Source organism: Enterococcus sp. DIV0970a (genome assembly GCF_051711265.1).
Taxonomy (GTDB): domain Bacteria; phylum Bacillota; class Bacilli; order Lactobacillales; family Enterococcaceae; genus Enterococcus_D; species Enterococcus_D casseliflavus.
This window is the reverse complement of record NZ_JBIOMF010000001.1, coordinates 2350171-2395000: the sequence shown is the minus strand read 5'-3', so window position 1 is coordinate 2395000 and position 44830 is coordinate 2350171. Positions and strand designations below refer to the sequence as shown.

Genomic DNA, 44830 nt, shown 5'->3' with positions numbered 1-44830 from the left:
TTTTAAACTTAGGTCCGTTGGTCAAGTGGTTAAGACACCGCCCTTTCACGGCGGTAACACGGGTTCGAATCCCGTACGGATCATTACAATTTAATGAACAACCTTCGGGGGTTTAGCTCAGCTGGGAGAGCATCTGCCTTACAAGCAGAGGGTCAGCGGTTCGATCCCGTTAACCCCCATTACGGTTTGGTAGTTCAGTTGGTTAGAATGCCTGCCTGTCACGCAGGAGGTCGCGGGTTCGAGTCCCGTCCAGACCGTTTCATTATTTTTGTAAAACTTATATTTTCTTATATGGCTCGGTAGCTCAGTTGGTAGAGCAATGGATTGAAGCTCCATGTGTCGGCAGTTCGATTCTGTCCCGCGCCACCATGGAGGAGTAGCGAAGTGGCTAAACGCGACGGACTGTAAATCCGTTCCTTAGGGTTCAGTGGTTCGAATCCACTCTCCTCCATTCATAGGGGCATAGTTTAAAGGTAGAACAGCGGTCTCCAAAACCGTTAGTGTGGGTTCAATTCCTGCTGCCCCTGCCATTATATATTTCAACAGTTTCTTATCACGGCGGGTGTGGCGAAGTGGTTAACGCACCGGATTGTGGCTCCGGCATTCGTGGGTTCGATTCCCATCACTCGCCCTTTCATTTTTGGGGTATAGCCAAGCGGTAAGGCAACGGACTTTGACTCCGTCATGCGTTGGTTCGAATCCAGCTACCCCAGTACAATCTTCACTTGATTGTAGATTTCAACAATAGTATAATGGCGGTATAGCCAAGTGGTAAGGCAGAGGTCTGCAAAACCTTCATCACCGGTTCAAATCCGGTTACCGCCTTAGTACTAATACTAACCTTTCAACATGCCGGCGTGGCGGAATTGGCAGACGCGCTGGACTCAAAATCCAGTGCCCGTTGAGGGCGTGCCGGTTCGACCCCGGCCGCCGGTATCATTGATGTATCAGTCTTTTATAAGATTGATACATTTTTTTTGTTTATAAAAGTCTACAAATACGATTTTGGAGGACCACTGTAAGCGTGTCATAGGATAGTATCTCGTACGCCGGTTATCTTTCTTCGTAAGCGTGTCATAGGATAGTATCTCGTACGCCGGTTATCTTTCTTCTATAATTAAACTATTAAATATAGAAGGAGAAAAACGAATGAATAAAAAAGATATTGTACCAGTTCAATTTTCAAGTGCGGCTCAAAAATCGCAAATTGACACCAAGCCAAAACTAGCTTGCAGAATCAAATCGGAAGATAAGGAAATATTTATTTATAATGGAATGGATAAATATCTTTTGTATACCTTGTTAAAAGAGTTGAATGCCAATGCTCATTGATGCAACTGCATTGAAACATATTTTTATCGTTTGTGGAAAAACAGATCTTCGAAAAGGAATTGATGGACTAGCAGCTTTCGTTATAGAAGAATATGACCTTGATGTTTACGATCAAGCGCTTTTCTTATTTTGCGGTACGAAGAAAGATCGCTTCAAGGCTCTTTACTGGGATCAAAATGGATTTGTATTAATGTACAAAAGATTTGAAAATGGGTACCTTCAATGGCCGCGTTCCAGAAAAGAAGTCTTACAATTAAATCCGCTCCTTTTGGAGCGATTGTTGACTGGCCTTTCAATCGAAGAAAAATGTACGCTAAAAGAAACGAAAAAAGGTGCGATATATTAGACGAAAACCTTGTTAAATCAAGGATTTTGTCTGTTTTTCGTTGTCATAAAATGGTATAATAGATGTAAGAAAATCGCTAGAATGGTGGTGTAAAAATGACAAAATTGGAATCTGAACTTCTTGTACAAATCAAGCAATTAACACAGTTGCTTGAAATCCAGCAACAGGAAAATACTCTTCTTAGAGAACAAATTGCTGAAATGAATCGACGCTTGTTTGGACGAAAAAAAGAAACACCACCCGTAGATGGGCAAATCGATTTATTAGACGACTCAACTTTTAATGAACCAGAGCACACTGGACAAGAAAGCCAGGAAACCATTACGGTATCTTCTTTTAAACGCAGAAAACGCAAGGGACTCAAAGCACTTTCATTAGAAGGTCTGCCTGAAGTTCCTATTCATTATGAATTAAAAGGTGCCGATTGTTTGTGTGAAGACTGTGGTCATACTTTACATGATATCGGTGCGACAAGGCTTAGAGAAGAGCCATTGTATGTTCCTGCCCATATAGAAAAACAAGTCATCTACCAACATGCCTATCATTGCAGAGAATGTGAAGCATTAGGAGAAACAAAAATCAAAAAAGCGCCTGTTCCTAAACCGTTGATCAATAATAGTCTAGGTTCCTCTTCAATTGTGACACAGAGTATTTGGGAAAAATTTGTTAAAAAGGTGCCGGCATATCGACAAGAAAAAGAATGGCATGCACTTGGTTTCCCTCTTGATCGTAAAAAAATCACTAATTGGCATATCAAGGTAAGTGAAATGGTTTTAGAGCCAATCTACAATTGCCTTCATCAAGAATTAAGCAATCAGGAGGTCTTACACGCGGATGAGACAAGCTATCGGGTATTGAATACTCATAAAGAAAAGACCTTTTACTGGTTATATGCTTCAGGTAAAAGCGAAGAAAAACAAGTTGTGCTCTACGAGCACGCAAATTCGCGTTCCGTTGATGAGCCCAAAAGTTTTTTAGAATCATTTAGCGGTTTCTTGCATACTGATGGTTACGCGGCCTATGGAAAGCTGCCGGTAAACAATGTTTATTGTTGGGCGCATGTTCGCAGAAAGTTTTTTGAAGCATTGGGTAAACAACCGTCCCCAAAAAGTCATGCCAAAATAGGGTTAGACTTCTGTGACAAGATGTTTCGAATCGAACGGACCTTTAATAAGCTTAGCGCAGAAGAAAGGTTTGTAGCGAGGAAGGAAACGTTGCAGCCTGTGATGACTGAATTTTTTCATTGGTGTGAGAGCTTTGCTTATTTGCCAAAATCGCAGCTTGGAAAGGCGGTTCAATACGCAGTCAATCATAAAGACGGACTTCAGATTGTGTTGCTTGATGGACGGTTGGAACTTTCAAATAACCGAGCAGAGCGTGCCATCAAAGAGTTAGTGATCGGTCGAAAAAACTGGCTATTTTCTAAAAGCTTAAAAGGCGCTAGATCAAATGGAATTATATTGAGTATTATCCAGACAGCTGTTGCGAATGGGTTAAACATCCGCAAATATTTAAATCATCTTTTTACAGAGATTCCCAATCTGTCTTCGATGACACCTGAAGCGCTACGCGCTTATTTGCCATGGAATCAGCAGATACAAGAAATCTGTAAATAATATAAGTCACAAATAACCTGATTTGAGTGTATCAAATCGGGCTATTTGTGTTTAGGTACCATTTTATGACACGCTTACGGACCACTCATATAGCAAAGTTATTTTGTTTTGTTACTATTGAAAGCCTTTCCTAAACCTTGTATAGTTTTTACATGAATAGCCGCAAGTAACAGTAAAGAAAAGAGGGGAGACAAGAAATGAAATGGTATGAGAATAGAATCAAATCGGCGATAGATGGGACAAATCCAATGGTAATCAAAGAATTGCCTGGCAGTTTTGCTGTTTATGGCGATGTCCAATTTCTTCCTGGATATTGTGTATTATTACCTAAAAGAGAGGTGGCTTCTTTAAATGATCTAGATTTAAGCGAGCGACAGATTTTCTTAACTGATATGACTCTTTTAGGAGATGCTATAATACAGGCTTGTTCTCCATTGAGAATCAATTATGAACTATTGGGAAATACCGATAACTTTCTTCATGCACATTTGTTTCCGCGTTATGAATGGGAAACAGACGAAGAGAAAAAAATGCCTGTTTGGTTGTATGACAAATCCCATTGGACTAATCCAGAGTATCATTATTCAGAAAAAAGAGATGGAGAGCGAAGACAAAAGATAAGCTCTTATTTGGAAAACGCCTATCGCTAATCTAATGACTCTCCCTGAATCTAGTAACTTCTATTAAAGAACCTCCATGAAGCGATCGCTTCATGGAGGTTCTTTCCTTAGATCAATCAATATACTTAAGAACTGCGACTTCTTTTGGTTTCATAACTACCAACTGTCTGGTTTCTTTGGTTAGAAGGTCTGCTCCAGGGGCTTTCAGCTTCACTTTGGTTGTCTGCTCGGTGTGGTTTAAGAGAAAGACGAGTGTATAGCCAGCACCTTTGCGGCATGTAACGGAGACCTCAGTAGGAGCAGCCAAGAAGTGCTGGGCATGAGTCGCTAATTTATGATTTTCCAGAATGGTCGCTAAAAATGTAGTTAGCCCTTCAAGAGACAATTCTGTTCCCACGTAATACGCATACCCATCGTCGATCTGATTCATAGTAATGGCTGGCTTATCGGACAAATAACCGGATTGGAAGGTTGCCAAAGATTCAGCACCATTTAGATGAATGACTTCCTCCCATAGAGAATTGTCGTACCGACGACCTTGGAAGTCAATTTGGTGATGGGAAGCTGCTTTCATTGGGTAAAACTCTTCTACAATGATCCCTAAGGTGTCTCTAAACAGTCCTGGATAGCCACCAAGATAGACTTGGTCATATTCATTGACGATCCCACTAAAGAAATTTGTCAAGAAGATGCCGCCTTGTCGCACGTAATCATTGATTTTCTTACCGAAGGCTTCTGGTGCTGAATAGAGATTCGGAGCGATCACTAAAGGATAGCGGTCTAGGGATTCGGAAGGATGGACAAAGTCTACGCTCAAATTTAACGCCCTTAGCGCGGCATACAGGCTGCGTAACTGATGAATGTACTTTAAGGTGCTTGGTTTGGCATCCAATTCCAGCGCCCACCAATTTTCCCAGTCAAAGACAACCGCGACATCAGCCAAGAAGCGCGTCCCAACAATTTCCGACAGTTGCGAAAATTCGTTGCCTAATTGCGCACATTCACGAAAGATACGGCTTGAATGAGGATCTCCGTGAGGCACCATCGCACTATGAAATTTTTCCGCACCGCCACGAGACTGCCGCCATTGGAAGAACATGATGCCATCAGCGCCATGAGCGAGCGCTTCATAACTCCAAAGACGCTGCTGGTTGGGTGTCTTGGCACCATTGATTTGCCGCCAATTAACGGCGCTGGTGGCTTGTTCCATGATCAAAAAAGGTTTTTTCTTTAAACTACGAGTTAGATCGTTAGCAAGAAATTGCGGGTAAGGGATCTTTTCAAAGGGATTCGGGTACGAATTCCAGCTGACTACATCCATTTCGGGTGCCCATTTAAACCCATCCACGTATTTGTGCAAGCCCATAAGATTGGTCATGTAAGGGATGCCTTGTGAATATTTTGCGATCGCCGCCTTTTCGAGTTGATAGAGCTCCAGATTCATGTCGGAAAGAAAACGGCGATAGTCTAACTGCTGCGCAGGATTTTTGAAGGTCGGCATCGCTTCAGGTAGAAAAATTTCCTCCCAGCTGCCATAGGATTGACTCCAAAACTTGGTTGACCACGCATCATTCAATCCAGCGATGGTCTGATATTTCTCTGCTAACCATGTCTGAAATCTTTTCCGACAATGATCGCAATAACACTCGTGGATGTGACAGGTATATTCATTATTGATATGCCACATGACTAGCCCTGGATGATTGGCATAACGGTTTGCGACTGCTTCCGTCAAATCGGTGGCATATTGACGATAGATAGGGGAAGTCGGACAGTAGTGCTGGCGCGCCCCATGAACCAGTCGATTGCCATGAATGGTCACAGGCAGCATCTCAGGATGTTTTTGAACAAGCCAAGCGGGAGGCGAAGCCGTTCCGTTGGCTAGGTCGATCATGATATTGTTTTCATATAAAAGATCCATCAACCAGTCCAGCAAATCAAAATCATAGGTGGATTCATCTGGCTGCAGATTGACCCAGCCAAAAATATTGATACTTACATAGTTCACACCTGCTTCTTTCATTAAGCGCATATCTTCAAGAATGACTTCTTTAGACCATTGTTCAGGATTGTAGTCGGCACCATAGTAAAGTTGACGTTGCGTTTTCATCAAATCACTCCTTTATAGACGTTTCTTTAGCATCAAGATACTTGAATCATAGCAAATATTTATCTGTTTGATAGCGGTATCATTTGAAAATCATGAAATGATCCAAAAAAACAAAAATAATTCAATCTGGTTTCGCAGCTAGGACTATCATCCATCAGTTCTTTTGCCTTGCTGTTTTTTTAACAAAAATATACAATTGAAAAAGGCGGTAAATTAAAGTATCTAGAATTTACATTCTTAGAAAGTTGTTTTTTTATCGGAGGTTTCTTTTTGCTGAAATGCATGTTTATAACTATAGGATCTAAAAAAACTTTGAATCACGAGTAGAAAAAACACGATGAGTCAGAGAAATGAATAATTATGTGATGAGGAATCATAAAAAATGAATGACATAAGTTATTCAACAAAATTGCCAAGAAGGAGAGACAAGTTCATGAACCAGCCAATACAGATTTTTTCTGAGATTGCCCCTTTAAAACGGGTGCTGCTGCATCGTCCAGGCGCAGAATTAGAAAACTTGATGCCGGATTATCTTGATCGATTGTTGTTTGATGATATTCCTTTTTTAACCCAAGCGCAAAAAGAACATGATTTTTTTGCGGATACGTTAAGAAGCAAAGGGGTGGAAGTCCTTTATTTGGAGGATCTAGCTGCTGAAACATTGACAACAACTGGTGCCAAAGAGGCCTTTTTAGAAGACTATTTAAATGAAACAACAATCCTTGATGAAGAGATTCGCAACGAAGTGCGCAACTTTTTCCTGTCGATTAAAGACAATCGCGCCTTTATCGATCATACGATGGCGGGCTTGAAAAAAAGTGAGGTAGAAATTTCAAAAGCCAGTAACTTAACGGCAATCGTTGAAACAGAATATCCTTTCTTGATCGATCCAATGCCAAACCTATATTTCACGCGAGATCCGTTTGCGACGATTGGTCACAGTGTTTCCTTGAATCGAATGTATTCTGCAACGAGAAGACGGGAAACCCTCTACGGAAAACAAATTTTTACGCACCATCCGATGTTTGCCCGCAATGAGACGAACTTTTTGTATCATCGGGACGAAACGACGCGGATGGAAGGCGGGGATCAGCTGATTTTATCAGATAAAATCGTGGCGATCGGGATCTCTCAACGAACAGAAGTTGCCTCAATTGAAAAAATTGCCGAAACGATTTTTGCCACAGAACCGAGTTTCGAACATATCTTGGCATTTAATATCGGCGAGGAACGAAAATTTATGCATTTAGATACGGTCTTCACGATGGTGGATCATGATAAGTTCACGATCCATCCAGAAATAGAGGGAGAACTTTCGCTGTATTCAATCACTAAACACAAGGACGGTGTGCGAGTATATGAGGAAAAAGATACGTTGGAAAACATTCTTTGCCGTTATTTAGATTTGCCTGAAGTCCACTTGATCCGCTGTGGTGGCGACGATTTAGCAGCGGCAGCTAGAGAGCAATGGAATGATGGGTCTAATACCTTGGCGATTGCACCTGGAGAAGTCGTGGTCTATGACCGCAACACCATTACCAATGGGCTGTTAAAAGAGGCAGGAGTCATTTTGAATGAAATCTCGGGCAGCGAATTGGTTCGCGGACGCGGGGGCCCCCGCTGTATGAGTATGCCGTTTATACGTGAGTAGGTCGATGCTTTGTTATTTTAAATGCTTGTCTTTTCTTTAGAAGCATTTAAGTTAAGAAAAAGACGAGAAAAAACTAAAAGAAAGATTTGAAACATCATTTTGTTTCTAATCTTTCTTTTTTGTCATCATTTAACCTCCAATAAAATGAAAAGGATTTCTTTTTGTGAAAATGTGTAATTTTTGTGACTTTTATATGTAAAGACTATAAAAAAACGCTAGGAACCTTGTTCTATCGCAAAATTTATGTTACGGTTATATTAGAAAACGGAAATAGGTGAAGGTATTTGCCACTTATTGATTTTTGACACCCTACGATCAGCGAATGCCATATGCTTGATTTGTAGTGGTTTTTTTTGCGGAAAAAAAGTGAAAGCAGGTGAGAAAATGACAGTAGATGCCATTCGATTATTACAAGAAGCAGAGCAATTTGCGGAAAATAAAAATAAAGAAGCAGAAGCAGAAAAAAAACAATTGGCACAAGCAAGAGAAGAACGGTTGAAGGCGTTTAAAAAAGAGTTGGCAGAAAAAGAAGCCCAACAAAAAGAAGCAATCAACCAAAAAATCGCAGCTGAGTTGGTACAGTCTAAGGAACCACTCTTGGCTAAGACCAAAGCAGAAGTGGAAACACTGCGAACGATCCCTAATGAATTGAAAGAAGAAGCATTAGCAATAATAATAAATAAGGTTGTGACATAAATGGCAATTGCAAAAATGCAAAAGTTCAGTCTGTTGACCTTTTACGATCAGAAAGAAGCTGTTTTAGAGCAGCTGCAAGACTTTCAAGGCGTAGAACTGCTTTCTTCGGAAAAATATTATGATTCTGAAGAAACGACGGGTGTTTTGACACCGGTTCGCGAGGAACAGTCTGAAGAAGAAATGGAGAACCAGTTTGGTCAAGTCAACTGGAGCTTAAATTTTTTAGAAGAATATGTACCCAAAAAAGGAATGCTGGCACAACTGCGGCAACCAATCAAAAAATATACCCTTCAAGAATTGGCTGAAACAGCCCACACCTATCCTTGGCAAGAATTATGCCAAACCCTTCGTAAACAAGACAAACGTCTTCGCTTGATTGATCAAGAAAAACGCGATGTATTAGCACAAGAAGCAGAACTGTCGATCTGGAAGTATTTCAAAGAACGACCAGGTGTTTTAAAAGAATTAAAAAAATCAGGTGGCTTGTTAGGATCGATTCCTACTTCTGAAATGGCTGACTTTACGACCAACAGTGAAAAGCTGCCGCTTGTCTATGTCGAAACCATTTATCAATCACAAACGACAACTTACTTATTGGTACTTTTCCATAAAGATGTAAAAGAAAAAGTAACTACTCTTCTAAAGAAAGCAGCCTTCGAGCAATACATCTACCCTTATGAGGGCATTCCAGAAGAAGATCTGCAAACGATGAAAGAAAAATCCCAACGTCTAATTGATGAAGAAAAAGAAATCAAAGCTTCTCTTGGTGCGATGACAAAAGAGCAAGAAACCTTGCGGATCGTTGCCGAGTATTTAGATGGAGCGATCACCCGCTTAAAAAGCAGTAAAATGCTTTTGCGTTCGACTCATGCGGTCTCGATTTCTGGCTGGGTTCCTGTTGATGGGGCGGCCGAATTAGAAAAACGTATCAAAAAAGGGACCACGGATAACTATTACCTCGAATACCAAGAAGTGACGGAAAAAGAGCTGGCTGATGTGCCGATTTTATTAGAAAACGCACGTTGGATCAAACCTTTTGAAGGACTTGTTCGGATGTACAGCTTGCCGCAATATGACGAGTTAGATCCGACACCATTTATGGCGCCTTTTTACATGGTGGCATTCGGGATGATGGTTGCCGATTTTGGCTATGGATTGCTCTTGTTTCTGGCGACATTTCTGGGGAAAAAGCTGTTCCACCTCAGCAAAGGGCTGGAACAAAATTTGACCCTCTTTCAGTTGTGCTCGATCCCTACGATTATTTGGGGCTTGATCTATGGCAACTTCTTCGGATTTGAATTCTCCTTCCAGCTGTTGTCTGCCCAGGATGATGTCAATCAGATCTTAGTCTTATCCGTGATCTTTGGGTACATTCAGATCATGTTTGGCTTAGCGCTGAAATTCTATATTTTATGGAAGAAAAAAGATCAGAAACTGGCTGCGATGTTCCAAGCCGGTTCGTGGATCGTCTTTTTGATCAGTGTGGTTTTTGTCGCCGCAGGAATGCTGCTTTTCCCTGACACCCCATTACAAACGATTGGGATCGTAATGATCGCTGCCAGTCTTTTAGCAGTGGCAATCGGAGGCAGTTTAGAAGGAAAAACGTTGGCGGGAAAAATCGGTTCTGGATTGTACGGATTGATGGATGTGACCAATTATGTTGGTGACTTGATCAGTTACACCCGTCTGATGGCATTAGGGGTTGCCGGCGGAAGTATCGCCTCAGCCTTCAACTTGATCATTAGCTACTTGCCGCCAGCAGCCCGATTTACCGTCGGTATCTTATTATTTGTGGCGCTACATGGCCTGAATATTTTCTTAAGTTACCTTAGTGCGTATGTTCATGGTATCCGCTTGCAGTATTTAGAGTATTTCGGAAAATTCTTTACGGGGGGCGGACGTGCCTTTGACCCGTTCAAATCAAATGAAAATTATGTAGAGATCATCTCAGAAGAAAAGTTACAGGAGGATAATAATGGAAAATTGGATTAGTTTCTTTTACGAAAATGGTGGAATTGTTTTTGCAGCTTTAGGTGTAGCGACCGCAACGATTTGTGGTGGTATTGGATCAACGATCGGTGTTGGGATGACCAGTGAAGCAGCATCAGGCTTGATCTCAGAGCAACCAGAGAAATTCGGGCAAGCGTTGATTTTGGAATTGCTTTCTAGTACCCAGGGGCTATACGGCTTTGTAATCTCCTTTATGATTTTTGGTCAGATCAGTGGTTCGATCTCATTCGATCGCGGGTTGTATTTGTTTATCGCTTCATTGCCGATCGCGTTAACAGCAATTATCGCCGGTAAATGGCAAGGACGTGCCGCAAGTGCTGCGATGCAGATTTTAGCCAAAAAACCAGAACATGTGACCAAAGGAATTATCTTGGTAGCGATGATGGAAACGTATTGTATTTTAGGGTTCGTTATTTCCTTCTTGCTTGTCTTGAATTAAGAGGAGGGAAAAGTGAATGTCTGATATTACACGTTTAACTGACAAAATAACCGCTGATGCGGAAAAGAAATACCAGCTTCAAATCAAAGAAGCACAAAAAGAAAGTGAAAACCAAGAAAATTTAAAACGAGCACAGTTAGAAAAAGAGCTTAATGAACGGTTAGCTTTTTATGAAAAAGAAAAACGTGCTGCGATGTATTTGGAAATCTCAGATGTGCATATCCAATCAAGAAACAAGGTCTTGGCAGCAAAGCAGTCCGTCTTAGATGAGCTGTTTTCTGAGGCTCTGACCCGTTTAAACACGATGGATCAAGCAGCATTTTACACGTTTATCGCGAAAGGCTTGGCGAATGCACGGTTAACTGGTGAGGTTGAGTTGCTTTTAGGCGAGAAGTCCCGTCATTTCGTAGATGAGGAAATCCTTACTAAGTTGCAAGCATCGGTCCCAGAGGTTCAGCTGAAATTGGTAAATAAGACGATCCCTCGCAAGGGTGGCTTTTTGTTGCGACAAGAAGCAATTGAGTTGAATTTTACCTTTGATGCGCTACTAGAAGCTAACAAAGAAGAGTTAAGCAATACGTTACTGCAATTGATTTTTGAACAGTAAGCAGGTGCAAACAGATGAATGACATCAAATATAATACGTTGAATACGAGAATTCGGACGTATGAATCGCAATTATTCGATCGTAGTCGCTATGAGCGAATGCTCTCAGCTGCCAGCGCAGAGGAAATCTATGGGATGCTGCAAGAAACGGTTTATGGTGACTTCATCAATGAAGATGATCGTGTACACGATTTTGAACAAGTCCTGATGGCTGAGTTGAAACGGGTATACGAAACGATGTATCAGTTGACACCAGAAAAAGCGATCGTTGATTTCTTTGCTTTGAAATATGACTATCAAAATCTGAAAGTTTTAGTAAAAGCGGCGTATATGCAAGAAGATTTTTCGGCGTATCTCGTCCCAATCGGCACCCAGCCACTTTCCGTCCTTAAAGATCTGGTCAAGACCAGAAAAAGTACTCAGGTCGCGCAAGAAATGGTTGCCTGTGTGGAAGAAGTCTTCTCTTATATTGAGAACTATCATGAAGTCCAGTCCATCGATATCATCTTTGACAACCATTATTGGGAGCAATTATGGACGATCGGTAAAGAATACCAAGACGAGTTGCTGCAAAGCTTGATTCGCCGTCAAATCGATATCTTCAATATTTCAACAACGTTGCGCAGTTACGCGATGAAACGCAAGCGCGGCTTTATCAGCGCAGTTTTAGCCGACCATGGGAATTTACCTGCAAGTGAGTTGTTAGCAGAAATCACGACTTCTCTTGAGGCGTTTGTGGGATACTTGCAAGGAACCCCTTATAAAGAGCTGATCAATCATAGTTATGAAGAATTGGTGGAAAAGAAGACCTTGAATACCTTTGATATACGCAAAGACAATTTTCTAATGGCGAAGCTCAAAGAACAAAAAATCGTGCCTTTTGGGCCATCAGCATTGGCAGGGTATTTGTATGCCAAGGAAATTGAAAGCAAGAATTTGCGTATTCTCTTGATTGGTAAAATCAATAAGGTGCCAGAAGAGATTTTAAGAAGTCGGGTGCGTGATAGTTATGCATAAAAAAATAGCAATGATGGGTGGTAAGAACTCGATCTTGCCTTTCAAAGGGCTGGGGATCGATATCTTTCCAGTCAGCGATTTGGATGAAGCCGCCCAACAATTAGAAGAGATGGCTGAAGCGTATGGTGTGATCTTTTTGACCGAGCGGTTGATCGAGCAATTAGAACCGATCGTTCGTCGTTACGAAGAAGTACCGACACCAGCGATCATTCCGATTCCAAGTAGCACGGGTAGTTTAGGGATCGGCATGGCACGAATTCAGCAAAATGTGGAAAAAGCGGTAGGAATGAATATATTAGATTCATAACAGACAAGTCAGCCAGCTAGGAGGAATAAATGTGGCATTTGGCACAATTGAAAAAGTATCGGGACCACTGGTCACCGCCTCAGGATTAAGTGGCGCAAAAATCCACGAAATCTGCAAAGTCAGTGACAAGGGCCTTATCGGTGAGATCATTGAGATCAAAAAAGGGCTGGTTTCGATCCAAGTATACGAAGAAACAGCGGGGATCGGACCAGGCGAGCCCGTAGAAACGACAGGCGCACCATTGTCTGTCGAACTAGCACCAGGTTTGTTGACTCAGATGTTTGATGGGATCCAACGACCATTAGATACGTTTATGTCGCAAACAGAGAGTGATTTTTTGGAGCGGGGGGTCACCATCGATCCACTGAATCGCCAAAAGAAATGGACCTTCGTCCCACAAGTACAAGTCGGCGATACTGTACAAGCCGGTGATATTTTAGGTTCAGTACAAGAAACTTCGGTGATCGAGCATAAGATCATGGTGCCACCAAACTATGAAGGAACCGTCAAAGAAATTATGGTGGGAAATTTTGCGATTACTGAAGTGATCTGTGTTTTAGAAACCATCGATGGTGAAAAATCCTTGACGATGGTTCAGAAATGGCCGGTTCGTCAACCGCGGCCAGTTACTGCTAAATTAAATCCAGGCGAACCGCTAGTCACTGGACAGCGAGTCATCGACACCTATTTTCCAGTGGCAAAAGGCGGCTCAGCTGCTGTTCCTGGACCTTTTGGTGCTGGAAAAACAGTCGTTCAGCATCAGATCGCTAAATGGTCAGATGTGGATATCGTGGTCTATGTCGGTTGCGGTGAGCGGGGCAACGAAATGCGGGATGTCATGAACGAATTTCCTGAGTTGATCGATCCGAATACCGGCAAGTCGATCATGGAACGAACGGTATTGATCGCCAATACGTCGAATATGCCAGTTGCTGCTCGGGAAGCCTCGATCTATACAGGAATCACGATCGCGGAATATTACCGCGACATGGGCTATAGTGTTGCCATCATGGCAGATTCAACTTCTCGTTGGGCAGAAGCACTGCGGGAAATGAGTGGCCGATTGCAAGAGATCCCAGGAGATGAAGGCTATCCGGCTTACCTTGGAAGTCGAATTGCGGAATACTATGAGCGAGCAGGGCGTTTCCATTCATTAGGCACGCAGCCTCGAGAAGGAAGCATTACCGCAATTGGTGCGGTTTCACCTGCTGGAGGAGACATCTCAGAACCGGTCACTCAAAATACCTTGCGAATCGTGAAAGTCTTTTGGGCATTGGATAGCATGCTGGCGCAAAAACGGCATTTTCCATCCATCAACTGGATGAATTCCTATTCCCTTTATGAGGATCAAATCAATTCTTATTTGGATCAATTATTAGGTGATCGCTGGTCGGAGCTAGTCAATGAATCAATGGCGATTCTCCAAGAGGAAAGCCGATTAGAAGAAATCGTTCAGCTGGTAGGGATGGATTCTCTTTCCCAAAAAGACCGCTTGACGATGATGACTGCTCGTTCTTTAAGACAAGACTACTTGCAGCAAAACGCCTTTGATGACGTTGACACGTATACATCTCGTAATAAGCAGTTCAAAATGCTGGAAAACATTCTCTACTTTAATGAACAAGCACAGCGTGCATTGCAGCTAGGTGCTTACTTAGATGAGATCACCAAAGGAACGGTTGATCTGCGTGAGCGCATCGCCCGCAGCAAATACATTCCTGAAGAAGAATTGACTCGCTTGGATACGATCAAGCATGACATCAAAGAAATGTTACAACGAATCATTGAAACTGGAGGTGTTCATTGATGTTAAAAGAATATCGTACAGTTTCCGAAATTGCTGGCCCCTTAATGGTGGTCGAAAATGTTCGAGGCGTGAAATTTGACGAACTCGTTGAGGTCCGCATGGACACAGGTGAGATCCGTCAAGGACAAGTACTGGAAGTCAGTGATGACAATGCTGTTGTCCAAGTCTTTGAAGGTACCAGTAATTTGAGTGCAGAAGAAAGCAAAGCAAGGTTTCTAGGGACTGGTTTGACCCTAGGGGTTTCTCTAGATATGATGGGTCGGGTGTTTGACGGTTTAGGAAAACCAAAAGATAACGGCCCGAGAATCTTGCCAGAAAAACGCATCGATGTAAACGGTGAAGCCATCAATCCGATGGCGCGAGACTTCCCAGATGAATTTATCCAAACGGGGATCTCAACGATCGATCATTTAAATACATTAGTTCGTGGACAAAAACTACCAATCTTTTCTGCGTCTGGTTTGCCTCATAAAGAGATCGCTGCTCAAATCGCACGACAAGCAACAGTACCTAGCCAAGAAGGCAATTTCGCGATCGTCTTCGCAGCAATTGGGATCCCTTTTGAAGAAGCTGAATTTTTCGTGGATGAATTCCGCAAAACCGGTGCGTTAGATCGTTCTGTTTTGTTTATGAACCTTGCCAATGATCCAGCAATCGAACGGATCGCTACACCTAAGATGGCATTGACCGCAGCAGAGTATTTGGCTTTTGAAAAAGGCATGCACGTCTTAGTGATCATGACCGATATGACGAATTACTGTGAAGCGTTGCGAGAAATCTCCGCTGCCCGCCGAGAAGTTCCAGGACGTCGCGGCTATCCAGGGTATCTGTACACCAATTTAGCGACGCTGTATGAACGGGCAGGACGTTTGATGGGCAAAGAAGGATCGGTCACACAAATACCGATCTTAACGATGCCAGATGGCGATAAAACCCACCCGATTCCTGATTTGACCGGCTATATCACGGAAGGACAAATTATTTTGTCGCGAGACCTTTACAAGCGCAATATCAACCCGCCAGTGGATATTTTGCCAAGTCTTTCACGGTTGAAGGACAAAGGAACGGGAGAAGGTAAGACCCGTGCCGATCATGCGGCAACGATGAATCAAATTTATGCCGCCTATTCCGATGGGAAAGCTGCCAAAGAGTTATCGATCGTTTTAGGAGAGTCTGCCTTATCTGATCTTGATAAAAAGTACGCGCGCTTTGCTGATCTTTTTGAAAAAGAGTACGTCAATCAAGGATTTGAAACCAATCGGACGATTGAAGAAACGTTAGATTTGGGCTGGAAGCTATTAGCTACCTTGCCAAAACAAGAGTTGAGCCGTATCAAAGAAGAATTTATCGACGCCTATTACCCGACGGACGAGGATGTGAGTTCTTAATGGCGATCTTAAATGTCAATCCGACACGGATGGAACTAAGTCGTTTGAAAAAGCGGCTGACGACGGCAACCCGTGGTCACAAATTATTGAAAGACAAGCAAGATGAGCTAGTACGTCAGTTCATTCAGCTAGTAAAGAAAAACCAGGAACTTCGCAAAAAGATGGAGACCGCATTGCAAGCAGGAATGGAAGAGTATGTGCTGGCTTCTAGTAGTATTCCCGATGTCGTTTTGCAAGAAGCCTTTATGATCCCTTTGAATAAAGTGACCTTAGATGTGCAAAGCCGAACCATCATGAATATGGATGTGCCAGTGTTGAACCCTGTTTACGAAGAAGAAAGCTCGGATGATGATTTTTCCTACGGTTTTGTGAGTACCACCAGTGAGCTGGATCTCTCGTTGTCCCATCTGGATCAAATGCTACCAGTGATGCTGCAGTTGGCCGAGATCGAGAAAACCTGTCAACTGATGGCCAATGAGATCGAACGGACGAGACGAAGAGTCAATGCGTTAGAGTATATGACGATTCCCAAGCTGACAGAAACCATTCAATACATCGAAAGCAATCTGGCAGAAGACGAACGAGCAACATTGACTCGCTTGATGAAGGTAACGGACATCATTGCAGAAAATGAAGCGAAGTAAGGCTTTTGCAAGCAGTGTGATTACAGCAAAAGGCACGTAGAAATGAAGCGACCCCCAAAAGTTAGACCAAAAAATCTAACTTTTGGGGGTCGTTATTTGTATGGCAAAATATGCTTTTGAATTAAAACTAAAAATCGTTAAAGAATATCTTAGTGGCGTGGGTGGATATCGGTATCTTGCCAACAAATACGTTATTTCAAGCAAGTCTCAAGTAAGTGATTGGGTGAATGCCTATCGTGAATACGGAGAGGAAGGTCTATTGAGAAAGCATCAAAATCAGAAATATTTTGTTCAATTTAAGTTAAATGCGCTAGAGTTATATCAAACAAGTGAGATGTCCTATCGAGAAGTTGCCAGCACTTTAGAAATGAACAACCCTGCGCTTATTGCCAATTGGATGCGTAATTTCAGAGAAGCAGGTATTGAGGGGCTCTCAAAAGAGAAAGGGCGACCACTTACTTTGGCTAGAAAAAAAGAAAACAAAAAAGAAAATACAACAACTGAAGAACGCGATCGTATCAAGGCATTAGAAAAGCAAGTCCGATCCCTTCAAATTGAGAATGCCTTTTTAAAAGAGTTGAGGAAGCTGCGAAAACAGGAAGCCCAGCAAAGACGCAAGAATCAATCGCACGAATCATCGCCAGCCTCCGAGGATCATTCAAACTAGTTGAGCTTCTTGAAACATTGAAATTTCCTAAAGCAACCTATATGTATTGGCAGAAACGGTTTGACAGACCAAACCCAGACCAAGAAATTGAAGAAAAAATCCTTGAAATTCGCAAGGAGCATAAAGACTATGGCTGTCTGCGACTAAAAAAAGAATTAGAGAATCAAGGGATTCATGTCAATAAAAAGAAGATTCAACGTCTGATAAAAAAACTAGGTATCGAAGTAAAGTCTTACACTCGAAAATCTCGACGGTACAATTCTTATCGTGGGAAGGTTGGTACTGTCGCCAAAAATCGTATTCATCGTCGGTTCTATACAAATATCTGTCACCAAAAAATTACAACTGACACCACAGAGTTTAAGTATTATGAAGTAGACACCACAGGTGTCGTTCGTCAGAAAAAGCTGTATTTAGATCCTTTCATGGATTTCTACAATAGTGAAATTCTATCTTATCGGATTTCTGAAAAACCAAACGCACTAGCCATAATGGAAGGATTAGAAGAAGCAATCCAGATGACAAATGATTGCCCATTTCGTAGAACCTTCCATTCAGATCAAGGATGGGCCTATCAAATGAATGCTTATAAGAATAAATTGAAGCAGCATAAAATCTTCCAGAGTATGTCTCGTAAAGGGAATTGTTTAGATAACTCACCTATGGAAAACTTCTTTGGTTTATTAAAGCAAGAGATTTTTTATGGAGAAGTCTATCGGAGTTTAGATGAATTGAAAACAAAAATTGACCAATATATCTATTATTACAACCATAAACGCATCAAAAAGAAATTAAATTGGCGAAGTCCGGTTCAGTTTCGAGAAGCTGTAAAAACAGCTGTCTAACAGTTAATTTTATCGTACAAAAAAGGAGTGGATTTCTCCACTCCATAAAAGTCTAACTTTTTGGGGTCACTACAAAAGGAGGATTCTTTCTACGTGCCTTTTTTGCTTGTTAAGAGCGTAAGAGCAGTTGGTCATCTTTCAACTCAGCACCACTATTTTGATGGAACATTTCCATCAATTCAGGGACCGTCAAATGCTGCTTTTGCTCACCGGCAATGTCTACGACGATCTTGCCTTGATGAAGCATGATCAGGCGATTGCCATAACGAATGGCATCTTCCATGTCATGAGTGACCATGAAAGCCGTCAACTGTTGGGACCGAATCAACTGATCGGTCAATGCCATGACCGTCAATGAGGTTTTAGGATCAAGGGCCGCGGTATGTTCATCTAATAAAATCAATTTAGGCTGCTGCAACGTTGCCATCAAGAGGGTGATGGCTTGACGCTGTCCGCCTGATAGCAAACCGATCTCAGCAGAAAGGCGATTTTCTAAGCCTAAGTTTAGGCTGGCTAACTTCTCTTGGAAAAACGCGCGGTTTTTCGCTTTGACGCCTGTTGCAAATCCGCGGACTTGGCCGCGTTTGTAAGCCAATGCTAAATTTTCTTCAACGGTCAAACGAACCGCGGTCCCCATACGTGGATCTTGAAAGACCCGACTAATATCTTTTGACCGTTTGGTCACGGATAAACGAGTAATGTCTTTCCCATCTAAGGTGATTTTTCCTTGTTCTGTTGGGATCGTTCCTGCGATACTGTTTAAGAGGGTCGATTTTCCAGCACCATTCCCACCGATGATCGTAATAAAATCACCGGTATTCATCGTCAGGTCAATGCCTCGCAAGACATGGTTTTCATTGATCGTTCCTTTTTCAAAGATTTGGTGTAGATTCTCGATTGTTAAGACTGAAGTCATTAGGATTGGCCTCCTTTGGTTTTTGGCAGCATCTTTTTGAGTCCTAGTTTTGAACGAAGCTGCGGTAAGGAGAGGCAGATGACTAAGACGATTGCAGATGCCAATTTGATATCGTTGGCCTCGACATTGAATTCAAATACGACGGCCAAGATAAAGCGATAAACGATTGCCCCGATCACGATGGTGATCAATCGCAAAAGCAAAGATTTATTGGCAAATAAAACTTCTGCAATAATGATCGATGCTAAACCGATCACGATTGTACCGATCCCTGAGTTCAAATCAGCGAAGCCATTGTTTTGGGCTAAGAGGGCACCAGAGAGGGCGATACAGCCGTTAGAGATCATATAGCCGATAATCTTCATGTTATCAGTGTTGATGCCGTTGGCCTCGCTCATAGCTAAATTGTCGCCCGTCGCTCGCAACGCTAAGCCGATTTCTGTACGGAAAAAGAGGAACAAGCACAAAATGACGATTGCTGCGAAGAGAAAGCCTGCAAGAATCACGGCATTGTTTTTGGTCAGTCCCATGGCTTGAAATTGGGTGAAGACCGTGTCTTGTCCCAGCAAGGCGATGTTGGGAGCACCCATCACACGATTTGTGATGGAATACAGTCCAGTCATCGTGATGATCCCCGCCAATAAGGCAGGGATTTTTAGTTTTGTGTGCAGCAGACCAGATACTAAGCCGGCTACCATGCCGCCGCCAAAGCCCATCAGACTCGCTAAAATAGGCGAGAGACCATTCGTAATACTGATTGCTGCGATCCCTGCGCCTAAGGGGAAACTCCCTTCTGCAGTTAAATCAGCGATATCTAAAATTCGGAAGGTCAAAAATACCCCGATCGCCAGCAATGCCCAAAGGATCCCTTGAGAGGTGGCAGATTGTAGTAAGAGCAATAATGTGTCGACTAAATTCATATGATTTCCTCAAATCTAAGTTAGTATGGTTATTCTGGTGCAGTGATGCTGGCAGGATCAATTCCTAAAGCAGCAGCCATCTCTTCATTGACGACTAACTCTAAATTATCCGCTGTTTCAACGGGCGTCGTTGCTGGCTCTGCATCGCCATCCAAAATTTTCGCTGCTAGTTTCCCTGTTTGAATGCCAAGGGATTTATAATCAATACCGTAAGTTGCTAGGGCACCATCATCGACTTGTTCTACGGAACCAGCGACGATCGGTGTTTTGGTTTCTTTGGCCACTTCGCCGACGATTGCAGCAGCAGAGGCAAAGGTATTATCTGTTGGAACATAAATGCCGTCAACATCTTTTGCAAGGCTGGTGGTTACTTGTTGCACATCATTGGTTGTATTGGCGGTCAATACTTTTACATCAACGCCCGCAGCTTTTAAGGCTTCTTCTGCCAAGTCAGCTTGGATTTTTGAATTGGCTTCACCTGCGTTATACATAATGCCGATCGTTTTGGCATCAGGCACGATGCTTAACAGCAAGTTGATCTGTTGCTCAATCGGTACCATGTCTGAAGTACCGGTGATGTTGCGACCAGGTTCTTCATTTGAATCGGCCAATTTCGCTCCAACTAAGTCAGTGACTGCGGTAACTACGATTGGGGTATCGGTCGTTTCATTTGCTAAAGATACAGCAGCAGGGGTGGCAATGCCTAATAAAAGATCTGGTGAGGCATTCACTAGGCGTTCGCTCATACTTTTTAAATTGTCTTGACTGTTTTGCGCATTTTGGTATTCGATCGTTAGGTTTTCACCTTCTGTGTAGCCCGCTTCTGCTAAGCCTTCTTTGAATCCTTCGTAGGCTGCATTCAAGGAGCCATGTTCGACCAATTGTAAGACACCGACTGTTTTTGTTCCGTCGTTTTCTTCCGAAGTGTTGCTTGATTCTCCGCAAGCTGCCAATGCCAGTAGGGAAGCTGTCAGTAACCCAGTCGTGATCCATTTTTTCATTTTCATTGTAATTCCTCCTATGATCGTCTCTTTTTTATGGGGGTTTACCTGAACAAAAAAATCCATTCAGACAATCGTCTAAATGGATTCGATCCTATACCAAGCGTAAACGTATATTGGCAACCATTTAGAAGATTTTCTACATGGCAGCAAGTTCAAGTTAAAATGCTTTAGCCATCATAGATACAAACAAAACTCGTTTTTGGTTTGCATCCATAATGTGATATGAATACAAACTATCTAAAGTAGCTAAAGTAAAAGGTATTCAGTTGTGGGGATACGGTCGTGTTTAACATAAAAAGTTCCTCCAAACTTGAATTGATTTTAGTATAGACAAAAAAAAGCGGACTGTCAAATGTTTTTCCTGAATTATCTGAAAATTTTTGAATAACATGCAGAAAATGTTTGGAAAACAAGTTTTGTTTCAATCATTTTCAAAGAAAGAAAAAAACTTTGTTCCTTCAAGCTTTTTAGCTAAAAAAGAAGCAAAGTTTTTTTCAGGGTCATTCGTTTTCTTCTTTATAATAACGAATGGTATTTTTGATTTCACGAATACTATAAAGCAGATCATCTTCGAAGGATTGATCTTGATCGATATCGATCGTCTCATTGAACATCGCTTCGTATTCAGCGATCGTTAGCTTTTGGCGGTCATCGAGCAACGCTTGGTGTGCCGCTTGCGCCAACTGTTTTTCATAGCCAGGTACCAACAAGCCGCTGAAAAATTCAGCAACCGCTCCTGATCCGTAGCTAAATAATCCGATTCGATCATTTGCTTGCAGGCTAGAGGAATTTTCCAATAAAGAGATCAAGCCCAGATACAGTGAACCAGTATACAAGTTGCCGGTACGACGGCTGTAAACGATCGATTCTTCATAGCGAGCCATCAGGCGTTTTTGTTCTGTTTCATCTTCTTCGGCAAAAACAGCCAACAAGGCTTTTTTACCCATTTTTGTATAAGGGATATGGAAGCTCAAAGCCGCATAATCTTTTGCTGTCCGCTGATTTTTTTCGCAATGGGCTTGCCAAACTTGTTTGAAAGAATCGATATAAACGGCATTTGACAAATGACCATCTACCATTGGATATTGATGTCCTACTGGACGCCAAAAATCATAAATATCTTGCGTCAACATCAAATTATCATTTTCAAGCTGCAAAATTGCTGGATCCGCCGAGATCAACATAGCAACAGCTCCCACACCTTGAGTGGGCTCGCCACCAGAAGCTAAGCCATAACGGGCGATATCTGAAGCCACGACCAAAACTTTGCTTTGTGGATTGGCTTGTACATGGGCTTTGGCAAATTGTAAGCCCGCCGTTGCGCCGTAACACGCCTCTTTGATTTCAAAGGACCGTGCAAATGGCTGGATACCTAATAGGCGATGCAAAACCACTGCCGAAGCTTTTGATTCATCGATGCCAGATTCTGTTCCGACGATCACCATATCAATTGCTTGTAAATCTTCTTTCGAAAGGATATCTTTTGCCGCGTGCATGGCAAAGGTGACGATATCTTGTGTTTTTTTATTGACCGCCATTTGATCTTGACCGATCCCGATCGTAAATTTATTCGGGTCTACCTCTCGGGCGTGAGCTAGATCAACCATATCTATAAAATAGGGGGGGACAAAGAAATTTATTTTATCAATACCAACGTTCATTCCGTCGCTCCTTTATGTTCTACATACTTAGTAGGCTACACGTTCTAAGGTATCATATTTTTTGAAAAAAATGAAAAAGAATTGATTAGAATTTAAACTTTATTAAAGAAAGTAGAAAAGGGTGCGACAACCGAATGTGGGGTATTCTTTTTTGGAGGATTTAATGATATATTTCAAGAGGAGGTGACGTACGTGGAAGAAGTTGTCATTATCGACGCACTAAGAACGCCAATTGGCAAATACCATGGGTCATTAAAAGAATATACAGCGGTAGAATTAGGAACAGTCGCTGCAAAAGCCTTGTTGGCAAGAAACCAACAAGCAAAAGAACATATCGCACAAGTGATTATCGGAAATGTGCTACAAGCAGGCAGTGGTCAAAATCCAGGACGCCAAGTTTCCTTGCAAAGTGGACTTTCCTCAGATATTCCAGCCTCAACGATCAACGAAGTATGTGGTTCGGGAATGAAAGCGATTCTAATGGGGATGGAGCAAATTCAATTGAACAAGGCATCCGTCGTATTGACTGGTGGGATTGAAAGTATGACGAATGCGCCGCTCTTTAGTTATTATAACAAGGCGGAAGATCAGTATTCAGCCCCGGTGTCAACAATGATGCATGACGGATTGACAGATGCTTTCAGCAGCAAGCCGATGGGACTGACGGCTGAGACGGTAGCAGAAAGATACGGGATCACTCGCAAAGAGCAAGATGAGTTTGCCTACCACTCACAAATGAAAGCTGCCAAAGCGCAGGCAGCAAAGAAATTTGATCAAGAGATCGTGCCGTTGACTGAAAAATCAGGAACCGTTTTACAGGACGAAGGCATTCGCGCCGCTACGACAGTCGAAAAATTAGCTGAATTAAAAACAGTTTTCAAAAAAGACGGTACGGTGACTGCTGGGAACGCCTCAACCATCAATGATGGGGCGGCCATGGTCTTGATCGCGTCAAAAAGCTATTGTGAAGAGCATCAGATTCCTTATCTGGCAGTGATCAAAGAGATCGTCGAAGTCGGTTTCGCCCCAGAGATCATGGGAATCTCACCAATCAAAGCAATCGATACGTTACTGAAAAAGCAAGCACTGACGATTGAAGATATCGGTATTTTTGAGATCAATGAAGCCTTTGCAGCTTCTTCGATCGTAGTAGAACGTGAACTTGGTTTGGATCCGAAGAAAGTCAACCGTTACGGCGGGGGCATTTCACTGGGACATGCCATTGGAGCGACTGGCGCGCGGATCGCAACGACCGTCGCTTATCAGCTAAAAGACACCCAAGAGCGCTATGGAATCGCCTCTTTGTGTGTCGGTGGCGGATTAGGGCTAGCGATGCTGTTAGAAAATCCTTCGGCGACTGCAAGTCAAACGAATTTTGATGAAGAGTCGGTATCAGAAAAAACAGAAAAAAAAAAGTTCTACGCCCTCGCGCCTAATGAACGATTAGCCTTTCTTGAAGCACAAGGAGCGATCACAGCAGCAGAATCCTTAGTTTTTCAAGAAATGACACTAAACAAGGAAACTGCTAATCACTTGATCGAAAACCAAATCAGTGAAGTAGAGATCCCGTTAGGCGTAGGGCTGAACCTGAAGGTGAATGGCAAAGCATACAATGTCCCGTTAGCCACAGAAGAACCCTCGGTGATCGCAGCGATGAGCAATGGAGCAAAAATGGCTGGGCCCATTACGACGACCAGTCAAGAACGTTTGCTTCGGGGCCAGATCGTCTTTATGGATGTTCAGGATTCGGAAGCGATTTTGGCAAAAGTTGAATCCGAGCAAGCAGCGATCTTTGCAGTGGCGAATGAGACGTATCCTTCCATCGTGAAACGCGGCGGTGGATTGCGAAGAGTGATCGGTCGGAACTTCTCGCCAGCAGAATCTGACTTAGCAACCGCTTATGTGTCGATCGATTTAATGGTTGATGTCAAAGATGCGATGGGCGCCAATATCATCAATTCGATTTTAGAAGGAGTGGCAGAGCTTTTTCGCAAATGGTTCCCAGAAGAAGAAATTCTCTTTAGTATTTTAAGCAATCTCGCTACGGAATCGTTAGTAACAGCCACTTGCTCGGTGCCTTTTGACAAATTGAGCAAGAACGGAAATGGCAGACAAGTTGCCGAAAAAATTGTTCATGCAGCTGATTTTGCCAAGATCGATCCATATCGTGCCGCTACCCATAACAAAGGGATCATGAATGGCGTTGAAGCGCTGATTTTGGCTACCGGAAACGACACTCGCGCCGTTTCTGCCGCTTGTTATGGCTATGCTGCCTGTAATGGCCGCGTGCAAGGGTTGACTTCCTGGGCAATCGTAGAAGACCGTTTGATTGGTAGTATCACACTGCCGTTGGCGATCGCCACAGTCGGGGGTGCCACAAAAGTATTGCCAAAAGCCCAAGCGGCGTTGGCATTGACTGGTGTTGAAACGGCGAGTGAGTTAGCTTCGCTGGCGGCAAGTGTCGGGTTGGTTCAGAATCTGGCAGCGTTGCGGGCATTGGTTTCAGAAGGTATCCAGCAAGGTCATATGAGCATGCAAGCCCGTTCATTAGCTATTTCAGTTGGAGCAAAAGGAACCGAGATTGAACAGCTGGCAGCTAAGCTGCGAGCTGCGACTCAAATGAACCAAGAGCAAGCCCGTAAATTTTTAACCGAAATACGCAATTAAAAAAGGTTCTCTAGGCATTTGTCTAGAGAACCTTTTGTTTATCGTTTCGAAATCGCCGTGTGGGCATACGCCTCGATCAATGGAATGACTTCTAATTTTACTTTGTATTTGCGCTCTAGCGCAGTTTCGATGGTAAAAGTATCACTTTCTGTTTCAGAAATCGTTGCTAGAACACGATCTTCTTTCGGGGAAGCTTCGATCACGATCGTTTCTCCTGAAGATTGTTTGGCAGAAAATTTAGGGAATGCTGCGATTTTTTCAGCAAATGCTGAAAAAGTCATTGTGTTGTCAGCAGTATCAGCCATTGTTTCAGTTGCTTTTTCTACTTCTTTAGTTGATGCAGAGGTAGTCGGTGCAGCCGCTTCAGCTGGTGCTGATTCTTCCTTCACTTTCGCTGGTTCTTTTGCAGGAGCGGGTGCCGTACTTTCTTGCGGATTGGTCGGCAACCAGTAAGCAGCGATCTCATCGACTAAGTTATCGCTGAAACGATCAAGCAAACCAGCTTCTAAGCGTTGGATTCGTTTCACGACGATTTTGAAGTTCTCATCTAAAGGAACAGCGATTTTTTGTTCTTTTGGCGTTTCCTTCAACAATTCAATCAATAATTCCTCTTGGTTTTTAGGATTGATATACACAGTCGTCGGAAGGTCAAACTTATCTGCTGTTTTGCGCTCGATCGCTGTAAACAACTGTTGTCGAGCTGTTTCATAAGACGGGCGGAATTGTTGTTTCAATTTTGCTAATTGTTTCTTTTTCATAATCTTCTCCTCTCGATCACTATCGATTATAAGGAAAATTTGCAGAAAAGAACAGTGATTCTCATGAAAAAATACAAAAAAATTTATATACTTCCTGAAAAAACACCAACGCTGCTAAAAAAGCGGCGCTGGTGTTTCTACTAGATCATTGATTTGATGGTACTTGGGCATCAGGACCAAAAGGTCATTTTCTCCAGTTGCGACTAAGTAGTTTTCCCAAAGAAAAAAGCGTGGTTCCCCAGTAAGTTTCTCGGTCAGCATCTGCTGATAGTCGCTAGACGACCATTGACGCGCCGGGAAATGTTGGACTTTGCCTGGCCATACAAGAAAAACAAAATCAGCATGTAAGGCTTTTTGAACAGCAGGGGAGAGGTGAATCAAATCAGTTGTCTTCATAGGCTTCTCCTTATAGAGAGTGAAATTAAAACCCTGTCGTATCTGGATTGGTCGCTTTCCCAACCACACCATCTAATTGATCGATCGTTTTCATGTCCTCTTCAGATAGCTCAAAATCAAAGACGTGAATGTTTTCTTCGATCCGACTTGGTGTGACTGATTTTGGTAATGGCAAGAAACCATGTTGTAAAGACCAGCGTAATGCAACTTGAGCGATTGATTTTTGATGCTTTTCAGCTAATGCTTTCATTTCTGGTACATCAAAGATCTTCCCAGTACCTAATGGGCTGTATGCTTCAAGCAATACATCGTGTTCTTGGCAATAAGTCACAACTTCTTCTTGTAACTCGCCAGGTGCAAGGAAAATTTGATTGACCATTGGGAAGATAGTCGCTGTTTTTTTCAATTCTTCAAAATGATGTGGTAAGAAGTTGCTGACGCCGATCGCTTTGATTTTGCCTGCTTGATACAACTCTTCAAAAGCACGCCATGTTTCTGCGTTCGCTGTTTGCCAATTGTCGCGAAAAGCCACTGGATTTGGCCAATGGATCAAGAAAAGATCGATATAGTCTGTTTGTAATTTTTCTAAAGATTCTTCAAAAGAGGACATCACAAGATCATAAGAATGGTTCGCATTCCATAATTTTGTAGTCAAGAAAAGCTCTTCGCGGGGAATGCCGCTTTCTTTGATCGCTTGACCAACACTGGCTTCATTTTTATAGCCTTGTGCTGTATCAATATGGCGGTAACCTACTTCCAGTGCTTTTTTGACTGATGCTACGGCAACGTCGCCGTCTGGTGTTTGCCATGTGCCAAAGCCTAGCTCAGGGATGGTCACATTGTTTGATAACGTATAGCTGTTCATGTTCATTCCTCCGTTTTCTGTGATACTTCTAGTTTAGCAGACGAGGCAGGAATTTCCAATGATTGCACCTTTTAAAAAGAAAGCGAATGTTGAAGGAAAATGCCGATTCGCTCTTGTCAGTTCGCCTATTTATTTTGTACACTAGACAAATGGATAAGGAGCGTAACCAATGGATATTTATTTGAAACATGCGATTTTACACATTGTGGACCGTCAAACAGGCGATCCAGTTTTTTCTCAAGTTGAACTTGATTTAACAACGGAATACATTCGTGATTATTTGACGAAGAAAATACAGAAACTTGCTACACCGCAAACCAAAACAGGTCGTTTACTCGAAACTTCAACGATCGCTCAATTGGTCAAACAAGCACCAGACGACTTTATCGCAGCCAGTGAAGCGATCGTGCAACGCTGGTATGAAGCGTACAAGGAAAGTGAAGATGCGCCAAGTGCGGATGCGTTTGTCGTCTTATATGAATTAGATACAAGAATGCAGCTGGCTTTTTTGAAGGTCAATTATCAAGATGGCTATACGCATTTTATTGATAATGGGGAGGCTGGGATCGAAAATAATTTGATTTTGCATCGTGCCTTACTAGCAGGTAAAACCCAAAAGGCAGATGAAGGAATCACGATCGATGTGGAGAGCTTAGACTTTGAACTGATTGAAAAGAAATATAGCTTTTCAGGTGAAAAATACGCCTACTTTTCAACAAAAGTCATTGATGCCGAACCGATCCCATCTTTAGAAGAAAATGTCAAAGTCATCAAAAAAGTAGCCGAAAAAATTGGTCAGAAATTTGAAACACCCACCTATAACGTTGTTGCCGATTTGAAAGAAGCGGTCTACGATACGATCGAAGAGTCTGGTCATATCGATGTGAGTGAAGTGGCGCAAAAAGTCTTTAAAGACAATATTACTGCTCAGCTTTCATTTCAAGAAGAAGTGGTTGAAAAAGGATTCGTCAATCAAGCACCGATGATGCGGGATGTTCGTGAGATCTCGGAGAAAAAATTTGGTAAGCAAAAACTAAAATTATCGAATGGAATCGAATTGATCGTTCCTTTGGATGTTTACCGAGATCCGAATTTGATCGAATTTATCAATAATCCCGATGGCACGATTTCCGTAACGATCAAAAATGTAGAAGAAGTGATCAATCGGATGTAACAAGAGCTGTTTCTAAGCAGAAGATGGCAGAACAAGTACAAAAAAGCGGCTCTTTGTCAATAATGAAAATGGAGCTGAAGAATCAATTCTGATTCATCAGGCCCATAAATTATAGAGCCCAAAAAGCAGGGCGTCCTCATTTAGAAAGAGGACGTCCTGCTTTTTTATAGACGCTTGCTTGATCGACAGTAGCAATTATTGATGGGTCAGCTTTTCAAGAGCCACTTTAGGAACATCTTCTTCCGAAACTTCTTCCCAGCTCAGAACACCTTTATTAGGATTGACCAATAATTTCAAATAGGCGCCTTCTTTCAAAGGAGCGGAACGATGTTCATTCATTTTGACCGTTTTGACCTCACCAGAGGCGCTGTAGGCTGTTTGCGTATAACGATAGATGTTTTCAACGACCCCCTCGTCACTGACTTCGGTATCTTGTTCGCCCGCATCGTTGATAACTGTATAGTAGTCACTTCCACCATAGTAATAATCATAAGTAAGGAAGCAGCCACCAAGGAAAATTGCTGTAAAAACCAGCGCTGCAATGATTTTCTTCACATTTCTCACCTCATCTTCTATTATTCATAAAAACTAGGCTTGCGTCCAATGGATCACAAAAAGCAAAGAAATTCTTAGGGATTAGCTGCCGAGACCTCTTGCTTGACTTTGACTAATTTTGACCTATAATAAGGGTAGATTTAAACTTACAAAAAATAAGTTGATACTTATGAATTTGGAAGCGTAAATCGCAAAAATATGATTCGAGTCAACCAACGACTCAACTTTCTCTAGGAGGGAAACAATATGGCAAAACAACATTATGATCGTAGCAAACCCCATGTCAACATCGGAACGATTGGACACGTCGACCATGGGAAAACTACCTTGACTGCTGCAATTACCACAGTTCTTGGGAAAAAAGGGCTTGCCAATCCGCAAGATTACGCAAGTATCGACGCGGCTCCTGAGGAACGCGAACGTGGTATCACAATCAATACTGCCCATGTGGAATACGAAACGGAAAAACGGCACTATGCCCATATCGATGCACCGGGACACGCGGATTATGTGAAAAATATGATTACAGGGGCTGCTCAAATGGACGGCGCAATCTTGGTCGTATCAGCGACAGATGGCCCAATGCCACAAACACGGGAGCATATTTTGCTTTCTCGTCAAGTGGGTGTGAAACATTTGATCGTCTTTTTGAATAAGACGGACCTTGTCGATGATGACGAGTTGATCGATTTAGTTGAAATGGAAGTCAGAGAATTGCTGACTGAATATGATTTTCCTGGCGACGACATTCCTGTGATCAAGGGCTCTGCGTTAAAAGCCTTGGAAGGGGACCCAGATGCTGAAGCAGCGATCTTAACGCTGATGGATACGGTAGATGAATATATCCCAACGCCAGAACGTGATACTGACAAACCATTGTTGTTACCGATCGAAGATGTCTTTTCGATCACAGGACGGGGGACCGTTGCTTCTGGTCGGATCGATCGCGGCATGGTAAAAGTCGGGGATGAAGTAGAAATCGTCGGAATCAAACCTGAAACACAAAAAGCAGTCGTGACAGGGGTAGAAATGTTCCGCAAAACGATGGACTTCGGAGAAGCTGGCGATAACGTAGGGGTATTGTTACGGGGCATCACCCGTGATGAAATTGAACGTGGCCAAGTGTTAGCAAAACCAGGTTCTATCACACCGCATACGAAATTCCAAGCGGAAGTCTATGTGTTGACAAAAGAAGAAGGCGGTCGCCATACCCCATTCTTTAATAACTATCGCCCACAATTTTACTTCCGTACAACGGACGTAACTGGGAATATCGTTTTACCAGAAGGAACGGAAATGGTGATGCCTGGTGACAACGTAACGATCGATGTGGAATTGATCCATCCGATCGCTGTAGAAAATGGAACGACCTTCTCGATTCGTGAAGGTGGACGAACAGTCGGTTCTGGTATTGTTACCACGATCGAAAAATAATGATGAGTGAAACAGTGCTTCCTTTTGAAGAAGCGCTGTTTCCTTTTTCTTGTCGAAAGATCGCCAATCCCTCGGTCAGCTTATGATTGCTTGTTTTTTTCTAAATAATCTTGTGATTTTATTAAGGATTTTTTAGGAGAGAAAAAATTCTAGTCAGCCCGTTCATTTCATAGTACGATAGATTCTGACTTAGAAAAGATGGGATGTATTTGATGAGAAAAATTCGACGTTTCCTAGGATTTATACTGAAGCTGGCCCTCGTGCTGCTGCTGATCGGGGCAGGGGTTTGGGTCTATCGAAACTACACGGCATTGAAAGCTGTCTATGCGTATGAAGAAGCAATCGCGCAACAGACGCAAGCCCACGACATCTCTGAATATCAGTCATTAGCCATGAGCATCATGCTGACGGAGTCAAAAGGACAAGGCAACGACCCGATGCAAAGTTCTGAAAGTGTCTATGGAAAACAAAATCAGTTCGATACGCCAGAACAAAGCATCGAACAAGGTGTTTCCTATTTAGCTGAGTTGATTGAAAAAGCCGAGCAAATGAACTGCGATCTTTGGACCGCCGTACAGGCGTATAATTTTGGTACAGATTATATTGATTATGTCGCTGCCCGAGGGGGAGTGAACACCTTAGAGTTAGCAGAAACATATTCCAGAGAGGTTTTATCTCCATTGTTAGGCAATGATACGGAACAAACCTATCGTTACTGGGGCATCCAATCCGTTTTTTATAATGGTGGTCACCTGTATCATAACGGCGGCAATTTATTCTACGCTGATTTAATAAAAATGAATCAATGGAAGATCAATGTTACGGCGCGTTTCTTTTCATAAGCGTTGTAAAATAAGTGAAACAAAAAAGCTTGAAATACAAATAAAATATGGTAAAATCATTATGAGTGATTCTGTCTAATTATTCTTCGCACTGATATCTATTAGTGCGATTTTTTACCTAGTAAACCGATGAATACTTACCAAATGGAGGTGAGTGGATGGCACGAATTCCTCAAACGATCATTGACGATATTCGCGAACGTAGCAATATCGTCGATATCGTGGGACAGTATGTCCAGTTAAAGAAGTCTGGAAAAAATTATTTTGGTTTGTGTCCGTTCCATAATGAAAAATCACCTTCTTTTTCCGTTGCAGAGGACAAACAAATTTTTCATTGCTTTGGTTGTGGTCGTGGTGGAAATGTGTATGGTTTCTTACAGGAGCTTGAAGGGATCAGTTTTCCAGAAGCAGTCGTCAAAGTAGCAGAAATGAACGATATTCCTCTTGATCCACAATATCAGCAGTCTGAAGGCATCAATGAAGCGACCTCACAAACGAGTCAATTGATTGCGTTACATGAAAAAGCCGCCGAAGTCTATCATCACATGTTGGTGAATACGGCTGCTGGACAAGAAGCGCTTGATTATTTATTAGATCGTGGATTGACGATGGCACTGATCGAAGAGTTCAATATTGGCTTTGCACCGAATGAACGCTCGTTTTTGGAGAAAGTTTTTTTGAATGAAAAAGCCAAAGCAGAGTTTTTTCCTGATACAGGACTCTTTGTTCAGCGCAACGATGGCTCACTGGCGGATCGCTTTTACCAGCGAATCATGTTTCCGATCCGCAATCCTCAGGGGAAAACGATTGGTTTTTCTGGTCGGTGGTTAGCAAGCGAAAAAGTCGGTGATCAAGACCAACCAAAATATTTAAATAGTCCTGAAACGATTCTTTTCAATAAACGCGAGGTTCTTTTCAACTTTGACAAAGCGCGTCGAGCGATGCGTAAAGATGGCCAAGTGTATTTATTTGAAGGATTTATGGACGTGATCGCCGCTTGGCAAGCAGGGATCGAAAATGGGATCGCCTCGATGGGGACCAGCCTGACCAATCAGCAGATCGCTCACATCGAGCGAGTGGCACAAGAAGTGATTCTTTGTTACGATGGAGATAGTGCAGGGGTTGAAGCCACGAACCGTGGGATCGATCTTTTGCAAAACAATAGCCGCTTGAAATTATCTGTGGTTCGAGTGCCGGAACGGATGGACCCAGATGACTATTTGCGCAAATATGGGACAGAAGCTCTTTATAAATTAGCTGTACATGGGAAAGAAACCGTCTTTGCTTTCAAAATGGATTACCATCGAGCAAATCGAAATTTGGCCAATGAGAAAGAGCAGTTAGATTATGTCCAAGTCGTTTTAAAGGAATTACAGCGGGTGGATTCTTTGCTGGAGCAAGACCGTTATTTGACTCAGTTGTCCACAGAGTTCAACTTGAGCCGTGAGACCTTGCAGCAGCAGCTCAAGCAAAACCGGCAAGAGCAGCAGCCGCGGCAAGATGCACCGCCGCCAGCGCCAACAACCAATAATCCTATGGTCTATACGCCGCCAACGCGGCAGCAGCCCAAAACACAGGTAGAAAAAGCACAAGAATTATTATTGTACCGTTTGTTTCATGACAGTACGTTAAACCATCGCTTTCGAGCGAGTGGCATATCCTTTATCCATGATCGTTACCAACAGCTTTATCTGCTGTTTGATGCGTATATGGAAACAGAAGAACACTTTGTTTTAGCAAAGTTCTTAGATTTTTTAAAAGAAGATTCAATGAAAAAAATGGTGATCGATATTGCAGATCTTAAAGCTTCTGAGGAAGGGACTGAACAAGAATTTCAGGACATTCTGCAGGTATTTCAAAAGTCGGGCATTGCTGAAGAAATCAATCAAAAACGAATCCAGCAGCAAGAAGCAAGACAAAAAGGAAACCAGCAATTAGAACTTGAACTTGCGATCGAAATCATTGATTTGACCAAACGGTTGAAACAAGCTAAATAGCGAACTGAAAGGGGCTTTCTTTCATGGCAGAAGAAACAAAAAAAACGTATGACAAAGCAGTTGCCGAATACATCCGAGAAAATAAAACAAAGGGGCAAGTTGTTTACGATGACATTACGAATCATTTAGCAACGCCATATACTTTGGATGCTGATGCAATGGACAAATTAATTCAAAAACTGGAGGATTCAGGCATCAGTGTTGTGGATGAAAATGGAGAGCCTTCAGTCCATAGTCTAAAGAGCAATGAAAAACGACAAGAAACACAACCTCAAGAAGATCTGTCTGCACCAACTGGTGTGAAAATCAATGACCCCGTTCGGATGTACTTGAAAGAAATCGGTCGTGTGCCGTTATTGACCGCAGAAGAAGAAGTGGCGCTCGCACTGAAAATCGAAGAAGGCGATCAAGAGGCAAAACAGCGTTTGGCAGAAGCCAACCTACGTTTGGTCGTTAGTATTGCCAAACGTTATGTGGGTCGAGGAATGCAATTCCTTGATTTGATCCAAGAAGGAAACATGGGCTTGATGAAAGCCGTTGAGAAATTCGACTACCGCAAAGGGTTCAAATTCTCGACGTATGCGACCTGGTGGATCCGTCAAGCGATCACCCGTGCGATCGCTGACCAAGCGCGAACCATTCGTATTCCTGTGCATATGGTGGAAACCATCAACAAATTGATCCGTATTCAACGGCAATTGCTGCAAGACTTAGGGCGCGAACCGACACCAGAAGAAATCGGCGCAGAAATGGATCTGCCGACGGAAAAAGTTCGTGAAATCTTGAAGATCGCTCAAGAACCTGTTTCATTAGAAACACCGATCGGTGAAGAAGACGATTCTCATCTAGGTGATTTTATTGAAGACCAAGATGCCACAAGTCCAGCAGAGCATGCGGCTTATGAGCTGTTGAAAGAGCAGCTAGAAGATGTACTGGATACGTTGACTGACCGTGAAGAAAACGTGCTGCGCTTGCGTTTCGGAATCGATGATGGTCGTACTCGGACATTAGAAGAAGTCGGCAAAGTCTTTGGGGTAACGAGAGAACGGATTCGTCAGATCGAAGCAAAAGCATTACGGAAACTACGCCATCCATCTCGTTCAAAACAATTGAAAGATTTCTTAGAATAATCAAGGTTTATCGACTTTCCAAAGGAACCCTTTGGAAAGTCTTTTTTATTCAGATTCTGTCCTCTCGACACAAGATTGGTAAAGAACTTAATAAAAACGTAACCAAGCAAGTGTTGGCTAATTGCCAAGAATGTGATAAATTTAATTTTGTGCATCTGCATCAAAACGTAACAAACAACGAAGTGTCAAAAAAGACCCATTATTTGCTGGTCTAAAAAAAGAAGCAGTAGGTACAGCAAGCGTCTGATGAAAGAGGCGACTGCTTCATAAAAGGAAATGCAAAAAACAAAAGGAGTCAGTTTGAATCAATGAAGAAGACATGTCCTGAATGTGGATTTCAAGCAATAGAAGAAACACCCGTTTGTCCCAATTGCGGGTTCCAATGGAACCAGGCAAAGGAGAATGAACTGGAACCAACATCTGACTCTTCCGTTACGCCAGAAGAGCCACAGAATAAAAATGATGATATTCGCTGGTCAGACTTTAAAAACGTCCCGATCGGAAAAATGGAGGAGCACTTAGGTGATCGGCCATCCTCAAATGAAGAAACGATCGACCTCGCGCAGCAAGGGACTTTTTCCGATGAGCAACATGTAACCCCCACATCAGCCTCTAAGAAAGAAGCTGAGGAAAAAACGGAAGTAGAAAGTTCTAGCGCAACGCAAGAGCAAACGACATCAGCCAGTGAGGAAGCAAGTGAAACCGATGCATTAAGTACGGAGGAACAGCATGACGCTGATATTTTGGCTGCTTATATCCGCCAACACAAACTTGATGAAGAAGAAAAAGCCGCTGCTCTAGAAGCAGAAGCCACCACTGATGATTTGTCTGCTACTGAAGAAGAAAGTCAGGAACAAGCCAGTGAGGAACCTCTACTGATAAGCGAAGATGAACCAGTGACGGATCCAGTCATTGAAGAAGCGAAGAAGCAGCCAGAACCAGTGATCGATCCAATTCCTGAGCCGATCACCGCAGCGGATGAAGCACCGAAAAAGGCGACTACTGAAGAAAAAACGTCGACGCCTAGCGAAAAAAAGAAGAGTCCTCGCAAAGCACTCTATATTACAGCGGCTTGTTTAATAGTGGCAGCTGGTGGCGGTTGGGCGTATTACTATCAACAGCAGCAACAAGAAACAGCCCGAGAAACGCAACTGGCGCAGGAAAACCGTACACTCGATCAAATTGAAAATGAGCTGAATGATTTTTATACAAATGATGAACGAGTGTTCATTAAAAACGACAAAACATCAGAACAGCTGACGGCTGTGACGAATCAGTTGGCAGAGTTTCAAGACCATGAACGGTACGATGCCTTGTCACAAGAAGCTGCGACGATCGCTGACAAACTAGCAACTTTGACCGAGATCAACAGCTATTTTAGCAGTCCTGCCGTTGTGGAAGATCAATTGGAAGAAGTCTCATTGAAAGAAGCGGCTGCCGTCACAATGGCGAAGCGTGAGAACGGGGATGCCTTTGATGAGTTGATCAATCAAGCCATCGACATGGGACAAAAAGAGTTCAGTGCGATCGAGGAGGTTCAAAATGCGGTGAAGAGCATGGTGGCTTTAAGTGGTGATGGTGAAGCACCTGCAAGTATCACCCGTGAGAACTACAATGCCTTGATGAAAAAAGTCCAAGCTTTACCGATCGATTCATTGGTGGAAAGTCTCACTGCTGATCTGCGCAAAGTCGATACTGCGTTGACGAAGCGTGAAACCGCTACGCAAGAAGCAGCGGCACAACAACAAGCGGCCCAAGAAGCAGCACAAGCGGCGGCTTCTGCGAACAACGCTTCCGCTTCAAGCGGCGGTTCTACAAGCGCTGCGACGCCTGCACAAAGCACGTCTGAAGAAGAGTATGTGCTTTCGCCAAATACGCCAACAAACACCAATAATCAGCCAATCATTCCAGCCCGTCAAAGTGATTTGAATGATGTAAACAATAGCGCTTGGGTATGGGCAGATGGTGTCCAAGAAAAAATCATCGCCACAGCGATTGCCCGTGGTTACGTGGTTGAAGGTGGGTATACTTTTGAACGCGTGCGGATCGTCAACGGCGAAGGCTATTACAATTTTTATGCGACAAATGCCCAAGGCAGCTTGCTTAAAGGAACGGATGATTCAGCGTTCCCGCTATACTTATTTACGGTAAACGCCAAAACTGGCTATTTCAGAGGCAATGGGAACGATCACACCGTTCGCTAAGTCTCATGAGTCGCTAGAAAACTTTCAGAGTTATTACATGCACATGTGAAAAACACTTGTTTCCCCTCCCTGTTTTCGATATGATGAAAGATAATCGTTCAAACAGGGAGGGTTTTTTGTGCAGAAAATAGAAAGATATGATCGCTTTGAAGATGGGGTCATTGCTTGTGTACCAACGATTCTTGGGTACTTAGGGATTGGTTTTGCGATGGGGGTCGTGGGAAAAGGCGTTGGGTTGTCGATTCTTGAAATTATTTTAATGTCTATTATTGTCTATGCAGGTAGTGCTCAATTTATTATTTGTGCATTACTCGCGATTCAAGCACCTTTCACGACGATCGTCGCAACCGTCTTTTTAGTGAATTTACGACATTTCTTAATGAGCTTATCAGTGGCTTCCTATTTTAAAAAGACTCCTTTGCTTTCTGCTATTGGGATTGGGACGCTTTTGACTGATGAGTCCTATGGCGTTTTGACGACGGCACTGCAACAAGACAAACCAGTCACAGCGAAATGGACCCATGGGTTGAACGTGATGGCGTATTTGAGTTGGATCTTCGCAACCTTTTTGGGCGGACTATTAGGCTCGTTTATTCCAGATCCAGAAGCGTTAGGCTTAGATTTTGCCTTGGTAGCCATGTTTGTTGGTCTTTTTTTATTTCAAGTAGAGCGACCCCTCAAGAAGAAAACCCAGCAAACGCTCTTAGTACTCGGGGCAGTTGTGGGGACATTGATTTTATTTATGCGTTTTTCGACTGCTGAGATCGCGGTAATTGCTGCGACCTTGGCAGGATGTTTGGTTGGGACGGTGACACATCATGACTAATTTTGTTATACTAATGCTAGCATGTGGGTTGGTTACTTGGATTCCGCGGATCGTTCCTTTTTTATTTTCTAAAAAGCTCGTATTTCCAAAACCTTTCACCATCTTTTTGAGTTACTTGCCGTTGTGTATTTTGGCGGCATTGTTGGTTCAAAATTTGCTGATCTTTCGAGAAGGGCAGTTTCCCATCTTGAAAGTCAAAGAAACTGTTGCCTGTATCCCAGCATTGTTGGTGGGGTATTATACAAAAGATTTGATGAAGATCGTTATCACAGGCGTTATTGCTATGGCACTGCTGCGTTTCTTTTTTTAGCAACGGGCAGTTTTTATGAAGAAGGAGAGAATAGATGAAAGACTTATTAGCATCCGTATTTAGCGGATTGATCATTGATGAAAATGAACAGAATTATTTTGTTCAAAAAGGCGGGGTTACCTTCCGACTAGCCAAGGAAGAAGGCGAACATCATTTAGGTGAAGCCGTCGAAGGGTTTGGCTATCAAAACCAAAAGCAAGAAAATGTGCTCACTACGAATATTCCGAAAAGCCGCAAAGGGCATTATGCCTTTGGTACAGTCACAGGAAGCCGTCGCGACTTAGGCGTTTTCGTCGATATCGGTTTAAAAGACAAGGATATGGTGGTTTCATTAGATGAATTGCCAACAATGCGGGAACTTTGGCCCAAAAAAGGCGACCGTTTGATGGTCAGCTTGCGCGTCGATGACAAAGAGCGTATATGGGCTTCGTTAGCAGATGAGAAAATCTTCAAGGCACTGAGTAAGAATGGTACGGAACAGATGAAGAATCAAGATGTTACAGGTACCGTGTATCGCTTAAAACTAGCGGGAACCTACTTATTGACGGATGATTTTTATATTGGCTTCGTCCACCCATCAGAGCGCTACCAAGAGCCGCGTCTTGGGGAAGCTGTCAAAGGACGAGTGATCGGGGTTCGTCCAGATGGCGTCTTGAACCTTTCATTGAAACCAAGAGCCCACGAGGCGATTTCAAATGATGCCGCCATGGTCCTAACCTTTTTAGAACGAGCGCCAGAAAATAAAATTCCTTTTACCGATAAATCAGCACCAGAAGAGATTTTACAAACGTTTGGTATTAGTAAAGGCCAATTTAAACGGGCGTTAGGAACCTTGATGAAACAGCGTTTAATTGAGCAAAAAGACGGCTTTACGATTCTTGTTAAAAAACCTAATTGAGAATACTTGTTTCTTTTGCTGTTCTAATTTATAATGATTACAATGTTTGTCTTGAGTGATTCTCACTCAAATTAGAATCGTTATAAATTAGCGGCATACGGAGGCAACTATGAACACAACAGCAGCGTTAAAAAAGACCAAGAAACAATTGCACGAGTCGGGGTTCAAATTAACTCCTCAGCGAGAAGCGACGTTGTTGGTCTTATTAGAAAATGAGAAAGATCATTTATCCGCCGAAGAGATTTTCTTCTTTGTGCGCAAAAAAAATTCTGAGATTGGCTTAGCAACCGTCTATCGAACATTGGAGATTTTGACGGATTTGAAAATCGTCGATAAAGTCAGCTTTAATGACGGTGTCGCTCGTTACGATCTACGTAAAGAAGGCGCCAAACATTTCCATCATCATTTGTTGTGTTTGGAATGCGGCAATATTGAAGAGGTTGAAGAGGATCTGTTGGGCAGTGTCGAAGAGATCGTCGAACAAAAGTACCATTTTTTAGTAAAGGATCATCGGTTGACATTTCATGGTGTCTGCCAAAAATGCCAAAACAAAGCCTAGTGTCTGTAGCTGGGCAATTTGAAAAGATTTTGTTATCACCCGAATGATAGTCAGATGGTTTCAATAGGAAGAGTGTCCTTTTTTCCGATTTGAAAGAAACCAAAAAATCTGCTATGATTCGGGTGTTTCCTTGGGCAAAAGATACGGGTAGATGCCTCCTTTTTGTTGGCAAGCTACTATCTAAACGAGCCAGAATTTGATATGATAAAAAAGCTGAAAGTAGAGGAAGCCCCATGAACGAACAAATTATTGATTATCTTCATTATTTGACCATTGAGCGCGGGCTATCCCAAAATACCCGTGCCAGCTACCAGCGGGATCTGCAACAGTATCTTGCGTTTTTACAAAAAAAACAAGTGACGCAGTGGCAACAGATCGACCGAGTGATCGTTTTGTCTTTTTTGCAAAATCTGCAAGAGGCGGGAAAATCCTCGGCAACCGTGATTCGGATGGTTTCCAGTTTGCGAAGATTCCATCAATATTTGCGTCAAGAACGGTTGACAGATCATGATCCGATGCAGCATATTGATTCGCCGAAAAAACAGCAGAAGCTACCTGACACTTTGAGTTTGCAGGAAGTGGAGCGCTTGATCGAAACACCAGATACTCGAGCGGTGTTGGGCATTCGCGATCGAGCGATTTTGGAAGTGATGTATGCGACAGGTTTGCGCGTCAGCGAGTTGATCGGTTTGAAATTGAATGATTTGCATTTAAGTATGGGCTTGTTGCAAACAACCGGGAAAGGCGACAAAGAACGGATCGTCCCATTAGGGGATTTAGCGATTCAATGGATCGAAACGTATCTCAGCGATGCACGTCCGTATTTGACGAGAAAAACACCGGATGAAAGCCACCTGTTTGTAAACAACCATGGCACACAGCTGTCTCGTCAAGGAATCTGGAAAAATTTAAAAGCCTTGGTTCGACAAGCTGGGATCACCAAAAATGTGACTCCCCATACGTTGCGCCATAGTTTTGCGACTCATCTATTAGAAAACGGCGCAGATCTGCGAACGGTTCAAGAGCTGTTAGGACACGCAGATATCTCGACCACTCAGATTTACACGCATATAACGAAGAAACGGATGACGGAAGTGTACAAGCAGCACTTTCCGCGCGCCTAGAAATCGAGGATGGAATGGAAGAAATCAAAATAAAATTAGCTGTCTTTGAAGGACCGTTGGATTTGCTGCTTCATTTGATCAAAAAACTGGAAATCGATGTTTATGACATTCCAGTTGCAACCATCACCGAACAATACATGCAGTATATCCATGCCATGAAAATTTTAGAATTAGAAGTCGCTGGTGAATATTTAGTCATGGCGGCAACTCTGATGGCGATCAAAAGCCAGATGCTGTTACCGAAACAAGAGCTGATTGCTGAAGTGGAAGAGTACGAAGAAGATCCACGGGATATGCTAGTGGCACAGCTGCTAGAATACCGCAAATTTAAGTATGCAGCCGAGCAGCTTTCCGAAAAAGCGGAAGAGCGCAGTTTGTATTATACGAAAGATCCGATGGATGTCGATGAATACAAAGAGGAAGAAGATCAGTTAAGAGCCAATCAATTCAATACGATCGATCTCTTTTTGGCTTTTCAAAAAATGATCGAGAAAAAGAAAAATCGCCAAGTACTTGAAACCAAAATTTCTCCTGATGAAAGCACCATCGATGAAAAGATGGCGGCGATTCAGCTGGAGATGCAACATGTCAGTGCCAAAAAAGGCCGCAGCTTTGATTCGTTTTTTACGACCTACAATAAAACAGAAGTTGTGGTGACCTTTATGGCACTGTTAGAATTAATGAAAAAAGGAACGATTCGAGTAGAGCAATCAGACAATTATGCGTCGATTCTGCTCTATCCAACAGGTAAAGAAGATGAGTAAATATAGTGAATTAGAAGCGATCTTATTCGTCGTCGGTGATGAGGGGATCGGACTTGAAGAATTGAGTTACTTAGTCAAAAGCAATACTGCCAGTGTCTATCAGCATTTACAGGAACTAAACCAGCAATATGAAGAAAATGAACATACGGCGTTGCATATTCTTGAAGTGGGCAATCATTTTATTTTGACTACCAAGAAACAATTTGCCCCGTTATTGAAGAAATATGCTGAATCACCGATGGGCAGCTCATTGTCGCAGGCCGCTTTAGAAACGTTGTCGATCATTGCTTACAAGCAGCCGATCACTCGGATGGAAGTAGAAGAGATCCGCGGCGTCCAATCCAGCGGTTCGGTTCAAAAATTGGTGGCAAAACGACTGATTGAAGAAAAAGGCCGGGTTGACGGACCAGGACGAGCGATCCTATATGGTACGACGGAATACTTTATGGATTATTTTGGCTTAAAAAGTTTGGCTGAATTGCCTGACATCCAATCCATGGAAGATGAACTTGAAGAAGATGCACCGTTTGATCTTTTTTACGACCGCTACAAACAAGCAGACACAGAAGGAGAATGAAGATGGAACGTTTGCAAAAAGTGATTGCCCATGCTGGCATCACCTCAAGAAGAAAAGCTGAAGGATTGATAACCGAAGGCCGAGTGCGCGTCAACGGGCAAGTGATCAAAGAATTAGGGGTCCAAGTTAGCTCAAAAGATGTCGTTGAAGTCGATGGTGTACCGATCGAACAAGAACAACACGTCTATTATCTATTCTACAAACCTCGTGGCGTGATCTCAGCTGTAACGGATGATAAAAAACGCAAAGTCGTTTTGGATTATTTTGCTGAAGTCCCTGAACGGGTGTATCCCGTCGGGCGCTTGGACTATGATACCTCTGGTTTGTTATTGCTGACAAATGATGGGGAATTGTCACAGACACTGATGCATCCGAAACACGAAGTCGACAAAGTGTACGTTGCCAAAGTCAAAGGGATTGCGGATAAAAAGCAGCTGCTCCCATTGACAAAAGGGATTCGGATCGAAGGCCGTAAGACGGCACCTGCTCGCTTTGAGATCTTGTCGACAGACCAAACGACGCAATCTAGTATTGTGCAATTGACGATCCACGAAGGACGCAACCATCAAGTCAAAAATATGTTAAAAGCAGTTGGTTTGCCTGTGCAAAAATTAAAACGGGAAAATTATGGTCCGTTAGATTTGAAAGGTCTTCGTCCAGGGGAATACCGAGAGCTGACGAAGAAGGAAGTCAGCCAGCTGAAAAACAGTGCAAAATAATTGAAAAGTATCTGAAAACGTAACTATTGTTAATTTTTAGATTTTGTGTATAATAGAACATGTAATAAATAGAATAAAGGTTCGTCTTCAGGGGCAGGGTGCAATTCCCGACCGGTGGTTATAGTCCACGACCTATTTCTTCGGAAATAGCTGAATCGGTGAAATTCCGATACCGACAGTACAGTCTGGATAAAGAAGATAGAGCGTATTTGATTTGCTTATGGCTATTTCGAATGCCCTCTTTTTTCCCTGTGGAAAAAAGAGGGTATTTTTTGTCTGGCGCCGACAAGAAAGCCGAGGAAATTTAATAGGTTCGTTTGAAGAGGAATCCTGAACTTAGGAGGATTTATACTGATGAACAACAAAACAAGAAAAATGGTGACGATCGCCATGTGTGCTGCTATGGGAACAATTTTGCAATTTATCGCTTTTCCGATTTTCCCAGCATTCAGCTTTTTAAAGATCGATTTTAGTGATATTCCCGTGATGATCATGATGTTTTTATTTGGTCCTTGGAGCGGGGTATTGACTGCTTTCATTCGTTCGGTGCTGCATTTGTTCTTATCTGGTTTTTCACCTGCTGATATGGTGGGGGATACGGCAAGCTTTTTAGCATCATGTGCCTTTACTTTGCCAATGTACTACTTTTTCCGCAAAGGTATTCACACCAAAAACAAAATGGTTGGTGTCATCAGCGGTATCTTGTCGGTAACGATTTTTATGAGTGTGGCGAACCTATTTGTGATCACACCGCTTTACCTGCGCTTTTTCGGGGTCACAGCCGATCAATTTTTAGGAATGTCTTTGCCGCAATATGTGGCGATCGGGATCTTACCTTTCAATTTGGTCAAAGGCGCAATCGTCAGTGCCGTCTTTTTAGCACTTCACGCCAAACTGCTGCCATGGTTGGCTCGTAAGCAGCCTCATCATTCTGCTATAGGAAAATAAAAAAATGAGCCGACTTGCTGTTGCAGATGAAAGGTCTGTCAATGGCAAGTCGGCTTTTTTTATTTTTCCATGATAATCGCACGGGTAGGGCATTTGCGATAAGCAGTTTTGACTTTTTCTTGTTGGTCTTCTATGATAAACTGTTGCCGAGCATTCGGTTCTTGGGCAAATAAAACGATCCCGTCTTCATCATAATCGAAGATCTCGGGGGCATAGATCGCACATAGGCCACAAGCAATGCAGCGCTCAGGAATAATTTTACAGCGTTGTGACATTTTTTAGTCCTTTCTGGAGGGGAAATATGGATTCTTTTATTTTAGCGCTGTTTTCTGATACTGACAAGCTGCGCCCATCGACACTTTATCAAATTCTCATTGGTAAGCGTACTAGCTCTGTCTTGAGTTATGCCTTTTTTTATGATCGCTTAGGTCTCTTTCAAGCGTTGCCCCAGTTCAATGAGAAAGCGTATCAACAGACGCTCGCGGACTTGATCCAACGAGGGGCTCTAAGTCGAGATTCAGATGGTCTGCTGCTCAAAACGACCGCTATAAACAGCCAGCAGCCAGGTGAACGATTGTTGCGGTATGCGAATTACTTTCGTTATGGACGAACGACGGAGGAGGCTTGGCGTTTTGTTCGGCTGCTGGTTCAAGCAGCTGCGTATCAAGGCGTGACCAATCAGTATATTCCCGTTGAAAACACGCCACTCTATACAGAACCTGTCCGTCAGCTGATCCGTCACGATCCTGACATCAAAAAGTGCCTGTATCAAGAGCTATCAGCAATTTTTGACCAGCTTCCCGCAGAAGTGGCAGATTTTTTAGCGAGCACCTTATCGGGTCCAGATATTCTAGGGCAGGCGTTTTTTCAGCTTTTACCAGAAAATGTTCAAAGTAAGCCTTGGGACACTCTTTATGTAGGAGCTTCGATCCATCAATTTTTAACCTTGATCGAAAAAACGCCCCTGACGATCCTGTTTCGAGGATTGTCGCCTTTTCTAAAGAGAAATTTAAACCAAAGCATGGTGGAAAGCCGATCATTGTTTTTGCGAGGCGATTCTGTCGAGCAGATTATGGAAAAAAGAAGGATCAAACGAGGAACTGTTAATGATCATTTGATTGAGTGGGCATTGCTTGATCCAACGTTTCCTTTTCAGCGCTTTGATACAGCGTTGTTGAAAAAGCTGCCAGAAGCTTCTTGGAAAAATAGCTATCAAGAATTACAGGCGCTTCTTACGACTGATTTTTTGACGATTCGTTTGTTACAGATTGCTCAGAAGCGGGGGATTCGATGTTAGAAGATGCACTGAATCAGTATTTTGGTTTCAAAACATTCCGCCAAGGACAAAAAGAAGTCATCGAAAGTGTTTTAGCACAGCAAGATACGTTAGCGATTCTGCCTACTGGGAATGGCAAAAGTCTGTGCTATCAGCTGCCAGGGTACCTAGTAGACGGGATCGTGATCATTATCTCACCGTTAGT

General features: G+C 42.8%; 44 protein-coding genes, 10 tRNA genes and 1 riboswitch (1 of these 55 cut by a window edge). Of the genes, 44 read left to right on the top strand and 10 right to left on the bottom strand.

Annotated elements, in window-relative coordinates:
- Nucleotides 1–11: 11 nt before the first annotated feature.
- The 14 genes from IGK14_RS11495 to IGK14_RS11430 all read left to right on the top strand — a co-directional run bounded on the left by IGK14_RS11495 (nucleotide 12) and on the right by IGK14_RS11430 (nucleotide 3944).
- Nucleotides 12–83, top strand: a tRNA-Glu gene (locus tag IGK14_RS11495).
- 23 nt (nucleotides 84–106) lie between these two features.
- Nucleotides 107–179, top strand: a tRNA-Val gene (locus tag IGK14_RS11490).
- A gap of 4 nt (nucleotides 180–183) precedes the next feature.
- Nucleotides 184–257: transfer RNA gene (locus IGK14_RS11485), tRNA-Asp, on the top strand.
- A 36-nt stretch (nucleotides 258–293) separates the two neighbouring features.
- Nucleotides 294–369 (top strand) — tRNA-Phe (locus IGK14_RS11480).
- Nucleotide 370: 1 nt separating this feature from the next.
- Nucleotides 371–451: transfer RNA gene (locus IGK14_RS11475), tRNA-Tyr, on the top strand.
- 5 nt (nucleotides 452–456) lie between these two features.
- Nucleotides 457–530, top strand: a tRNA-Trp gene (locus IGK14_RS11470).
- Between the two features lie 28 nt (nucleotides 531–558).
- Nucleotides 559–631, top strand: a tRNA-His gene (locus IGK14_RS11465).
- A 10-nt stretch (nucleotides 632–641) separates the two neighbouring features.
- A tRNA-Gln gene (locus IGK14_RS11460) sits at nucleotides 642–713 on the top strand.
- A gap of 41 nt (nucleotides 714–754) precedes the next feature.
- Nucleotides 755–825: transfer RNA gene (locus tag IGK14_RS11455), tRNA-Cys, on the top strand.
- 26 nt (nucleotides 826–851) lie between these two features.
- Nucleotides 852–936: transfer RNA gene (locus tag IGK14_RS11450), tRNA-Leu, on the top strand.
- 213 nt (nucleotides 937–1149) lie between these two features.
- Nucleotides 1150–1332, top strand: a complete 183-nt coding sequence (locus IGK14_RS11445; RefSeq protein WP_002300846.1) for a hypothetical protein — start codon at nucleotides 1150–1152, stop codon at nucleotides 1330–1332.
- A complete protein-coding gene (gene tnpB, locus IGK14_RS11440; RefSeq protein WP_010749201.1) occupies nucleotides 1322–1678 on the top strand; it encodes an IS66 family insertion sequence element accessory protein TnpB in 357 nt (118 codons plus the stop codon). Before IGK14_RS11445 ends, tnpB begins: the two co-directional genes overlap by 11 nt.
- 95 nt (nucleotides 1679–1773) lie before the next feature.
- Nucleotides 1774–3294, top strand: a complete 1521-nt coding sequence (gene tnpC, locus IGK14_RS11435) for an IS66 family transposase (RefSeq protein WP_010749202.1) — start codon at nucleotides 1774–1776, stop codon at nucleotides 3292–3294.
- A gap of 197 nt (nucleotides 3295–3491) precedes the next feature.
- Entirely contained in the window at nucleotides 3492–3944 is a 453-nt protein-coding gene (locus IGK14_RS11430; protein ID WP_010749203.1) for an HIT family protein, read from the top strand.
- A gap of 82 nt (nucleotides 3945–4026) precedes the next feature.
- Here the strand turns inward: IGK14_RS11430 and IGK14_RS11425 are convergent, their stop codons facing one another.
- Nucleotides 4027–6024 (bottom strand): beta-galactosidase, encoded by a 1998-nt coding sequence (locus IGK14_RS11425; RefSeq protein WP_010749204.1) that lies wholly within the window; start codon nucleotides 6022–6024, stop codon nucleotides 4027–4029.
- A 433-nt stretch (nucleotides 6025–6457) separates the two neighbouring features.
- Here IGK14_RS11425 and arcA point away from each other — a divergent pair, with 433 nt between their 5' ends.
- From arcA to IGK14_RS11365, 12 genes are all read left to right on the top strand, one after another.
- Nucleotides 6458–7675 carry an arginine deiminase gene (gene arcA, locus IGK14_RS11420; RefSeq protein WP_010749205.1) on the top strand — a complete coding sequence of 406 codons (1218 nt, stop codon included), beginning with the start codon at nucleotides 6458–6460 and terminating at the stop codon, nucleotides 7673–7675.
- Nucleotides 7676–8059: 384 nt separating this feature from the next.
- A complete protein-coding gene (locus tag IGK14_RS11415) occupies nucleotides 8060–8371 on the top strand; it encodes a hypothetical protein (RefSeq protein WP_010749206.1) in 312 nt (103 codons plus the stop codon).
- Nucleotides 8372–10363: a V-type ATP synthase subunit I gene (locus IGK14_RS11410; protein WP_010749207.1), complete on the top strand. Its 1992-nt coding sequence runs from the start codon at nucleotides 8372–8374 to the stop codon at nucleotides 10361–10363.
- Nucleotides 10347–10820 carry a V-type ATP synthase subunit K gene (locus IGK14_RS11405; RefSeq protein WP_005229236.1) on the top strand — a complete coding sequence of 158 codons (474 nt, stop codon included), beginning with the start codon at nucleotides 10347–10349 and terminating at the stop codon, nucleotides 10818–10820. Before IGK14_RS11410 ends, IGK14_RS11405 begins: the two co-directional genes overlap by 17 nt.
- A 16-nt stretch (nucleotides 10821–10836) precedes the next feature.
- A complete protein-coding gene (locus IGK14_RS11400) occupies nucleotides 10837–11427 on the top strand; it encodes a V-type ATP synthase subunit E (RefSeq protein ID WP_010749208.1) in 591 nt (196 codons plus the stop codon).
- 14 nt (nucleotides 11428–11441) lie between these two features.
- Complete coding sequence (locus IGK14_RS11395; protein WP_005229238.1) at nucleotides 11442–12443, top strand: V-type ATP synthase subunit C; 1002 nt, start codon at nucleotides 11442–11444, stop codon at nucleotides 12441–12443.
- Entirely contained in the window at nucleotides 12436–12750 is a 315-nt protein-coding gene (locus tag IGK14_RS11390) for a V-type ATP synthase subunit F (RefSeq protein ID WP_005229240.1), read from the top strand. The genes IGK14_RS11395 and IGK14_RS11390 overlap by 8 nt, the downstream gene beginning before the upstream one ends.
- A gap of 31 nt (nucleotides 12751–12781) precedes the next feature.
- Nucleotides 12782–14557 carry a V-type ATP synthase subunit A gene (locus IGK14_RS11385; protein WP_010749209.1) on the top strand — a complete coding sequence of 592 codons (1776 nt, stop codon included), beginning with the start codon at nucleotides 12782–12784 and terminating at the stop codon, nucleotides 14555–14557.
- A complete protein-coding gene (locus IGK14_RS11380; RefSeq protein WP_005237151.1) occupies nucleotides 14557–15945 on the top strand; it encodes a V-type ATP synthase subunit B in 1389 nt (462 codons plus the stop codon). Before IGK14_RS11385 ends, IGK14_RS11380 begins: the two co-directional genes overlap by 1 nt.
- Complete coding sequence (locus IGK14_RS11375; protein ID WP_005229243.1) at nucleotides 15945–16589, top strand: V-type ATP synthase subunit D; 645 nt, start codon at nucleotides 15945–15947, stop codon at nucleotides 16587–16589. The genes IGK14_RS11380 and IGK14_RS11375 overlap by 1 nt, the downstream gene beginning before the upstream one ends.
- Before the next feature lie 100 nt (nucleotides 16590–16689).
- Complete coding sequence (locus IGK14_RS11370) at nucleotides 16690–17256, top strand: transposase (RefSeq protein WP_438712259.1); 567 nt, start codon at nucleotides 16690–16692, stop codon at nucleotides 17254–17256.
- Nucleotides 17214–18101 (top strand): IS3 family transposase, encoded by an 888-nt coding sequence (locus IGK14_RS11365; RefSeq protein WP_412059281.1) that lies wholly within the window; start codon nucleotides 17214–17216, stop codon nucleotides 18099–18101. Before IGK14_RS11370 ends, IGK14_RS11365 begins: the two co-directional genes overlap by 43 nt.
- Before the next feature lie 109 nt (nucleotides 18102–18210).
- Here IGK14_RS11365 and IGK14_RS11360 read toward each other — a convergent pair whose 3' ends face one another.
- The 4 genes from IGK14_RS11360 to IGK14_RS11345 all read right to left on the bottom strand — a co-directional run bounded on the left by IGK14_RS11360 (nucleotide 18211) and on the right by IGK14_RS11345 (nucleotide 22602).
- Nucleotides 18211–19017, bottom strand: a complete 807-nt coding sequence (locus IGK14_RS11360; protein WP_010749212.1) for an ABC transporter ATP-binding protein — start codon at nucleotides 19015–19017, stop codon at nucleotides 18211–18213.
- Nucleotides 19017–19937 (bottom strand): ABC transporter permease, encoded by a 921-nt coding sequence (locus tag IGK14_RS11355; protein WP_154694532.1) that lies wholly within the window; start codon nucleotides 19935–19937, stop codon nucleotides 19017–19019. The genes IGK14_RS11360 and IGK14_RS11355 overlap by 1 nt, the downstream gene beginning before the upstream one ends.
- Before the next feature lie 29 nt (nucleotides 19938–19966).
- Nucleotides 19967–20944 (bottom strand): ABC transporter substrate-binding protein, encoded by a 978-nt coding sequence (locus tag IGK14_RS11350; protein ID WP_010749214.1) that lies wholly within the window; start codon nucleotides 20942–20944, stop codon nucleotides 19967–19969.
- A gap of 497 nt (nucleotides 20945–21441) precedes the next feature.
- The gene (locus IGK14_RS11345; RefSeq protein WP_010749215.1) at nucleotides 21442–22602 is read right to left on the bottom strand and encodes a hydroxymethylglutaryl-CoA synthase; all 1161 of its coding nucleotides are present in this window, start codon (nucleotides 22600–22602) and stop codon (nucleotides 21442–21444) included.
- Nucleotides 22603–22794: 192 nt separating this feature from the next.
- On the opposite strand from IGK14_RS11345, the gene IGK14_RS11340 reads away from it, so the two are divergent.
- The gene (locus IGK14_RS11340) at nucleotides 22795–25269 is read left to right on the top strand and encodes a hydroxymethylglutaryl-CoA reductase, degradative (protein WP_010749216.1); all 2475 of its coding nucleotides are present in this window, start codon (nucleotides 22795–22797) and stop codon (nucleotides 25267–25269) included.
- A 38-nt stretch (nucleotides 25270–25307) separates the two neighbouring features.
- On the opposite strand, the gene IGK14_RS11335 is transcribed toward IGK14_RS11340, so the two are convergent.
- The 3 genes from IGK14_RS11335 to IGK14_RS11325 all read right to left on the bottom strand — a co-directional run bounded on the left by IGK14_RS11335 (nucleotide 25308) and on the right by IGK14_RS11325 (nucleotide 27294).
- Complete coding sequence (locus IGK14_RS11335; protein ID WP_010749217.1) at nucleotides 25308–26027, bottom strand: hypothetical protein; 720 nt, start codon at nucleotides 26025–26027, stop codon at nucleotides 25308–25310.
- 114 nt (nucleotides 26028–26141) lie between these two features.
- On the bottom strand, nucleotides 26142–26423 hold the full coding sequence (locus IGK14_RS11330; RefSeq protein WP_010749218.1) for a hypothetical protein: 282 nt from the start codon (nucleotides 26421–26423) through the stop codon (nucleotides 26142–26144).
- Nucleotides 26424–26448: 25 nt separating this feature from the next.
- Nucleotides 26449–27294: an aldo/keto reductase gene (locus tag IGK14_RS11325; protein WP_005229282.1), complete on the bottom strand. Its 846-nt coding sequence runs from the start codon at nucleotides 27292–27294 to the stop codon at nucleotides 26449–26451.
- A 163-nt stretch (nucleotides 27295–27457) separates the two neighbouring features.
- Between IGK14_RS11325 and IGK14_RS11320 the strand changes: the two genes are divergently transcribed.
- Nucleotides 27458–28462: a nucleoid-associated protein gene (locus IGK14_RS11320; protein WP_005229284.1), complete on the top strand. Its 1005-nt coding sequence runs from the start codon at nucleotides 27458–27460 to the stop codon at nucleotides 28460–28462.
- A 195-nt stretch (nucleotides 28463–28657) separates the two neighbouring features.
- Here IGK14_RS11320 and IGK14_RS11315 read toward each other — a convergent pair whose 3' ends face one another.
- Nucleotides 28658–29017 carry a YxeA family protein gene (locus IGK14_RS11315; protein WP_010749220.1) on the bottom strand — a complete coding sequence of 120 codons (360 nt, stop codon included), beginning with the start codon at nucleotides 29015–29017 and terminating at the stop codon, nucleotides 28658–28660.
- A gap of 246 nt (nucleotides 29018–29263) precedes the next feature.
- Here IGK14_RS11315 and tuf point away from each other — a divergent pair, with 246 nt between their 5' ends.
- The 14 genes from tuf (at nucleotide 29264) to IGK14_RS11245 (ending at nucleotide 43349) form a co-directional block, all read left to right on the top strand.
- Nucleotides 29264–30451 carry an elongation factor Tu gene (gene tuf / locus IGK14_RS11310; RefSeq protein WP_005229289.1) on the top strand — a complete coding sequence of 396 codons (1188 nt, stop codon included), beginning with the start codon at nucleotides 29264–29266 and terminating at the stop codon, nucleotides 30449–30451.
- 212 nt (nucleotides 30452–30663) lie between these two features.
- Complete coding sequence (locus IGK14_RS11305; protein ID WP_005229291.1) at nucleotides 30664–31293, top strand: lysozyme family protein; 630 nt, start codon at nucleotides 30664–30666, stop codon at nucleotides 31291–31293.
- 158 nt (nucleotides 31294–31451) lie between these two features.
- Nucleotides 31452–33290, top strand: coding sequence for a DNA primase (gene dnaG / locus IGK14_RS11300; protein WP_438712253.1), 1839 nt, complete (start codon nucleotides 31452–31454; stop codon nucleotides 33288–33290).
- A gap of 23 nt (nucleotides 33291–33313) precedes the next feature.
- The gene (gene rpoD, locus IGK14_RS11295; RefSeq protein WP_154694530.1) at nucleotides 33314–34420 is read left to right on the top strand and encodes an RNA polymerase sigma factor RpoD; all 1107 of its coding nucleotides are present in this window, start codon (nucleotides 33314–33316) and stop codon (nucleotides 34418–34420) included.
- A gap of 308 nt (nucleotides 34421–34728) precedes the next feature.
- Nucleotides 34729–36624: a cell division site-positioning protein MapZ family protein gene (locus IGK14_RS11290; protein ID WP_010749223.1), complete on the top strand. Its 1896-nt coding sequence runs from the start codon at nucleotides 34729–34731 to the stop codon at nucleotides 36622–36624.
- Nucleotides 36625–36742: 118 nt separating this feature from the next.
- Nucleotides 36743–37450: an AzlC family ABC transporter permease gene (locus IGK14_RS11285; protein ID WP_010749224.1), complete on the top strand. Its 708-nt coding sequence runs from the start codon at nucleotides 36743–36745 to the stop codon at nucleotides 37448–37450.
- Nucleotides 37443–37760, top strand: a complete 318-nt coding sequence (locus IGK14_RS11280) for an AzlD domain-containing protein (RefSeq protein ID WP_010749225.1) — start codon at nucleotides 37443–37445, stop codon at nucleotides 37758–37760. The genes IGK14_RS11285 and IGK14_RS11280 overlap by 8 nt, the downstream gene beginning before the upstream one ends.
- A 34-nt stretch (nucleotides 37761–37794) precedes the next feature.
- On the top strand, nucleotides 37795–38658 hold the full coding sequence (locus IGK14_RS11275) for a CvfB family protein (protein WP_010749226.1): 864 nt from the start codon (nucleotides 37795–37797) through the stop codon (nucleotides 38656–38658).
- A 109-nt stretch (nucleotides 38659–38767) separates the two neighbouring features.
- The gene (gene fur / locus IGK14_RS11270; RefSeq protein ID WP_010749227.1) at nucleotides 38768–39217 is read left to right on the top strand and encodes a ferric iron uptake transcriptional regulator; all 450 of its coding nucleotides are present in this window, start codon (nucleotides 38768–38770) and stop codon (nucleotides 39215–39217) included.
- Nucleotides 39218–39450: 233 nt separating this feature from the next.
- On the top strand, nucleotides 39451–40341 hold the full coding sequence (gene xerD, locus IGK14_RS11265) for a site-specific tyrosine recombinase XerD (protein ID WP_010749228.1): 891 nt from the start codon (nucleotides 39451–39453) through the stop codon (nucleotides 40339–40341).
- 14 nt (nucleotides 40342–40355) lie between these two features.
- Nucleotides 40356–41105 (top strand): segregation/condensation protein A, encoded by a 750-nt coding sequence (locus IGK14_RS11260; RefSeq protein WP_010749229.1) that lies wholly within the window; start codon nucleotides 40356–40358, stop codon nucleotides 41103–41105.
- Nucleotides 41098–41682 carry an SMC-Scp complex subunit ScpB gene (scpB, locus tag IGK14_RS11255; RefSeq protein ID WP_010749230.1) on the top strand — a complete coding sequence of 195 codons (585 nt, stop codon included), beginning with the start codon at nucleotides 41098–41100 and terminating at the stop codon, nucleotides 41680–41682. The genes IGK14_RS11260 and scpB overlap by 8 nt, the downstream gene beginning before the upstream one ends.
- Before the next feature lie 2 nt (nucleotides 41683–41684).
- On the top strand, nucleotides 41685–42401 hold the full coding sequence (locus tag IGK14_RS11250) for a pseudouridine synthase (protein ID WP_010749231.1): 717 nt from the start codon (nucleotides 41685–41687) through the stop codon (nucleotides 42399–42401).
- A gap of 79 nt (nucleotides 42402–42480) precedes the next feature.
- A riboswitch (FMN riboswitch) is annotated at nucleotides 42481–42605 on the top strand.
- A gap of 150 nt (nucleotides 42606–42755) precedes the next feature.
- Nucleotides 42756–43349, top strand: coding sequence for an ECF transporter S component (locus IGK14_RS11245; RefSeq protein ID WP_010749232.1), 594 nt, complete (start codon nucleotides 42756–42758; stop codon nucleotides 43347–43349).
- Between the two features lie 59 nt (nucleotides 43350–43408).
- Here the strand turns inward: IGK14_RS11245 and IGK14_RS11240 are convergent, their stop codons facing one another.
- Complete coding sequence (locus tag IGK14_RS11240) at nucleotides 43409–43624, bottom strand: ferredoxin (protein ID WP_005229322.1); 216 nt, start codon at nucleotides 43622–43624, stop codon at nucleotides 43409–43411.
- A 26-nt stretch (nucleotides 43625–43650) separates the two neighbouring features.
- Between IGK14_RS11240 and IGK14_RS11235 the strand changes: the two genes are divergently transcribed.
- Together IGK14_RS11235 and IGK14_RS11230 are read left to right on the top strand one after the other, a co-directional pair.
- The gene (locus IGK14_RS11235; protein ID WP_010749233.1) at nucleotides 43651–44646 is read left to right on the top strand and encodes a helix-turn-helix domain-containing protein; all 996 of its coding nucleotides are present in this window, start codon (nucleotides 43651–43653) and stop codon (nucleotides 44644–44646) included.
- Nucleotides 44640–44830 carry the start of a RecQ family ATP-dependent DNA helicase gene (locus IGK14_RS11230; RefSeq protein WP_010749234.1) on the top strand. It continues 1192 nt past the right edge of the window, so only the first 191 of its 1383 coding nucleotides appear in the window; it begins with the start codon at nucleotides 44640–44642; its stop codon lies beyond the right edge, outside the window. The genes IGK14_RS11235 and IGK14_RS11230 overlap by 7 nt, the downstream gene beginning before the upstream one ends.

Bases quoted from the DNA above. Each gene is read 5' to 3' on its own strand.
- IGK14_RS11445 (WP_002300846.1), top strand. From the start codon at position 1,150: ATGAATAAAAAAGATATTGTACCAGTTCAATTTTCAAGTGCGGCTCAA.
- tnpB (WP_010749201.1), top strand. From the start codon at position 1,322: ATGCTCATTGATGCAACTGCATTGAAACATATTTTTATCGTTTGTGGA.
- tnpC (WP_010749202.1), top strand. From the start codon at position 1,774: ATGACAAAATTGGAATCTGAACTTCTTGTACAAATCAAGCAATTAACA.
- IGK14_RS11430 (WP_010749203.1), top strand. From the start codon at position 3,492: ATGAAATGGTATGAGAATAGAATCAAATCGGCGATAGATGGGACAAAT.
- IGK14_RS11425 (WP_010749204.1), bottom strand. From the start codon at position 6,024: ATGAAAACGCAACGTCAACTTTACTATGGTGCCGACTACAATCCTGAA.
- arcA (WP_010749205.1), top strand. From the start codon at position 6,458: ATGAACCAGCCAATACAGATTTTTTCTGAGATTGCCCCTTTAAAACGG.
- IGK14_RS11415 (WP_010749206.1), top strand. From the start codon at position 8,060: ATGACAGTAGATGCCATTCGATTATTACAAGAAGCAGAGCAATTTGCG.
- IGK14_RS11410 (WP_010749207.1), top strand. From the start codon at position 8,372: ATGGCAATTGCAAAAATGCAAAAGTTCAGTCTGTTGACCTTTTACGAT.
- IGK14_RS11405 (WP_005229236.1), top strand. From the start codon at position 10,347: ATGGAAAATTGGATTAGTTTCTTTTACGAAAATGGTGGAATTGTTTTT.
- IGK14_RS11400 (WP_010749208.1), top strand. From the start codon at position 10,837: ATGTCTGATATTACACGTTTAACTGACAAAATAACCGCTGATGCGGAA.
- IGK14_RS11395 (WP_005229238.1), top strand. From the start codon at position 11,442: ATGAATGACATCAAATATAATACGTTGAATACGAGAATTCGGACGTAT.
- IGK14_RS11390 (WP_005229240.1), top strand. From the start codon at position 12,436: ATGCATAAAAAAATAGCAATGATGGGTGGTAAGAACTCGATCTTGCCT.
- IGK14_RS11380 (WP_005237151.1), top strand. From the start codon at position 14,557: ATGTTAAAAGAATATCGTACAGTTTCCGAAATTGCTGGCCCCTTAATG.
- IGK14_RS11375 (WP_005229243.1), top strand. From the start codon at position 15,945: ATGGCGATCTTAAATGTCAATCCGACACGGATGGAACTAAGTCGTTTG.
- IGK14_RS11370 (WP_438712259.1), top strand. From the start codon at position 16,690: ATGGCAAAATATGCTTTTGAATTAAAACTAAAAATCGTTAAAGAATAT.
- IGK14_RS11360 (WP_010749212.1), bottom strand. From the start codon at position 19,017: ATGACTTCAGTCTTAACAATCGAGAATCTACACCAAATCTTTGAAAAA.
- IGK14_RS11355 (WP_154694532.1), bottom strand. From the start codon at position 19,937: ATGAATTTAGTCGACACATTATTGCTCTTACTACAATCTGCCACCTCT.
- IGK14_RS11350 (WP_010749214.1), bottom strand. From the start codon at position 20,944: ATGAAAATGAAAAAATGGATCACGACTGGGTTACTGACAGCTTCCCTA.
- IGK14_RS11345 (WP_010749215.1), bottom strand. From the start codon at position 22,602: ATGAACGTTGGTATTGATAAAATAAATTTCTTTGTCCCCCCCTATTTT.
- IGK14_RS11335 (WP_010749217.1), bottom strand. From the start codon at position 26,027: ATGAAAAAGAAACAATTAGCAAAATTGAAACAACAATTCCGCCCGTCT.
- IGK14_RS11330 (WP_010749218.1), bottom strand. From the start codon at position 26,423: ATGAAGACAACTGATTTGATTCACCTCTCCCCTGCTGTTCAAAAAGCC.
- IGK14_RS11325 (WP_005229282.1), bottom strand. From the start codon at position 27,294: ATGAACATGAACAGCTATACGTTATCAAACAATGTGACCATCCCTGAG.
- IGK14_RS11320 (WP_005229284.1), top strand. From the start codon at position 27,458: ATGGATATTTATTTGAAACATGCGATTTTACACATTGTGGACCGTCAA.
- tuf (WP_005229289.1), top strand. From the start codon at position 29,264: ATGGCAAAACAACATTATGATCGTAGCAAACCCCATGTCAACATCGGA.
- IGK14_RS11305 (WP_005229291.1), top strand. From the start codon at position 30,664: ATGAGAAAAATTCGACGTTTCCTAGGATTTATACTGAAGCTGGCCCTC.
- dnaG (WP_438712253.1), top strand. From the start codon at position 31,452: ATGGCACGAATTCCTCAAACGATCATTGACGATATTCGCGAACGTAGC.
- rpoD (WP_154694530.1), top strand. From the start codon at position 33,314: ATGGCAGAAGAAACAAAAAAAACGTATGACAAAGCAGTTGCCGAATAC.
- IGK14_RS11290 (WP_010749223.1), top strand. From the start codon at position 34,729: ATGAAGAAGACATGTCCTGAATGTGGATTTCAAGCAATAGAAGAAACA.
- IGK14_RS11280 (WP_010749225.1), top strand. From the start codon at position 37,443: ATGACTAATTTTGTTATACTAATGCTAGCATGTGGGTTGGTTACTTGG.
- IGK14_RS11275 (WP_010749226.1), top strand. From the start codon at position 37,795: ATGAAAGACTTATTAGCATCCGTATTTAGCGGATTGATCATTGATGAA.
- fur (WP_010749227.1), top strand. From the start codon at position 38,768: ATGAACACAACAGCAGCGTTAAAAAAGACCAAGAAACAATTGCACGAG.
- xerD (WP_010749228.1), top strand. From the start codon at position 39,451: ATGAACGAACAAATTATTGATTATCTTCATTATTTGACCATTGAGCGC.
- IGK14_RS11260 (WP_010749229.1), top strand. From the start codon at position 40,356: ATGGAAGAAATCAAAATAAAATTAGCTGTCTTTGAAGGACCGTTGGAT.
- scpB (WP_010749230.1), top strand. From the start codon at position 41,098: ATGAGTAAATATAGTGAATTAGAAGCGATCTTATTCGTCGTCGGTGAT.
- IGK14_RS11250 (WP_010749231.1), top strand. From the start codon at position 41,685: ATGGAACGTTTGCAAAAAGTGATTGCCCATGCTGGCATCACCTCAAGA.
- IGK14_RS11245 (WP_010749232.1), top strand. From the start codon at position 42,756: ATGAACAACAAAACAAGAAAAATGGTGACGATCGCCATGTGTGCTGCT.
- IGK14_RS11240 (WP_005229322.1), bottom strand. From the start codon at position 43,624: ATGTCACAACGCTGTAAAATTATTCCTGAGCGCTGCATTGCTTGTGGC.
- IGK14_RS11235 (WP_010749233.1), top strand. From the start codon at position 43,651: ATGGATTCTTTTATTTTAGCGCTGTTTTCTGATACTGACAAGCTGCGC.